Raw genomic sequence first — 56239 nt, forward strand, 5'->3', positions numbered from 1 at the left:
GAACTAAAGGCACGAAAATACTGGTACCAGGTCAAAGAGATCAAGATCAAAGTGATCCTCCATAACCTAACGAAGGCAGTACAAACAGTCGTGATTGTCGTTGTCTGGAAGGAATTCAACAGAGCCGATCATTCACCAAAACGAGCCCGTCCTCCGAATCTCCGGGCGCTACCGGGACTTCGCGGTCTATGAGACCGCCATCCTCGGGTTCCTCTGCCATGCTTCGGGCGTGGCGTCGGCGGCGGCCCATATCCGGCTCGCAGCTCAGGATCGCCCGGTCTACTCCTTTGGTTCGCGCCGCCAGCACCCGGCGATTGCCGCGATGGTCGAGCGGGCGGCCTGGATCGGCGGGGTGGACGGGGTGAGCAATACCTGTGCGCCTGAGGGGATCCCGCTCGCGGGGACGATGCCGCATGCCTTCGTGATGTGCTACCCGGGGACGGAGGAGGCCTGGTCTGCGTTTGCCCGGGGAGCGGGGCCGGAGGTGCCGCGGATCATGCTCGCCGATACGTTCGCCGACGAAAAGATGGAGGCGGTGAGGGCGGCGGCGTGCGGGGCGAAGGCGGTCCGGCTGGACACCCCGCGGTCGCGGCGGGGGAACATGCGGGCGATCATCGAGGAGGTGCGCTGGGAGCTCGATATCCACGGCTATCCGGACGTCAAGATCTTCCTCTCCGGGGGGCTCACCCGCGCCGACGTCGCAGCCTACCGCGATATCGTGGATGCCTTCGGGGTCGGGGGGGGCGATCGCGAACGCGCCGGTGATCGACTTTGCAATGGACATCGTCGAGGTCGAGGGGAAGCCCATCGCAAAGCGCGGGAAACGAAGCGGCGTAAAGCAGGTCTACGAGATGCCGGACGGCCGGCGGGTCACGCTGCCCCTCGCCGCCCCGGCGCCGGAGGACACAGTGCCGCTCCTCGTCCCCTTCATCAGGAACGGCACCGTCGTCGCGCGCCCGGAGATGGATGATGCGCGGGAGCGGGTGCTCTCCCGGCTATCAGGCCTCGCGGACGCGTGATATGGAGGTGAGGGGCCGGAATCCTTTTTATCTGATGACGATCAACATAGTAGGGTAACAGGGGCCGATAGATCAGGGGGAGATCGCTACCTTGGCATGGTAGAGGCCGCGGGTTCAATTCCCGCTCGGTCCATGTTGTTCTTCTGGAATGTTGTTTTCGCGGGTTGATTCTCGAGATTGTATCTTTTGTTAGTGCGTTGAGGAATTGGCTGATACTGCCGGCGCGGTTTTTCGGGTAGTCGTAGACTTCTGGGAGATGGCGATGTGCAGTCGACGTCGGATACGGTTTCCGTGCGGTTCGTTTGGCATTTTTTCTTTCTCTTGCCGTTTGTTTGCGGTGTACATACACGTGCGCATTTGTGCGGACACTCCGGTGATCCTGCGTAGGTAGCCAGAGACCTCAGCGGGATAGTAGCATACGGCTCCAGATAGAAGGCAGATGCCTCGAAGGTAGGAGAGAGCAAACATTGAGACTATCACATGTGTATTCTAGGGCATGCAAGGCAACTTTTCGTCATAAATGCTCAATAGATGTGAGTTATTGGAAAAAAGAATCTCCGAGAGATCTTGAAATGACCAAATAGTTATATTACTCCTCTCTTAAATCCATTGTATGGATTCTACCCTGGCCAAACTTGCAGCTTTTGCGATTACTTTTTTGGGGTCGGTTGTTGCATACAAGCAGCTCAATTTACCGGGATGGGAAACATCGGCTTGTATTGGGGGTATTTTACTATACGTCGTAATTGCTTTTTTAATTGGGCAAGTATTCAAGACAGATATTTTAGATTCTTTTTGGGCATCGTTACTTATCACTGGCGTTGTGATGTTCTTTTTCCATCCAGGCTTTGGGTTTGTAATGATTATGATATTTTTCCTGATTTTACTAATCGCAATGGGAAATAGGTAATGCCAAGGTTGAAAGATGCAGTCAGTACATACCTCCTATTTAGAGCATCAATGATTATCTTCGCTAAAGAGTCGATAGAAAACCGTTATTCCCCCCAGCCATAACATTGAAAATCAGGGCGTCGAGTGAAAAAAAGTCTCATCCAGAAAAAAGCCGATTGTGACTATTAGTACTATTAATAATACTCAGTACATTACGTAGTAGTAGGAGGGGGCTTAGTCCCGAAGTTTTCCGGGAATTCCCCGATGAAATGCAGTTTTTACTGAAGATAGAGAGATTATATCCCTATCCTTTCCGCAACAATGCCTTTAAGTCGCTTAAATTGGTCTGGATTTCCCTCTCAAGCGCCTGGATCTTATCGATGATCACTTCCGGAGGCTCATACTCGACCTCTTCGTATTCTATCTCCTTGTAGCGAGAGATCGAGAGGTCATAGTTATTCGCCTGGATCTCCTCGATCGGCACATGGAAGCACCTCGCCTTCCGGTCGGTCGGGTCTGTGTCTCTCCGCTCCCTGAACCGCTTGATGATATCGGGGATATCTCCTTTGCCGTCGATGAATGTCCGCTTGTCGTCGAGCGAGTAACCGTCTGCCTCCATGTCGTAGAACCAGACCTTCCCGGTCTTTCCGCCCTTCACGAAGATCAGTACGGCGGTCGACACTCCCGCATAGGGTTTGAAGATCCCGGAGGGCATGGAGACGATACCCTCCAGTTGATTCTCCTCAAGGAGCTTCTGTCGAAGCTCCTTATGCGCCCTGGAGCTCCCAAAGAGCACACCGTCAGGTACGATGACGCCACACTTCCCGCCTATCGTCAGAAGCTGCATCATCCGCTCGACAAAGAGCAACCAGTCTTTGTCGTGTTAAGCGAGAGACTGTCGTTAATATCGCTCTTATCGATGCTCCCCTTGAAGGGTGGATTGGCGAGCACGACGGTATAGCGCTCTTCTTCGGTGTATCGCTTGGAGAGGGTATCTTTGAGCTCGATGTGAGGCGCTTTGATGCCGTGCAGCATCAGATTCATGAGCGATATGCGGGTCATCGTCGAATCGAAGTCAAACCCGTAGAAGGTATCGCTCCAGAGCTTCTCCCAATGCTTCTGATCGTAAATGTAGTGACCTTGAAGGTTGTGATACTCACCTTCTTGATCAATTTCAAGCTCGTCTTGCTTGGAGTATTTTCGTAAGATATACTCGTAGGAGTTGATGAGAAAGCCAGCCGTACCGCACGCCGGATCGCAGATACGGTCGGTGATATCAGGATCGACCAGCTCCACGATCATCCGGATGATGTGGCGAGGAGTGCGGAACTGTCCGTTCTTTCCGGCGGTGGAGAGTTGGGAGAGGAGGTATTCGTAGATGTCGCCTTGGGTATCGCGGTTCTGCGCGGTGATATTCATCTCATCGATGATCGCGACTGCTTCCTGAAGGAGGGAGGGCTTCGGGATGATGAAGACGGCATCCCGCATCTGGCGGGCGAAGAGCGTCTTCTCGCCGTTATGAAGGGACTTGATGAACGGAAAGACCTTATCGCGGACATGCTCCAGCATCTGTTCGGCAGGGTAGTGCTTCCAGCTCGACCACCGACACTCCTCATGCCCCTCGAAGACCGACGTATACGCCCCTCCCCGCGCTCGCGCCCGATTCTGCTCGCCGACATCCATATCTTCGAGGCGCTTCATGAAGATGAGGTAGGACATCTGCTCAATGGACTGGAGCGGGTTGGACATCCCGCCGCTCCAGAAGCGATCCCATAGGGTGTCGATCTTTGATTTGAGTTCGGGGGCGAGTTTCATGCGACTAGTTCTCCTGTAAAGGCTCTTATCATTAGTCCACTAAACAGTGTATTTACCTCATTTTTCGATTTTTGCTGTCCTTCTTGGATCTTTTCGACCCACTCTACAATTGACGAAAAACTTTCCTGAATTGAGATGGGTGGCAAAACAATTTTCAAGAGACCAATTTTACCTACACCAATGTATTTCATCGTAGACATGTTTGCGTATGACTGGATTTGTTTCTGTAATGAGTTCGTTAAGAGGGCATACTTTAAAAAATTCGAGTTTATCAATTTTTTATTCGGCTTAATAAGAGCCAATTGCACAAAAATGCTAAGATTGTCGTTATCGACTTTCGCCACCATCCCTAGGGTACCTACCTTGCTTAATAGAATATCGCCATTTTCGGGGTTACAACGTCTTGCTAATAATTCATGCTCTTCAGTAGAAATTTTTTTACATCGTGTAAAGTCGATTTGATTATTTTTTATATTATTTGCCGATATGAAAGGCACTCCATCCTCACAGTATTTTGGTGTTTTGTGGACTCCGTCAGTAATCTTTTCTCGGACAATGTCTCTTAACTCGACAATCTCCCATCCATATGGGTTTTCGTCAAAGTCTCCAAAGAAGCCATTAAATGCATTATATATTAATTTATGCCCTTGAAAATCCGCCTCTGCCCGCAGGCGCTGCGTTGCCTCTACCTTCTCAAGAATGGCGACGATTTTGCGCTGGGTATCAAGCGGTGGGACAGGTACGACCAAGTTCTGGATGAAGCTTGTAGGGACTCTTTTCTGCCCAGCCGAGCCGGTCATATTCTTCTCTGCTTGCTTACGGATCTTCTCTTGAAGTAAATAATAACGATAGAAATTTGGGATCATATTCCTTCCAAAGCGGATAACGTGGAATTCAGTGGAGGCAAATCCCAACCCATTCTCAAGATTATCTGCAACTACAATCTTACCATTCTCCATGCAAGGAGTGATTTTTGCAAAAAGTAAATCCCCATCCTGCAACGGGGTATAACCCTTAATCACTTCATTTAATGGCCTTATTTGTGATCGGTCAATCTTTCCGGTCATCTCCTCTATGCAACTCATCGGTAGAAAAGAGACATTAGTATCTGCACTCACAGTATCTTTATTGAATTTTGGGTTTATTTCTGCAATATCTCTTAATTTCCGCCATTCCCACCCTTCAGGCAGCTTCTTTTCAGTCAAAGATACTCACGCCTCCGCCGCAAACAATTCCCGCTCCAGCCCCTGACAGATGCCGATAAATGCCTTCAGATCGCCCTCGTCAAACATCGGCATCGGTGCAGTACTCCCAAAATTCGTGAATGGAGCAAGGAAGAGATCGTCCATTTCTATACGCCTCTTACGCATAAAAACGGTCTGAATTGTCCGGATGAAGTGGAGCTGATCGGCGCTGTAATGCTTATTACTCTCGATCATGTAGGTCTGAAACGCCTCTGCTATCTTCTCCTTCGGGTCAGGAGCTTGATAGAGACCGAAGAGCGAGCGGATGAACTCCACGAGCGAGCCATACGGATGCCTCGGTGACGTCTGCAACATCTCTTCGGTGACGTTCACCCCGGCCTCCGCCAGCGCCTCTTCAAGATCGTGCAGGTCTTCTTCGGTGATCGGGTCATCGCGGAGGATCTTCTGGATGACGAGATTATGGTCTGCCAGCTCCGTGACGCGCTTCTCGACCTTCTCCCGGAATGCCACCACATATTCAGGTGCTTCCTCGTTAAACATCCAGAGTGTGCGCTGCTCAATGATATCCCCCATGTCGATGACGATCGGCTCATGCGCCTCCTTCGACATGTACTTCATGAGCGGGGTGATGTCCTCCACCAGTCCGATCGCATCCTCGAATGACAGACCCTTCCAGAAGGCATGGGTGAGTACCTCGTCCAGCCGCTCCTCCTTCTCCTTCACGATGTTAAGGGTCCGGGGGAGGTGATCGACCATCTCCCCGATCTCCGGCTTCAGCCGCTCGATCTCTTTCTCATTGCCTTCCAGCACCGCCAACCCCAGCCGCTCCGCCTTGACGGTGAAGGATGCCTCTTTGAGATTCACGCCGGTCTGGAAGCGCATGAGAGGCATGATTGTGCTCTTCAGATACTCCAAAGGGTCGAGCCCGACATTATCCCAGAGTTTCGGGGAGAGCGCTTTGGCGATCTCCCGCTCGTGCTCCCGGACGCTCACCGAGTCCATCGGAAGCGACCGGATCTCCTCTTCGATCCTCTGCCGGACGACCGCCGCCCGCTCCGCATCGCCCTGCTCCAGGAGGCGCTCAAGCTGCTTCAGCCGGAGGAAGAAGATCCGGCTCGTGATGGCTTCGGTCGGCTCATTCTTCACCCCTTCGGGATTCATATTCCAGTACTCGAAGTTATTCCAGAAGTCGAAGACCTTGAAATACTCCTTATGCCCGTCCGGCAGCCATTCCCGGTGTTTGCACGCGCCATCCGACCGCGTCCCGCGCCCGAGCATCTGCCAGAACTTGATCTTTGAGAAGACGGGTTTGGCGAAGACGAGATTGCAGACCTCCGGCACATCGATACCGGTATCGAGCATATCGACCGAGATCGCCACGCGGGGGAAGGACTCGTGTTCGAAGTCGTGGATGAGGGCATCGGCGCGGGGGTCATCCGAGACGATGATCCGCGCCAGCCGTCCTTTATATTCGGGATACAGGTCGTCGAATGCCTCATGCAGCCGTCGGGCATGCTTTTTCGAGATCGCGAAGAAGATCGACTTTGCCGGAAGTGTCCCGGCCTGATCCATCTGGCAGCCCTCCATGAATTCCCGGACGATCGCTTCGGATGTCCCTTTGACGGCGACCTTCTTCTCCAGCTCAGTCCCTTCGAAGTTGATCTCGTCCGGGTCGATCCCCTGCTCGATCAGCCGGTTGCGCTCGCTCTCCGTCAGGTCGGACGGGCGAACCCCCTCGATCTGGAAGTGTGTCTGCGCTCCGATGATGCTTTTGCGGAAGTCGACCAGCACGCCATCCTTCACCGCCTCGTCATACGAGTAGAGCGCGGTCGGCATGTGGTCGTCGCAGTGGAAGAACCGGAAAGTGTCCCGGTCGACCAGCTCGGCGGGGGTCGCCGTCAGCCCGATCTGCATGGCGTCAAGGTAGGTGAAGACATCCCGCCACTTGTTGTAGATGCTCCGGTGCGCCTCATCAGAGAAGATCAGGTCGAACTCGCCGGGGGAGATGCGGTATTGCCCGCGCTCATCCTTCTGGGTATAGATCTCCTGAAATGTCTGAATGGTCGAGACGTACAGCCGTTTTTCCTTATTGTATATGCCGTGCAGGATCTTGTCCTTGGCCTCGTGGGGGAAGAACTCCAGGAAGCCCTTATTCCACGCCTGATCGCGGAGCGCCTTGCGGTCGGCGAGGAAGAGCACTTTCTGCGCACGGTTCTCCCGGAGGAGGGCATCGATGATCGCCATCGCCACGCGGGTCTTGCCGGTCCCGGTCGCCATGACGATCAGCCCTTTGCGGTGACCTTTACGGATGTGCTCCAGCACGCGCTTGACATTCTCGATGCTCTTTGAGCGGTCGACAATGCGGGTATTGATCTCGATCGATCGGGTGGGATCGATCTTCTGAATCTGGAAACGGAGCCGCTCCAGGTCTTTCTGTGCGTAGAAGCCCTTCAGCAGCCGGAGCGGGTAGCGCTCCCGATCCCAGAACCAGATCTCATAGCCGTTGGAGAGGAAGATGAAGACGTCTCGCCCGGTCTGCCGCTTGATGTCGTCGGCGTACTGCTCTGCCTGCTTCTGTCCGATAAGGGGATCTTTTGAGGTGCGTTTGGCTTCGATGATGGCGAGCGGAGCGCCGAGGCTATCGAGCAGGAGGTAGTCGACGTACTTGCTCTCCAGATCATTCTTCAGTGTCTCAGAGACGGTCTTATAGGAGCGTGCGAGAAAGTCGGATTGTTTCGTATCGACTTCGGCAATGACAGAGGCGCGGTTGGTGACATCCCAGCCCTGCTCGGCAAGGTAGACGTCGATCTTGCTCTTCCGCGTCTGTAATTCGTTTAAGTCCATACGATTTCTCCACACCCAGAGAATAGGAGAATAGCAATCCCTATTCATTAGTTAGTCAAAACAGAAGGGTAAATAAGGCTTTTGAAATAAGTAGGAGAATTCTCTTCTGTCTATTATGACAGAGGAGAATTATTTTCAAGAGTTATCTCACCAAGAGATCCACGTAAATTTGAGTAAAAATGAAAGGAGAGTATTAATAGTCTTCAAAGGGGCTCACCTCCACTTTAGATTCGCCCTATTAGGAATGAGTAAATACCAGTTAACGAACTTTAATGTATCAACTATCATGAAGTCGTAATTTTTTGACGTTAAATATATCTTTGAAAGTCTTTTCGCGGCCTCCTCATCATATTCGTTATTAATAATCATACCGTTAATTAATCCGATAAGATCTGCATAATTTGTTAGAGCATTCGTTAATTCTTTTTTTACAAACACGGAGCTGAAATAGCTAGTAAGAATCGCAATCGTAATAATTTGCAAGAATAGCACAAATACTAAATAAATGTTAAGCTTTGAGCCGACCGTAATAAAAAATGCGCATAAGGGGAGGACGCCCAATAAAGGGAGGTAGAGACACGTCAATACAAGAGAGGTGACCGAAGAAATCCCTGTACTCCATTCATGTGATTCCTGATCCCTATCAGCATGGTGGGCTAAAAACCTGAAGGCAAACAATGTCATTTGCTCGAAGTTTTTCATCAGGGAATCAAACGAGAGTGCAGGGATAATAAAAATTAGAGCGGCAATTACAGGAATCGCAATAGAATATGGATTTGCCGTTATGATTAGCCCGGTTTCGACCAGAAACAGTAGGGCAATGGTAATAACGTATATGACACAGACGGAGAGTACAATAGGCTTCAGATTATCTAAAAGCATCCTCAAATAGAAGGAAAAATCTTTCTCAGTCACTCTTTTAACTTTCTCCACTGCCTGCTCGACATTATCGGATTTTATCGTCTTTCTTGTTGTTATCAGCGACCATATCCCCCATAAATACATCAAAAGAAACGAAGCTGGGATCCAGTAGGCAATTATGGTCAGTTGCCAGCTCACACTTAATGCAATAAAGATCGATACAAATGACCCAAAGAGAAGATTTTTATCGATATTCTGAAGTTGCCTCGATGTATGATCAAAACTCTCGTTTATCATGAATTTAAGGTCGCTTAACGGAAGGGGTGGGGCCGACTCCATATATTTAAAAGTAGCAATAGGGCATATTTAAATCTATTTTACGAAAAAAGTTATAGGATATCCGGAAGCGGGGAGATTAATGATTTTAAATCGACGTTGCAGGTTTAAGGGGAAATAAATTCTAGTTTTGGTCAGCGGAAATTTATCGCACACGGATATAGATTATTCACTATCCCCAAAATAATCCGAGTCGACTTTTTTAATCACATAACTCGCCGTTTCGGTCACGCCGACATTATAATCGATCATGAATTGCGCTAACTGCTCACCATCGATTAAGACGATCTTCTTCTCGATGATCTTCACGTACTCCTTTGCATCCTGGCTAAACTGCGACGTCGTGATGAAGATGCCTTTCTTCGCCCTCTGCCCTTCCAGACTTCCCGCAAACGCCTGTACGACCGGCCTCCCTACCGATCCCTCCCATCGCTTCGCCTGGATGTAGATGGCGTCCAGCCCCAGCCGATCCTCTTTGATCCTGCCGTCAATACCTCCATCGCCACTACCGCCGATGGCTTCACCAGCATCTTTGCGAGAGCCGCCATATCCCATTTTGACAAGCAAATCGACGACCAGCTGCTCGAAAAAGGACGGGTCGGATGCCTTCATGCGCTCCAAAATATCTTGCGCTAGTTGTTGCCTCAACTCAGTGTATGCCGCCTCTAAAACTTCCTCCGGAGTCTGAGGAGGGACTTTTGCGATCTTCTCCCCGCCGTCCTGGCGAGAACTCTTCTTAAACTCCTCAAATTCGGAAAATTGCATTAAGAAGTCATTATCGATCACAAGAGGGCTCTTCCTGATAACGTCGAGCCCTCTCTGTGTAATCTTGTATCGCCCTCGCCCTGTAACCTCGACCAGTCCCGCCTTCGTAAGATACGTCCTCGCCCAGCCAAACCGATTGTCATACGTTTTCGATCTCCCGCTCGGTAGGAGCACCCGTCGCTCATCATCCGTTAAATGAAAAACCGTGTTTGCGAGTATATCACGGTCTTCTGCCATCAGATGCTCTTTGCCATCTGCCGTAAGCTTAAGAAGAGGGAGCATAATCGATTCATAATCTGGGATAGGCATAGTCACCACTCAAAAACCAGCTTTAGTTTGTACATATATAAAAGGGGATAATCTGCATCCCCCATTGGAGGATCAGAAGCATCAAAATGAAAAAGGAAGTTTCTCGTATGTTTTGAAGAGAATCACGCTCTCCCGATATCCTAGTATAACCGTGACTATTTATAACGAGGTAGATACATTCCCCCAGTGATAAGGTCCTTTTGGTAAACCTTTCTTCGAGTAGTCAATCTTTAAGCCTAATACAACCGAGTAACGTAATGGTTAACACAAGTGAAACGGGTAAATTTTGAGTAGCATAGCCTAAGTATAGAATAAAAATTGCTGAAACTATGAAAAGTAGAAAGAGCCCTGCGATAACTACTGCATCATTTTCCTGATCGCCAATATATAGGAAGACCATACTAAACCTCTTAAATAGTGATTATTTTGCAAAATAGTATTTTAAATCTTTATCATTTGATTTTTTAGATTGAGTAATGTGTATAGAATACCGCGAGGACCGTTTATTCTTAAGAAAATGTCATAAATGAGGACTACTCATAGGTTGTGAGGACCTCGATAATATTTGCCCGATACCCTTTGTACCCCCTTCGACCTTTCTCGGTGAGGTGGACCGCCGTGTTTGGCCTGCTCTCGTAAAACCCCTTCTCGACCGTGACATAGCCGGCTTTGTACAGCTTCCGTAAATGCGCCGAGAGGTTACCCGATGTCAGGCCGGTCTGCTCCTGGAGAAACGCATAGTCAGCACTCCCGACAACATACAGGAGCGCCATGATCGCAAGCCGCGCGGGGATGTGAATCACCCGATCGATCGCGATAATCGCAGTGAGGCTGTCATGCCCCGTCTGTCGCTGCTGTGTCACTACTCACACCCTTGCCTTCGTGGAGATACGCTTGCTTGCGCGGCACGCTACCTTGCGCCGCACATGTGCTTGTGCTGCAAACTTGCGTGTATTGTAAAGTTACGTGCGTCGCACGCAGGAGCGGTATACCTTCCGCATGCTCGCCGTATTCTCACAATATTTAGGAGTTATGGCCTAAAATACGTTTCTTTTTGCATTTTGCAGGACCCGATCACGTCTGAAAAACCACGGTTTTGAGCATGAAACGCCCATCCGGAAAACGCGATGTGCTACCCCAAAATAACTTCCCCAGATTATACGTCGCTTTTCCGGATTCGGTGGTTTTAAGGTCTTTATCTGATGGGAAGGGGTGATATCTCGCCCACATTTCGTTGTTTGAATCGGAGCGCCTGGAGTCCATTCCTTCTCGATCTGAGGCTAAGGCGGGCGTATCGCTACCTTGGCATGGTAGAGGCCGCGGGTTCAAATCCCGCTCGGTCCATCTTGTTCTTTTAAGCATATTTTTTCTGTAAGATCCACCGTATCACCTATCGTTTCTACCAGATAAACCAGCACCTCTCCTGCTCAAGGATCTCTTTCCGGAAGCGAAGATACTGTAGTCTGTTGTCGTTCCTCCTGCCCAAGCGCCGCTACGCATAGACTGGAATTGAGATAGTGCCGATCCTTCTGCTCCCCTGGAAGCAGACCTATCTGATGAATAACAGATTTGTTATGTAACAGGTTTGTCATACACTCATCCAGGAGGGGGTGTCTGCGGGGTTGAGCGTTGGCAGCAACTGCTGCAAACATGCTGCAATCTGCTGCCAATGTCAGGAGTATGAAGAGACTGAGTTCAATACTGGGGGACACCTCGGCAGGCCACGCTGAACCTATCCCGTATAACTGGATAATGTTTTACAAAAGATCCTCAATCTCTTCCCGCTCAACCCCGGCTTGCTTGGGGATCTCAAGAAGCGTGCCGATCGGAAGGTCCCGGCCATGCACCGGGACGGTGACCCGGCGTTTTGTCTCCGAATGGTAGAAAATGTGATGGCTTCCCTTCACCCGGTCCAGAACAAACCCTTTCTTCTCAAGAATCTTGATGACCTTCTGGGCCGTGAGTGCCGGAAGTTCAGGCATGGGCTTCGACGGTGAGGGTGTATTCCAGGAGTCCTTCTTCTGTAGGTATCTCCTCGCCCTTCTCCTGGAGATGCTCAATGTAGAGTTCGATAGCCTCCCGTGCCATCTCTATCGCCTCGTCAATGGTCTCCCCATAGGTGACGCAGCCAGGAAGGGTCGGTACGGTGACGGTGTACTCGCCTTCTGGCTCTTTCCTGAGGAAGATACAGTAACTGACTAGTCTCATCGTATCGCACCCTGCTTGCAGCCATAACCCAACGATGTAAGAGGGTCCATGCGGACGCTGCCTCGCCCTACTTACTCGTCGCGGAATGGATTTACGACCTCAAGTGCGCAGATCCCAGAAAAATCACTCTCGTTTCGGGTGACAAGCGCACAGTCGTGGGTGAGAGCAGTGGCTGCGATGACCGCATCGGGGAGTTTCATTCCACACGTTCGGCGCAGGTGGATGGCACGGTCGGCAATCATATCAGTCAGGGGATACACTTTGGCAGAGCGGATGAAGTCCTGAGCCAGTGCATACCCTTTCGGAGTATGCTTCTTCCAGCCGAGAAACTCGATCTTCGTGACGATCGAGACCCGAAACGAAGAGGTGAGCATATCTTCTCTCTCGCCCACCCGCTCTGGCGGAATGGCATCTGCTAGGTAATAGATGAGAATATTCGTATCGAGCAGGTACCGTTTCATACCCGGTCCCACTCATCCCGCAGGATCTTGGCCTCGGCCTCCAGGTCGAGATCCAGGTCCCGGTACATGCCCCGGTATCTCGCTGGCTCGGCAACCCCGACAGGTCCGTCAGCAGGTTTTCCGGCGGTCAGGCTCTCCCAGAGGTCAATGGGCACGATAACATCGGTCTTTCTGCCTTCTGCATCACAGATGTAATGCACTCCCATGCCGCACACTCCAAGATATGCGTATATGGGTGCTTCAGACGGATTATAGTTGCCTTTTCCGAACCATTTCATTGAGGGGCTACCACTGAGCAGCCGCAAGGCCTTTGAGGGGACCCGGATTTTCAGCGTCAAATGCCTGCAGACCCCATATCTCTTGGATATTCACAGCACTCTATCTCATCCGTGAACAAGAACGAGATAACTTCCAGATATGGAAAGAGATCGCAGACTCAATCCTCACCTGCTCCATCCTGTTCCCCCTCCTCACACTCCAGGACAAACGCCCCCTGGTACCCGCACTGCTTGCAGTGATACAGCGTCGCATACAGGCCGCGGGCTTCCCAGTAGATCTCGGTGCTCCGACATACCGGGCAGCGGATAACTCTCCTGGCTATCCCGCTCATACGGATCTCCCTGGTCGTCCGGGATTTTGAGAGTTTTGTATCACCTCCATTCGACGCCAATCATATTGGCCGGCATCCGGCACAGCACCCGGACGATCATGGCATGGGGCAATGTGTACAACTATAAGTATCCCGCAGACCCAGATACAGGTGTAAGAAGAATTGGCCATGAAGATTCACAAGGAGATTCTCGAGACCTTCCCCGGCCTCTCTGTCGCAGAAGGCAATGTTGGACCGCTCTCGATTCAGGAGAAGATCCCGAGTCTGGAAGCTCTGAGGGACGAAGTCATCCGCTCGGTAAGAGAGCAGTTCACGCTTGAGCGGGTAAAAGACGAACCGATCTTTAGAGCCTACAGAGACTTCTTCTGGAGGGTGGGTGTCGACCCGACAAAGACCCGGCCTGCCTCGGAGGCCCTGGTCCGGAGGATCCTGGCCGGGAAGATGCTCCCAACGATCAACACCGCGGTGGGTGCCTACAATCTGGCCTCGATTCGCACGGGCATACCCATCGCCGCGTTTGACGCCGATACTCTTGCCGGAGACCTCGCTATGCGGTTTGCAGAGGAGGGTGAAGAGTTCCTCGGGATCGGGATGGCGGCGCCCGTTCTTCTTCATAAGAACCAGGTCGTTCTGGAAGACGGGAACGCGATCGTCGCCGTCTATCCCTACCGCGACTCGGATGCAACAAAGATCACTCTCGCTACGAAGGTCGTGCATATTGTGGCCTGCGGCGTGCCGGGGGTCGAGAGCGGGAAGGTGCAGGCGGCGTACGAACTGGCTGCCGAATATCTGCAGAGATACGCTCCAGGCATCCTGTGATGCGATGGATGCCAGAATCACGGGAGAATCATGGATCATAAAGCAAGGTTTGCAGCTCGTTCCCTGCATAAGCACTACCCTGAGCCGGAACGACTCCCGGTAGATGCATCCCTGGTCTTTGTCCGCGGCGAGGGGGTCTGCGTCAGAAGAGGCAGCACACCAACCATCTACAATGCGCAACCCCCGGACCTTCCAGAATGTCTGCAAAAGAGCGCCCAGTACCTCGGCCACCGGGGAAGCACACCCTGCTACGCCGTCGAGGTTCCCGGCGACCAGCCCCTGCCCGAAGGACTGGCATACTTCGGCGTACGCGAACTTGCCGCCCTCATCCCGGACGAGGAGCTTGCCGTTGCCGGGCTTGCAGTCCAGATAATCGATTACGACCGAAACACCCGATTCTGCGGGAGGTGCGGTACGCCGACGAAGCCCGCACGCATCGAGCGTGCCAAAGTCTGTCCGTCCTGCCACCGGGCTATCTATCCCCGACTCTCCCCGGCGATTATAGTACTCGTGAGGAAGAACGACTCCATCCTCATGGTCCGGGGGGTGAGGGCGCCGCCCGGCAGGTACAGCCTCGTCGCCGGATTTGTCGAGCCCGGCGAGACGATCGAAGATGCCGTACACCGCGAGGTCCGTGAGGAGACGGGAATCTCGATCAAGAATCTCCGGTACCTTGCAAGTGAACCGTGGCCGTTCCCCGACTCACTCATGCTCGCGTTCGTTGCCGATTACGAGAGCGGAGAAGTCACCCCGGACGGCGTCGAGATCGAGAGTGCCGCATGGTTCGACCGGGACCACCTCCCGGACCTGCCTCCAAGACTCAGCATAACCCGGGCGCTCATCGATGACTGGGCGGGGTCGGTCTCCAGGGGCCAGGAACCGTAATAAACTAAAAGAGATGGTTTGAGCCTGGCGTTCAGGGACAACCAGCTGCCGAAACAGACATATGGCTCCCTGGATATGTGATGGCTATGAAGATCATACTAACCAGTATATTTGTGGACGACCAGGAGAAGGCTCTGAAATTCTACACTGAAAAATTGGGCTTTGTAAAGAAGAGCGATCTTTCTGCCGGAGAATACAGATGGCTTACCGTCGTCTCTCCCGAGGATCCAGGTGGCACTGAGCTTCTGCTTGAGCCGAACGAGAATCCAGTGGCACAGGCATACCAGAGAGGAATATTCGAACAGGGCATCCCCGCCGCGTCCTTTGGTGTCGAAGACACCCATGCGGAGTATGAGAGGCTCAAAAGCCTGGGCGTGAAGTTCACGATGGAGCCGACAAAGGTCATCGGTCAGGTGACAATAGCAGTCTTCGAAGACACCTGCGGCAACCTCATCCAGATTCAGACAATGCAAAAATGAACTAATTCACCCGATTTATGAAAAAATCAGGCAGAAGGCCCTTCACTTCAGTGGAGGGGTGAATACCGTCTACCGATTACAATATTTAAGTCAAATCATTCAAAATCCAGTACAGGAGATATGGATATCTTTGATACAGTCTACCAAGGCACGCCGCCCTGGGACATCGGCCGGCCCCAGCAGGCATTCATCGACCTCGCGGCGGCAGGGGAGGTTACGGGCTCCGTCCTGGATGTCGGGTGCGGGACGGGGGAGAACGCCCTCTTCTTTGCAGAGCAAGGCCACGACGTCCTCGGGATAGACACCGCCGCTCTCGCGATCCAGAAGGCCGAGGAGAAGGCCGCCCAGAGGGGGATTGGGGCGCAGTTCCGGGTCTGGAACGCGTTCGACCTTGCCGGGCTTGGGCGGACGTTTGATTCCGTCATCGACTCCGGATTCTTCCATGTCCTCTCCGACGAGGACCGGTCCCGCTTTGCAGAGAGCCTTGCGGCCGCTCTTGCGCCCGGCGGGAAGTACTTCATGCTCTGCTTCAGCGAGCAGAACCCCGGCGAGTACCCCCTGCCAAGGAGGATTGCGCAGGAGGAGATCCGGGAGACCTTCCGGGAGGGCTGGTCCATCGACTACATCAGGCCGGCGGTCTTCGAGAACGCCATCCAGGCCGAAGGGCACCATGCCTGGTTTGCGTCGATAACGAGGAGAGTGTAGGGCTGCCGGTAAACGTCCCTGTTGCCCAGGAGCCACCAGACCTCCGGCCGGTCTCACTCCCGCCTCCAGGCCCCTCAAATTTCAGGAAAACATAATACAAAGCCATAAATCAATTTATAACACATAAATGCCTATGAGGGCATGGCACTCTATTATCTGCCTCGCAATTGCGCTTACGGTGCTCTTCTGTGGCTGTCTCACGGTTGAAGTCCATTCTAAGGTCGATGTAGACGCCACGGTGAGCTCGTACTCGTTCAATCTTACAACGAACCAGTTCGTGTATGATGCACTGAAGGAGAGCGCAAAAGAGCAGGGATATGCTACGTTACGGGAATCACTCCTATCGCAGACCGAACCTGGGACTATCGAATACAGCGAGGTCTGGGATGGCGATACGGTTACGATCCGCATGGATAGCCTGCGACCCACACAGTTGCTCGATCCAGGAAACTGGACGGTGCAAAAGGTCGACGGGTATATGATTTACCGGGATGCCAGGTTCGTATCAAATGAGTCTACCGATGATTCGGAAGAACTCGTCGATGAATCAGATGAGTTTGTTGATGATTCTGACTGGCTCGACAATGGGTCGGATGAGTTCATTGATGATTCTGACTGGCTCGGCAATGAGTCGGATGAGTTCGTTGATGATTCAGATTGGCTCGGCAATGAAGCAGACGACCTCGGCGATGCGTTGTTAAGCGGTGTCAGCCTGCACTACTACCTTGAGATGCCCGGGAAGATCGTTGATACCAACGCAAACACGGTGAACGGGAATAAGGCGGAGTGGCACCTGACCGGTACGGACGTCTTCACGACTGAGATCTATGCTAAAAGCGAGGTCCCGGCCCTTGCATTGCCCGGATTCAGCGCGCTGGCCGCACTTGCCGGGCTGGCTTGTGCGCTGGTATGCCTGTACCGGAAGAACAGGTAATGGAGAGACGGCCCTGCAGGTGTATGGATTCCATCTCCATTTCTTAACCAACTCCTTTTCTTAAGTGGATATTTCGAGGCGCCTCCAGTATCCTCGCACCACTCCAGAAGTCTCATCTAAGACAGCCAAAGTTGCCGTACAGCCGTCTACGACCGATAAACATTTACAAATCTTTAAGTTACTTTTTCTGCAAAAATCTGAAAGCAGGAGTGTGCAGTATGGCACGTAAAAGAATCCCATTGATCAGTATAGTTGCCCTAATTATTGCCCTAGTCACCGTTGCTGCATGTGTTGGAACTAATGAGGCAGAGAAGGTGCCCGGGAAAGTAGTTACGCCCCCCGCAGTGACCGAACCAGCAACAAAGACGCCCACGCTGGATGATATGAAGGCTCTTGCCGTGGAGATCGCGAGTGCGATCGACGGCGACACTATGGCGGCGCTCAAGCCAGGGGATGAGACCACCCCGGAGTACGCTGCCATCCACGACCAGCTCGTGGCCTTCCGCGAGGCAAACCCGTGGGTCACCTACGTCTATACCATGCGCAAGACCGAGAATGTCACAGAGTTCGTCGTGGATGCAGACTACGGCACTGGTGATGCAGATGCATGCGCAATAGGCGAGATCTACTCTCCCACGGAAGAAGACACCGTGTTCCTTGCCGGGTTTGAGGAGCCTGCGGCCGAAATTGACGTTACCGTCTATGGCTACGCACCAATCAAGGACGCAAGTGGCGCCAGCGTTGGGCTTGTCTGCCTGGTACCCGGAGTCCCGATTGCACAGAGCGACCTGGAGGCTCTCGCGGCGGAGATCGCAAGTGCGATTGACGGCGACGCTCACGCCGCACTCAAACCCGGCGACGAGGACACCCCGGAGTACACTGCCATCCGCGATCAGCTCGTGGCCTTCCGGGAGGAAAACCCTGAGATCAGTGGAATCTACACCATGCGCAATGCAGGGGACATCACCGAGTACGTCGTGGATGCAGACTACGGCACCGGTGATGGATGGGCAATAGGCGACATATACACCCCAACGGCTCTGGACACTGCCCTCCTTGCCGGATTTGAGGAGCCCTCGGCTGAGATTTACGCTTATGTCTATGGCTATGCTCCAATCAAGAACGCGAGTGGCGCCGGTGTCGGGGCAGTGATTCTCGAAGCAAGAATCCCGATCACGCAGGAGAGGGTGAAAGCGCTCGCGGTGGAGATTGCAGGTGAGATCGACGGCGATGCCATGGCGGCGCTCAAACCCGGCGATGAGGGCACTCCGGAGTACATCGCCATCAGCGATCGGCTCGAGGCCTTCCGGAAGGAAAACCTCGGGGTCATCTATGTTTATACCATGCGTAAAGCAGGGGACGTAGCCGAGTACGTCGTGGATGCAGACTACGGTCGCGCGGAATCTGCCAAGATCGGCGACGTTTACGTGCCGAACGAGAGTGACGTCGCGCTCCTTGCTGGATTTACGGAACCATCCGTAGAACCCGGGTTTTACCTCGACGATTGGGGTAACAGGACCGCCACCGTCATCTCCGGATATGCTCCGGTCAAGAGCTCAGACGGTACCATCGTCGGACTCGTTGGTGTCGATCTGGGAATTCTCCACTGATCACTCTCCATTCCCGGTCGGAGGAATGTATCATCCCCTCCGGGGATCTTTTTTCCGGAAAAGATAACTCTCCATGCGGCAAGAGCGTATTATGAAAGATACAGTCTCAAGGACGGGCCAGTGTGCTGCAGGACCATCCGCGCCGAAGGCGGACCGCATGGCTCTCCTCAAAGAGATCGCCGCATTCACCCGCGAGTACGCCGATGTCCTTGCCCGGTACCACACCTACACGATGGACGACCTCAACCGCATCGAGCAGGAGTGCTGGAGGCTGCACGACGAGGCGTGCAGCAGGGGAGCCTGCGGGAGCGCCGGGGAACTTGCGGAACTCGAGTACCTCATCGGCCGGGCGAAGGAGATGATGGCGAAGATGATGGAGAGCGAGAGAGGGCCGGGATAAGCCGGCGCCCTCCAGCCGGTCATCGGGGCGGGTTGCCCGGGGAGAATCCTCCACCACCATCCCGATGCGGCATTCATGCGCATACAACTCCGGGAAGTGCCAGGATGGATTGTGTGAAGTTCTTTCTGGATGAGGGCGTCGACGTCTTCGCCCGGGTCGGGATCGAGGAACTCCCCGATGCGGATAGAGAATCGGTGCTGCGGTTCCTCCCGGCCGCCCGATCCGTGATCGTTTTTGGAAGAGAGGTCCCCGCTGCGGTATACCGGATGCCGCCGAACGAGGAGACTCGGGAGATGCTCCGGATCGCCGGGAGCCTGGACGACACCGCCCTGCGGCTCGCCGGCCTCCTGGGTGCGGAGGGTATCGCTGCCCGCCCCGTCCCGCTCTACCTGCCCGTGCGGGTCGTCGACGGGAGGGTGCAGGGCGTCGTCCGCTTGAAACAGGTCGCCGCGGCCGCGGGGCTCGGGGAGATCGGCACGAGCACTCTCCTCCTCAACCGGCGCTTCGGCCCGCGGCTGCTGCTCTCCGGCGTCGTGACCGGCCCGGGTGCCCCGGAATTCGGGAGAAAGGATGGGGCGGGCGGCAACGGTGCGCCGCTCTGCACCGGGTGCAGGGCCTGCATCCGGGCATGCCCGGAGGGAGCGCTGGGGCCGGAGGGTGTCGATGCGTTCCGGTGTCGGACGGTGCGTGCATGGGTTCCGCCCCCGGTCGTCCCGGCCGTGAAGTGGCTGCTCCGGCGGCGGCTCCTTCTCGGAGTTCTTGCCCCGCTTGCGCCGCTCGTTGCCAGGACGGCGACGATCCGGTGCAGCCTCTGCGTCACCGGGTGCCCGGCGCTTCCGGGAGCGGCTGAAGAGAGTTATCCGCGAAAATTTTCGTGAAAATCGTAATCAGCCGCTGTAAATTTGCGAGTCTTTAAGTTCCTGCTTCTGCAATAGATCCGTGAAGGCATATCGGATGACAGGCCAGAAAGTTCTGATAGCCGCAGTTATTGCGCTGATTATTGTTGCAGCAGGGATTATGCTTGCATTTGGGCCCGGCGCGACCGGGCCGGCTCCCGCCGAGAGCGTGCCGGTGAAGAAGGTGCCCACGCAGGATGAGATGAGGGCTCTCGTGGCGGAGATTGCGGGGCAGATCGACGGAGACGCCTTCGCCGCGCTCAGGCCCGGCGACGAGAATACCACGGCATATATCGCCATCCATGACCGGCTCAATGCTTTCCGGTCCGCAAATCCCGAGATCGTCTACATCTCGACGATGCGCAGGGTGGGGGACGCCATCGAGCAGGTCGTTGATGCGGACTACGGCAGCAGCGACGGATACGCAATCGGCGACGGATACTACGTTGCGGAACCGGACGAGCCTTTCCTTGCCGGATTTACGGAGCCCTACACTGAGGTCTACTCCAGGGTCTACGGGTATGCTCCGGTGAGGGATGCAAGCGGCGTCGCCGTTGGCGTAGTCTGCCTCGAACCGGATGGCCCGATCGAGCAGGAGCGGATCGAAGCCCTTGCAGCGGAGATTGCAGGGCAGATCGACGGAGACGCCTTCGCCGCACTCAAGCCCGGCGATGAGAATACCACGGCATTCATCACCATTCGCGACCAGCTCGAAGCCTTCCGGACCGCGAACCCCGAGATCAGCTACATCTACACGATGCGTAAGGTCGATGATACCGTCGAGTATGTCGTGGACGCAGACTACGGCAGCGAAGACGGAGTTGCGATAGGCAACGGCTACGCCCTGACGGATCTCGACGCCGGACTCCTCGCCGGCTATGAGGGACCCACCGCCGAGATCTACTCCATCATCTACGCGTATGCCCCGATCATGAACGCGAGCGGCTCCAGCGTCGGGATCGTCGGCGTCGATATGGGGTTCGTTCACCGGCCATAAGCGCTGATCGGGAAGCGGGGGCGCCAGCCCCTCCTCCCGAATGCTATGAAGGTCCCGGTCTATGGGCGATCTCGGGTGCACTGACGGGAGTTCGGCGGGGTTGCCCGCCTCCCCTCCTCACCAGACCTCTTGGCCGCCGGCAAAATGGGCGGTGAAGATCCTGCCTGGATCGTCCGTCTCTTCTACGTTGGGGATCTTCGCACCCGCGAGACTCCCGAACCCCGCGGGCACATAGAGGGTGAAGTCCAAGGGAGCCGCACCGTTCGAGGCGGCCCTTGAGATATGCAGCGACGGCATGGGGGTCACAGTGCAGCCAGTATCACAATATGCTTCGTAGTCACACCCCGCCGGGTACTTTTAAGTACTTCCACCTGATCCATCCTAACCGGGAGCGAGAGCGCTATGCCGGAACAAGCAGCCCCGGACCGGGTGAGCCTCGAACTCGTCGCAGAGGGGTTCACCATGCCCGTTGCGCTTGCATCCCCCGCAGACGGGACCGGGCGACTCTTCGTTGCGGACCTTCCCGGCGTCATCCGGGTCATCGACGCCGAGGGCCGTCTTTTGGATGAGCCGTTCCTCGAGATCACCGACCGGGTCGTCGGGCTCCGCACCGGGTACGATGAACGTGGGCTCCTCGGCCTCGCGTTTCACCCGCAGTTCGTCGAGAGCGGGAGATTCTTCGTATACTACAGTGCTCCTCTCCGGGACGGTGCGCCCGAAGGCTGGGACCACACGAGCCGGGTATCGGAGTTTCGGGTCGCGGCAGATGATCCAGACCGGGCAGATCCGGACTCAGAGCGGGTGATTCTCGAGGTCGATCAGCCGCAGGCGAACCACAACGGCGGCTCGATCGCCTTCGGCCCCGACGGCTACCTCTACATCCCGCTCGGCGACGGTGGGGGTGCGAACGACGTCGGGAGAGGCCACCTGCCGGGAGGGAACGGGCAGAATCTCGGGACGCTGCTGGGGAAGATTCTCCGGATCGATATAGACGGCGGGAAGCCCTACGGCATCCCGGCGGACAACCCGTTCGTGGGGAGAGAGGGGCGGGACGAGATCTACGCCTACGGCCTGCGCAACCCATGGAGGATGACGTTCGACGCCGGGGGCGAGCACCGGCTCTTTGCCGCCGATGCCGGGCAGTACCTCTGGGAGTCGGTCAAGATCATCGTCCCTGGCGGGAACCACGGCTGGAGCCTTCGGGAGGGCAACCACGCCTTCGACCCCGAAAACCCCTACGAGTCGCCGGCAGACGTGCCCCGGACCGGCCGCCGCGGCGAGCCCCTGGTCGACGCGATCATCGAGTACCCGAACGCCAACCAGCCCGGCGGGATCGGGGCGGTCGTCATCGGCGGCTACGTCTACCGGGGGCAGGCACTCCCCGGGCTCTTCGGGCGCTACGTATTCGGCGAGTGGAACCGGGCGGGGACCGACGGCGATGGGATCATCTTCGTCGCGACGGAGAAACCCGGAAGTCCGTGGGAGTTTCATGAGATCGAGGTTGCCGGGAGCCGGACCGTGGGGGCGTATGTCCTCGCGTTCGGGGAGGATGCAGAGCGCGAACTCTATATTCTGACCTCAAAGAGCCGGGGACCGGCCGGGAAGACCGGCAGGGTTTATCGGCTCGTCCCGCCGCCCTGACCTCCGCTACTCCGCGAGGTCTCGCCGGACATCCCGCATCGTCTCATCGAAGTCCTGCATCAGGGTGTCGGATCGATCCTGCACCGCATCGTACACCATGGTCAGGACGGTGAGGGCACGATACGGCACCCACGCCCTGTGAGTGGAGACGGTGTGAAACCCCGCCCTCTCATACAGCCGCACCGCAGGCGGGTTGGGGGCGATGACGGAGAGAACGATCCTCCCGCCCCCGCGGGACCGGACCCGCCTGACAGCGTCCTCGAGCAGCGCCGCGCCGATTCCCCGGCCCCGCTCTGCAGGAGCGACCGAGAGGCTGGAGATCTCGTATGCGGGCTCCGGTTCTCGCTTCAGGTAGTGCGGCGCAAAGATTAGCAGTTCGACAAGGAAGAACCGTACGGCGGTGATGGGGCCGGCCGCACGGGCGACAGCGAGAGCCCCCTTCACGAGCCCGGGGGCGTCCGGTGCCTGCATGACCAAGATCCCGGCGACCCTGCCCTCCCTGACGGCGCAGGTGATCATCTCGCGCCCAAAGGCATTGCCGCCCGCCCTGACCAGACGCTCGATCGTTGAAAGAGCCCTCGTCCGATCCCTGCCAAAGACGAGCGGGAAATACGCCGGCTCGGTCTCGTAAATTAGACCCGCAACCTCCTCGGTGCAGTGCCGGTCCGGGCTGAACGGTTCGATAAACATCGGGGACGACTCCGGGGCGTCTCGGCGCTCAAAGCCCCCCGTCGGGGAGAAGGACGGGTTTTGGGGACGGATTCCTATGGGCATCCCGATGAGAGGGGAGGTCGCCGCTCTTTTGAGGGATTTAAGTGCGCTCCGGCCTTCCCTTCCACTCCCAGAGCCTTGATCGGCTGTTGCCCTCGGCGTCGACGGTGTACTCGATTATGACGGCGGTTCCGTTGAGGCGGCTCCATTGCGGGGTGGACGAGCGGAAGAAGAGCAGCCCATGAAAGAGCGTTTCAGGGTCTGATGCGCTTCCTTTTCCCATACCCATCCCGGTGTACATGGCCATCTCGCCGTCCTTTGACGTGACCACGCCGGAACCCTCGGCGTGGAAGGTGTCCGGACTGCGCCACACACTCCAGGCGGTCGATAGGTCCTGGGACTCGATGCCCAGCAGCCTTCCGGTCGACAGGTCCGTCGTCTCGATCTTCGGGCTGGTCTCGAGCAGCTCAACGACCCTTGTTCCGATGATCTTCCCTCGCGACTCGCCGATCAGTTCACCCGACATCTTCAACTCCTCCTGATGCTGTATTCGCTGCACCCCTCATCGCGATTCCAGAAGACCGTCTCGCGGGGTGCACCGGTCAACCCTAACCATTGCGGGATAAAAAAAGTATGCGGATCTCCGGCGGTACGTCGATCGTATCGAGGGAATAGGGCCGGGGCGCTACGGTCCCAGGGCGGCGTAGAGGGTGCCGATGCCCGTGAGGGCCTTATAGCCCTTATCGGTGATGATATAGTCCCCCCGCTCATGCCGTTGCAGGATCAGTCCCGCGTCCTGGAGTTTCTTGAGATGGAAGAGCAGGTTCCCTCCCCGGAGATCGGTCAGGTTCGAGAGGGACGAGAACGTCTGCGACTCTGCGGCAAGCGCCTGCACGATCCGGAACCGGTGCCGGTTTGCGAGCGGCTCGAGGATCTCCCGAACCAGGACCTCGCCCGGAAGGTCCGCGATGGACGAAGAAGTCTCCTTGTTCTCCCGGTAGACCCCGAGCGATCGCATCAGATCGAGCTGTTTCTCAAAGAGTCGGTTCGTCTCGGCAAAGCAGGTAGCGCAGGACTCCAGTTTCCCGGCTTTACGCATCGTCGCGAGCCGGTCACGGTAGGACCGGACGACCTCCTCGCTCACCTCACCGTCCCGGATATGCTCCGCGGAGGCCTTGAGGAACTCATAGAATACGGCGTAGCACCGCTCCCTCATCGGGCAGTCCCGGATCATCCGCTCCTGGAGCCTCTGGCCGGCATCGGAGAGGTTCTGCCCGATGAAGAGATCCGCGTACTCCCTGCGGAGTCCGCTGAGGGCCGCATCAACGTTCTGCCGGCTCGCATGCTCGATAAACCGCCTGATTTCGCTCCTGAGGCCGGCAAGTTCGGATCGAACCTCCTGGATCTCCTTCCCATAGAACTGCTCATCCTCGTCGGACCCCTTATGGTCATGGGACTGTAGCGTGGGCATCAGGTATAGTTTAGTGACGGGCATATATATTATACTAACTGTCTAACAGGATGAACGGTGAGACGATACCTGCGCGGCTCGGCTGCAAAGTGTATAGCAACGACTGCTCGCCGGCAAAGGCCGCCCGGGATACCACCAGGATGACGGAGGAAAAAGTATGAGTGTTAAGGAAGAGATCCATGCGCAGATCGTCGGCGCCCTCGCCGGCGCGAAGTTCCCGATTAAGACACCCGAGGATCTCCTTGCCGCGTTCCCCGCAGGAGCGGCGACCAGATGCAAGGCCGGCGACGTGGAGATGACCGCCGGGGAAGCGGGCACCCTCTTAAAGCCGGAGGACTTCCCCTTCCTGACCCCCGAAGAGGTGGCCGAGACCATCCTCTCCCGGGCAGGGATGTAACCCTCTTTTTGCAGATCTCGGACCGGGCGGTTCGGACCGCCTGGCTTCCGGGGCTCTCAAACCGCTCCGGGCGGCACGCACTTTCAGGCGCCGGTCTTTCGCATCGAGAGTTCCTTCAGGACTACTCCGAGTTTGTCAAGGGACTCGTTCCACCCGGCCTCGGCAGCATCGAGCGTCTCGCTAGCCGGAATCCCGGCCATCCGAAGGGTCACCGTCGTTTCGCCTCCATGCTCCTCGAACGTCACCGTCACGAGCACCTCACGCGGCCAGTCCCCGCTCATCCCGTATGTCGAGGCCGGGACCACGTTGCCTTCGGCGTCCGCAAACGAGTCGGTGAAGACGAGCCGCTCCATCGGAACAATCTTTCGATACTCACCGGTGCTCCAGAAGTCCTGGCCTTCGGGTGAGCGCATGTTGAAGAGATACCTCCCTCCTTCACGAAGATCGACCTTGATGACGGGTGCCGTAAAGCCCGCCGGCCCCCACCAGCGCATGAGATACCCAGGTTTTGTCCACGCCCGCCAGACATCCTGTAGCGGCGCAGCAAAGACACGCCGGATGAGCAGCCTTCCTCTCTTTTCCGCTAGAACAGCCTCGGCCATCGTTTTGAACCTCCTTTTTTCGGGCTACCTACCTGCTGCATGAAAAAACCTTTCCCAACCGCGGATGCACCGATGAGGTGAAGTCCGACGGCGGTGGATCAAGGCGCTACATCATGAACGAGGGTGCTTTCACCGTATCCCCCGGATGCGGGTTCCGGCTCCTCTTGAGATGGGATACACGGGCCGCGAGGTGCAGCTCGCCCACATGAAGAACGCGAGGGCGTCGAGCAGACAGGCGTAGGCATCCGCCTGCATGGCGACGCTCGCCCGCGAAGGCATGGGCGAGCCGAGGTAGCCAAACCTCAAGGGCGCGATGACCTGGAGCCCCGGGTCGAACCCGCCTGCGTTGCCGTGGACGGCCAGTACCGGGTAGCCGCCCCCCACCCGGGCGTATTCGACGCTTCCATAGTCCGTCCGGACCGCCCGCCTTTCCGGGTTCTCGATACGTTCCCGGGCGGCACGAATATCACGCCGGTGGCTCATCACGACCGCCGCCCCCGAGACGGCGACACCAAGCAGGAGGAGGACTCGGAGGTCAGCCATGGGGGTGCACGCTCCACTCCAGCCGTAAGGCTTCCCGGTCCCGGCTACCCTTGCTGCAGTTCGTTCAGGAGCGCGGCAAGGCGGTCCAGGGACTCGTTCCACCCGGCCTCGGTCATATCGAGCGACTCGCCCGCCGGGATGCCTTCATGCCGCAGGGTCATCTTCGTCCCGCCGTCGTGCTCCTCAAACATCACCGTCACAAGCAGTTCCAGCGGCCAGTCGCCGCTCATCCCGTAGGCAGAGGCCGGGACGACGTTGCCTTCCGCGTCCGCAAACGAGTCGGTGAAGACGAGCCGTTCACCCGCGACAATCTCGCGGTAGACGCCCGTGCTCCAGAAGTCCCGGCCGTCGGGCAAGCGCATACCAAACAGGTACCTGCCCCCCTCGCGGAGGTCGACCCTGAAGACCAGCGCCGTAAAGCTCGCCGGCCCCCACCACCGCGCTATCAATTCCGGATCCGTCCAAGCCCGGAAAACGAGGTCGCGCGGCGCGTCGAACTCCCGCGTGGTGATGATCTCCTGCTTTCCGGGTTCAGTGATAATACTCGTCTCGGCCATAACAACACCTCCGGCTGAGGGCTCTGTGGATTTGGTGGAGCCCGGTTTGGACGGCACCGACCTTGCAGCCCTCCTACCGATCCCGGAGGTTCCTCGCTGGGCAACCATCCGGATCAGGACCTCCCCAATATGTCCACTGTACTTAAATGTCACGCCGTCCCGCTCGCGGCCCGTGCATGATGAGTATTTCCAGCGGTTCTGAACGTGCCTGTCCTCCACATACCGACCGTATCTTTTGATTCCCCGGATGGTCTCCCCCATTTCCACGAATACATGCTCCTCGCCGAGCGCAATCTCCAATGGGCGACAGTTACGGGGAAGTTGTGACAGGGCATACAAGTACGCCGGTGATTTGCCCCTTTGCACCCCTGTTGACTGCCATCTGCCTCACCGGGAGAGCATATCCTCGGCCATCACCGGCGGGGTTTTGGCATCGCCACTAGCCTTGGAGGGAAATCCTACCACCAAGGTGGGCCGTGGCATCCAAGGGTTATCTCATCTGCCGCCTCCGATGATTTTGGTGAGGCAGTATCAACTCCGGATCCGCGCATGCCAAAAAGACAAAGGAGTCAACCAAGATCTACGGGTCGCTCCATCCAGCTCCAGACCGGTATCGCGATCGAGGATATGGGTCGTCCATACCACAGGACCGCTCACCAGAACCAGGCCAGCAGGAAGATGGCAACCAGCAGGAGGCCGTCCTGGAGCGCGACCGAAAGAAGCATGATCTCGGTGCCCCGCCGGGGTCCAAAGATTGCAATATAAAAGGACCCGAGCCACCGCAGGTAGGTGACGACGCTGGTCAACAGGTTCGCCACGAGCAGCGTGATGACTATATCCCTGCCGGTCATATCGCCCGCCGCGAGCAGCCCGGACGCAAGGCTTGCCGCGGCGACGTACGACCCGAACTTTGCCGCGATGATCGCGATGCCTTCGGGCGGAATGGGAAAGAGTCTGCTCGCACCCTCGAGGTACGCGGCAACGGTCTCGAAGACGCCCGCTTCAATGAGAAACGCCACGATGACGAGCGTCGGGATCATGATTCCGAGGATACGACGGAGGGTCTTTGCGGTCGGTCCGGCTGCGGCCGAGAGCGCCTCGCGCAGGGACAACGTCTTACCAGAGGGTTTCTCCGGCGGCGCGGATGCCGGAACCCCGGGAAGGAGCATTCGCCCGGCAACCATGACAATCCCGGTCTTGAGGAACCCGATCCCCATCAGGATGCCGAAGTAGATCAACCCGAAGACCCCGAGCAGCGGCACGTAGACCGGGATGAGGTAGCGCCAGTGCATCACGACGGCCGGAAAAGAGTTGATGAGCGCCGCGACGATGAGCTCGCCCCTCCCGATCACCCCCTTATGATGGTAATCGACGAGCATCGCGTCCGCCGCCTGCGACGAGACGAACGCCAGGAGAAAACTCGCCCCGCACTCGCGGGGGAGGTGGGAGAAGGTCGTGACCGGGTAGGCGATCTTTGCAATCCTATCGGTGACCCGCAGGGCAATCAGGACTTCGGCGATCAGGACGCCGATGGCGACGATCGGGACCGTCCGGAGCAGGAGATCGAATGAGAGGGCCAGTGCCGCCGAAACAATCTCTGTCGTGCCGTCCATGATTCACCGCTCTGAAGGCTTCGCGTCCCGTAAGACAACATCTGATACGCCGTATCTGAATATCACCATTCTGGATTGCCAGCGCCACGGTATGCCGTTCCAGCGCTGCACGGGCTTTGCTGTGGAAGGAATAAGGCTGTGATGCGGTCTATCTTCACCCTGGCGTCAACAAAATCGCAGAATTTAAATACAATAGATCTGGATGATTTTTAGGTACTCGATGATTGAAGATCATTTAGAGACCTACGACAGCACTCTTGTGCAGAACTGCACATCAGTGCAGAACTGTGTGACCGTGCACTGCACGTTTACGCAGAACGCATTCTCCTTTAGTTAGGGAACCAGCTCTTTTGCTGCGTTCCCGTGTAATGTAACGGTTTTTCAGTTACCGTTAGGTGATTTGATGTTCGGTATTACTGATCCTGCAATCTGGTCTGGATATCTGCTTGCGCTCGGACTTACGCTCGCATGCATAGTGTACGGCCTGCTGAACTGGAATAAAGGAACGGAGGCGGAACGGGGTGGCAGTTGACACTGGACTCTTCATCGCGGTGACGCTGGTTTACCTCGCCATCATCATCTGTCTCGGTTATCTCGGCTACCGCCAGACGAAAGGCGACGATGACTATATGGTCGCCGGCAGAAAGGCCAATTCTGTCGTTCTTGCCCTCTCCTACGGTGCGACCTTCATCAGCACATCCGCAATCATCGGTTTCGGCGGGGTTGCCGCCCAACTCGGCATGGGGATGATCTGGCTGACCGTCCTCAATATTGGGCTAGGGATCCTCGTCGCGTTCATAGTCTTCGGGAAACAGACCCGCCGTATCGGGAGCAAACTCCGTGCCGTGACCTTCCCCGACCTGATGGGGAAGTGCTATCAGTCGCCGTTCATGCGCTACGCAGCAGGGCTCGTCATCGTCATCGCCATGCCGCTGTATACGGCGGCGATCCTGATCGGAGGAGCACAGTTCATCACGAGCACGTTGCAGATCCCGTACGACACTGCACTCATCGCGTTTGCCGCAGTCGTCGCCCTCTACGTGGTGTTCGGTGGGCTCATTGCCGTCATGTACACCGACGCACTGCAGGGCGGGATCATGCTCGTCGGCATGACCGTCCTCCTCGTGCTCACCTACGTCCACCTCGGGGGCGTCGTCGAGGCGCATACCGCCCTTGCCGCGATGTCGGACCTCGTCCCGGAGGCGCTTGCCGCCGGAGGGATGACCGGGTGGACCTCCATGCCGGTATTCGGGTCGCCGATATGGCTTACCATGGTGACGACGCTCGTTCTCGGCGTGGGCATCGGGGTGCTCGCGCAGCCTCAGCTGGTCGTCCGGTTCATGACCGTCAAAGACGACCGTGCACTGAATCGTGCGGTCCTCGTCGGTGGGCCGTTCATCCTGATGATGACCGGCGTCGCCTTCACGGTCGGTGCGCTGACAAACGTCTACTTCTACCAGACGGAGGGTTTGATCGCTCTCGCGGCGGCACCCAACGGCAACGTCGATACAATCATACCGAACTTCATCAACGCATCGATGCCGGACCTCTTCGTCGTCATCTTCATGCTGGCGCTCCTTGCAGCAGCGATGTCCACGCTCAGCGCCCTCTTCCACGTCATGGGAACATCGCTCGGGTTTGATCTCGCACGGCGCACCGATTCCGGTAGAGCGGCGATGCGACCGATCCAGATTGCGACCGTCGTCATGATCGTCGTGAGCGTCGTCCTTGCCTTCATCCTTCCCGGCAGCATCATCGCCCGGGCGACAGCGATGTTCATGGGCCTCTGTGCATCCGCGTTCCTGCCGGCCTACGCTCACGCTATGTACTGCAGCAGGCCGTCGATCCGTGCAGCAAAGATCAGTCTCGTCGTCGGAACGGTTGCCTGGTTTGTCTGGACCGCCTTCGTCCACGTCAAGGAGTCGGCAGCGCTCGGGATCTCGAATCTCCTCTTCGGGGTTCCGGCAATCCTTTCCGCGCCGTGGCAGGATGTGGACCCGCTCGTCGTCGCCCTTCCCCTCTCGACGGCCGCGCTGCTGGTCGGGTGGGCACTCGACCGCCACGAGGTGACCGCAGAGGAAGCGGCCAAGGCTGCCTGACGGCTCCTAACTCCATTTTTATGGCGCCCGGCTGCAGTTTGCCCCCAGAGTTCCTTTGAGCGGATGTGAGCGGCGGAAGCATGCTTCCACCTCCGGTGTGGTCGTGCATGCCGCGTATGAGCCCCACCTGTCACAGTGCGGCTTCGCATCTGTCCATCCACCGGTTCTTGAGCCGGTTCAGATCCAACACTCAAAACCCGGGGCAAACGCAAAAGGGCGCATTTCTGGTCACCACGAATGTCATACGGCTGAATACAATCCTGTATCTTCAAAACCTGGACGCCAGCACGGTAAAGAAATGAGAAGGTTTGTGCAGTATGTTTATTTTACCCTCTTGTAGTGTGAGGAGACAACAGAGGCTGGCCGATTGGAACCATTCGGGAAAACTCCTGCCTTTTCATGACATATTTCATGAATCGGCGCACGACGCACCGGGTTTTCCCGCACCTTACCGGGTATCCATCACGACGGTTTCAGACAATGGCGGGCCCGGGAGACGTGTGTACTATGCTTGAGGATACAAAGAAAGATCAAACATGTAAGATGCCAGCAGAGGCCCCGACGATGCCGGAAGAACGGATCCGGCGTGTCACATTTGCACTGGTGGTCTCCATGCTCGTCAGCACGCTTCTGGGTGCCGTCGAGGTCGGCCTCTTTGTGGTCACGGGCAACCGTGCACTCCTGACCGACGGGTTTGTCAACATCGTCGGCCTTGTTCCAGGAGTACTCTCCCTGATAAGTGTCCGCCTCGGTCAGCGGCAGGCCGACTGGAAGATGCACTATGGCTACCGGCGCGTGGAGACGCTGATGCTTTTCCTCGTTGCGCTGGCAGTCTGCGGTTTTGCGATCAAACAGGCTGCGGATACGATCCTGTACCCGGCCGAGAACCTCATTCCCGAAATAGGCGCCCTCATCGCCGGGTACGCGATTGCCGCGATCGCCGTTGGACTCCTCCTCGTGCGGTATCTCTGGCGCGTGGGAAAGGAGGTGAACAGCCGTCTCCTGCTCCTGAATGCTGTGCTGCTTCAGGGCGATCTCGCCATATCCGCGATAATCTTCATCGGGGGAGTGCTGCTCATCGTCTCTCCGACCATGACGCTTCTCCAGACCGCCATTACCCTTGTTGTGGTGCTGATCATCTTCGCGTACGGGGCGAAAGAGGCCATCGACGCAGCACAGGAACTGGTCGACGCAAACCCCTCGCTCCAGGCAACCGCGCTCGTCGAGCGGATCGTCGAGGAGAATCCGGACGTTTACTTCATCGCAGAGCAGCGGATCCGGGGGTTCGGGGGCGCCCTCTCGGTCGAGCTGACCATCGAGGTGGACCCCAATGCGACCGTGCAGGAAGCGTATACACTCGCAAAGGAGCTCGAGAACCGGATACGGTCGGAGATGGACAACATCATCGATCTCCGGATCAGGACGCATCCTTCCGGGGCGTTCGTTGAAGCGGAACTGAGCGGCGATACGCCCTTTATGAGCGATATCCGGTCGTGAATGTTCCCGGCGCCGTAACACCGCCCTCTCTCGCGGAGATCCTTCAACCCCCCGATGCCGCAGAGAACCCCGGGCGGTTGTTTATTCGTTATTCTCCGAACAGAAGCAGATCCTTCGTCCTCCCGAGGATCGGCTCCGGCGACCGGCAGCGCAAATGGATGTTTTGCCGGCCCCGTCCCCGATCTGTTCGGTCGGGCGGGTGCTCGACCGCCACGAATTGATCGTAGAGGAACCGGCATCTGCCGCCTGAACGGCCGCTCCCTGCTTTGTTGCAAAAAAGGTTACCGCGAGGGAACCCGCGGTTGCTCTCCCCGCATCACCCTTCGGGCCGGAATGCAGCGGAGATGAATCCTCGCAGCTCCCCCGCATCCGAATCGACGGTGTCCATCGCCAAGAAGAGATCCTCCGTCGAGATCCAGGCAGGAGGATACTTGTACCGGGAGACGTCAAGGACCAGGAACCGGTCCGACTCTCTGTCGTACGCGGCTATCGGTGAGAAATGGCCCCCGCCCACCTGCCCGACAGCCGTCCGGAGGTAATTTACGATGATGAAATCGCCCTTCCGGGCCAGGTTCTCCGAAGCCAGTCTCCTGAACTCATCGACGCTGATCTCGTCGGCGTGGTGGACTGTCACGTTCACGCCGTACTGCTCAAGGACCGCCCCGACCTCACGCAGGAACATGCCGTTCTTTGAGACGGCCTCCGGGTCCGCAACCTCCCTGACGTCAGCCCGTTCAAAGAGATTGTCCTGGGTGAAGTAGCGGTACTCCCCAAACTCCGGCGTCTCGGGTGCGGGGACCCCAAGACCGTTGAGCACCATCACCATGCTCGCCGGACCGCAGTAAGTGAGGTGCTCCTGGGTTACAAAGTGCTCGGCAAGAAGGAAGTAATCCGCGTTTGCCGTGCTCCGAAAGAGCAGGGCCCGGCCCTCCGGAGAATCGAAGGCGATCGGGCCCTGTGGAAGGGGGCTGGGGGTAGCGGCAAGTCCCGCAAGCCAGACGACAATGACGACGCCGAGTATGATCCCGGCGGTCAACCACAACTTCTTCATGTACGTCTCCCCTCCTCCCGAACTTGAGCGCTGACGTTCATCTCCCCGGACGACCCCAGTTTCTTTGCCAGCACGTCCCCAAAACAGGTGCAATCGAGATAGCCGGCTCGCGTCCAGTACTCGAGATCCCCTGCAAGGACGCTGCCGCCGCCGATCGCGATCTTCTGCTTCATGATCTTAAAGACCTCTTCAAGGTACTCGTCGGTGGTGACGACGCGCTCCCCCGTCACGTAGGGGTAGACTTCATCGGCCAGCGCATGGGCGTCCCTCCGTGCTCCGTCGGGATCGTAGAGATGGCCGGGGAGCGACCCGTGAGCCCCGAGCGTTCCGACGGTCTTGACACCAAGCGACGTCATCATCATCCCGAGGTAGTTCTGCACTTCGGGAAGGCCGTTTCCCGCCGTGGTCGCAACGGTCACGCCGGCTTTCCCGGCGAGCCGCATCGTATGGAGCCAGGCCGGGAGGCGGTCGAAGAACGTCTTCATCTGCGCGGAGACATTGATCGTGTATACCGGGGAGCCGAGGACGATGAACGAGGCGTCCTCCATCCGCTCCTTGAGCATCGCCATGTCGTCGTGCTGATCCTGGGGACAGAGTCCTTTGCTCATGCACGTCCAGCAGCCCTTGCAGTATCGGATGGTCGTCTCGGCCGGAGTAAATATCTCGTACCGAATCGCATTGTCCTTCTCTGCCAGGCGATCGAGCATCATCTTTGTCAGGGCATAGGTATTGGAACGGTTGCCGTGGGGGCTGCCGACGTATGCAAACACTGTTGGCATGCAGAAAAACTCCAATTGATGAAATTTAATCCATGCGATTCGATCCGGCAGAGATCGGCAGCCGGAGTGATCCGGCTGCCCGGGGGCATCTCCTGTAGAGAGGATATACTCCCCGCCGATCCGCACCTGCCCCCGCCCGCCGAACATGAGTCGCCCGTCTTCGGGGCGGAGCAAGAGGACGATCTTCAGGTTCACCCGGTCCGGCCCCTGCCCGATGACGAGCGTCCGGTACGTCTACGGGGCGGCAGCCTCATCGTTCTTGCGGGAGTGCCTTCGGGCAACCGTCAAAAATGGTAAAGGGGTCAGTTCTTCCTGTTTCCCGAAATCAGCAGCAATCCTGCAATCAGCAACGCACCGCCGGCCAGGACCGGGGAGAGCGGCGACTTCTGGGTGGGGATCGGTGTCGGCGCGGGGTTCAGCGTCGCATACAGATCGACCGTCTCCCCTGCACCGGGGTACCGGTCGATCACGCCGGTATAGGCCGCGTACCCGTCCTTTGTCAGGGTGTATGTCCGGTAGGGGGTCCCGGTTGTGTAGACCTGCACCGAGAGGACACCCTGGCTGATGGTGCCCTTGACCTCGTTGTCGAACATCACCGTTGCGCCGTCGACGTTGGCGTGGACGGTGTACCAGCCGACATCGCCGCCGATCGGGGCAGGGGTCTGGACCGGGTTTAAGGTTGCGTAGAGGTCAAAGACCTCGCCCTTGCCGGGAACTCTGTTGATGTCTCCGTAGTACGTAGCGTATCCATCCATCTCAACGCGGAACTTGCTGTAGGGGGTCCCGGTGGTGTAAACCGGGACGTACAGCACGCCGCCCTGGATCTCGCCCTTGTACTGGTTGTCAAAGTAAACCTGTGCTCCATCGATGTTGCAGTAGACCGCGTACCACCCGTTGTCTCCGCCTAAAGACGGCTGAGCGCTCACGGGAAGAACAAAACAGCAGGCAACAAGTAAAACCATGAAGGTGTGGCGTAGAACGCTCTGCATAAAGCCTCCGCTTCAGTTAAAAGAACACACTGTTTACTTATAAATGCATCTATAATCCATAAGGCCAAACAGGCCTTAAAACATGATTTTATGGAATAAAAAGGAGTTTTATAGTGTTATACTTCCCACGTGCCGGAAGGCCGTAACCCAGCATATATGAGGCCATGCGCTGCAGTCCAGCGTTCCCGGAGATCACGGTATTTATTGGACGTCCGATGGACCAGGGCCTTGGTGGACTGAAATACAGGAAACCCTGAATAGTTCCCGGGAAACCGGCGATCAAAAAGGAAAAGGTCACCCACAACCTGCCCCTCTCTGGGTTGTCAGACGACACACCCTACCTCGAATGCAGGACAAACAGAGGTCGCGAAAGGATGGTGTTCGACGCAAATTGGTTTACAGTCCCATTGTTCAGACCGCTTCCGGACGTTTCAACCAAAATCAGATCAGATAGCCTTATGGTGTCATACCCCCTTCAGGCACATGTGGTGATAGACCATGTCAAAATGTTACAGTTGCGGTGCAGAGATCAATCCTAAGAAGACCCGCTGTCCGAAGTGTGGAGCAAAAGTTGAAGCAGGGAGCGGGAGACCGCAGGAAGCAGCACCTGCCAGGGGGCGGCGGTAAAGACCCCAGCACCCTTTCCCTGGATCTCTTCTATTCAATCTTCTCTTTTTGCGCCCGCGGGGAAGTGCGCCACCAGAAGTACACCTCATATATCAGCAGCGCGAGCAGCACCACGCAGGCCCCGAGGAAGAAGCCCATCACCAGGTCGTGGACCGACGACGCTCCGGCAGCAGCATCAAAAGTTGGTGCCCGGAGTACCGAGAGTTCCTCGCCGCTTCCACTGGCAGCCTTTACATCAGGCGGCACGTCTTGGAACCCCGGCATGATGACCGGGAGAAACGTCGCAAGGCTGAGGCTCGCGAAGATGGCTATCGCAAAGAGCGTCGCGTATTTCTTAAACACCGACCGCAGATCGCTCACCGGCGGGGCGATGATGAGCACCTGGTTTGCAAGGCCATAAACCTTCACCTCGCGCCCTTTCTCGCTCCACCGGGTCTCGGTAACTTCCAGAAGCCCGGCTTCAAGGAGGTTTTCTATGTGGTAGGTAGCGGTGGTGATGGGGATATTCATCCGGCGCGCAACCTCCGACGACGTCAACGGTCCGGCTCCGAAGGCCTGAATGATCGCGTTTGCCGTCTGACTCGCCATTGCCCGGGCGATCTTCTGTGCCCGCTCATCACCCGGCTGGATAATCACAACATCATTGTCCATGGAGTGCTTCTAGAATCTTGGCACGCCCGCGCTCGAGCGCCTCACCGATCCGTGAGACGTCCGATCCGGCACCCTGTGCAAGGGTCGGCTTACCCCCACCCTTTCCGCCGAGGATGCTACAGACCTCCCGAACAAGATCGGCAGCGTTCACAGCCGGTGTGCCCGAGGTCGCAACCACCCTCGCGTTTCCGTCTGCCGATACCAGGAGCGCCACGCCGCCTTCATCGGCGATGGTGGTGGCAAGCGCGACGAGTTCCTTCTGGGCCGCATCCACCTGCTTGATGACGACCCGGACACCGTCCACCGTCTCACCGGCGAGATTCTGCTTCTCAAGGTCCACCACTTTCTTTTGGAGGCGCTCGATCTCCTTCTTCTGCTCTTTCCATTCCCCAAAGAACCGAGCTACCGTCGCCGGCAGGTTCTCGGGCTGGACGCTCACCACATCGGCTGATGCCCAGAGAAGTTCTTCCATGTGCTGCACTGCCTGGACGGCAGCAATACCGGCCGCAAAGACCAGCCGCTCCACACCGTCCTGGATATGCTCAACACCGATGATGCGTATCAGGCCAATCTCGCCGGTTGTCCGGACATGGGTTCCCGCGCACGCCTGCACGTCACTTCCCACCTGCACCGTCCTGATCTCCCGGCCCGGCGGGACACCGCCCTGGTAGAGGCCGAACCCATACTTCTGCTCTGCTTTCGTCCTCTCCTCGATACGGATGTAGACCGGTATATTGGCCATGACCAGGCGGTTTGCCTCTATCTCGATCTTCCTGAGCTCATCAAGCGTGATGTGCTTGAAGTGCCGGATATCCAGGCGTGAGGTCTCGATTCCTTTCTGGGCGCCTGCCTGGTGGACATGAGCCCCGAGCACCTTCTTTGCGGCATAGAGCAGGACATGGGTCGCCGTGTGGTGGCGCATCAGCGACCAGCGGCGTTCCTCGTCCAGCACGCCTTTCACCCGATCACCCCGCTTCAAAGTGCCTCCGGTGACCCGGTGGAGTATCACCTCCCCAATCTTCGTCACCTCTTCCACCCGCACCATCGTCTCGGATGTCACCAGGGTTCCGGTATCGGACGGCTGACCGCCTCCCTCTGGGTAGAAGAGCGTCTGGTCCAGCACCGCCATCCCGTCGAAGAAGTCGAGCACCATTGCCTCGAACTCAATCTCAGTCGGGAGTTCGTAGTAGAGTTTCTTCGTCGGGGGCAGGGCTGCTGCCCGCTCCCGGTAGGGAGCGAGCGGGTCTTCCTCTTCACCCTCCTTCTGCGCCTCCGAGTGCATGTCGGCGATCTTCGAGTAAAAGTCGTCGGGGATCTCCACGACCACGTCCTCGGCGGCAGCGACATCCTTCACCATCTCGGGTGGGATGCCATGCGAGTCGTACAGGGTGATCACCTCTGAGAGGGGAACCGGAGAACTCTTTGCCTTGTAGTTCCGGGCGATCTTCTGGACGATCCGGGTCCCGCGCTCAAGGGTGTTTGCATACCGGGCTTCTTCGTTCTCCACAATCTCGCGGACCACGTCAACGTCCTGACCGAAGTTCTCGACCCCCACGACCTGCATCTGTGCTTCCACGAGGTCAGCAAGTTCTTCCTCCATCGAGAGGTCATTCATCATCCGGAGCGTCCGGCGCAGTACGAGCCGGGCGAGATACCCTTCCCGGACGTTCGAGGGGACGATGCAGTCGCCGAGCATGTAGGCGAGACAGCGTGTGTGGTCGGCGATGGAATAGACCTTCTCAATCGGGGCGACAATCCGCTCCAGCTGCTTCACCGGCACGTTGATCGCCTCAGCAACCTTCTTTCGAAGGTTGTAGAGGTTCGACCCGGAGATATCCATCACGCCGGCAAACCTGGCGCTGAGACCCATGATCTTCGTGAACTCGGGGCTATCAAGGAGGTCTTCAAGGTGAGCCGACCGCATCAAGCGGCTCACCATCTCCGGGAAGACCGCATCGTAGATCGTCGGCGAGCCCTTCGATGCCCAGACAAACCTCTCCAGGCCATATCCGGTATCCACAATCTTGAGCCGCATCGGGTAGTAGGGAACCCCGGCCACCATGACGGGCGGTTGATCGGTCTTCTGCCGTCCGAGGTTCATGAAGACCAGCGTCGCAACCTCGAGACCGCCGATGAGCACCTCAACGGATGCCCCGGCGTTTCCGCCTCCGTACCACGGATGCTCCTTATAACTGACCCGGGCGGGATCGCCGCCGATGGACTTGATGAACTCATCACAGAGGGCAACAGTCTCGTCCTTCCAGTATATCTGCTCTTCCGGGGTATTGAAGGCGTGATGCGCCATCATCTCAAAGAGCGTCAGGTGCCGCCCCGATCTGCCGACAGAGTCAAGGTCGTTTAAGCGGATGCAGGGCTGGGATATGGTCAGCGGGTTTGCCGGCGGGGGGACGACCCCGCTTGTGACAAATGGCTGGAAGTCTGCGATGGACGCGATGGTCAGATAGATGTCATCTCTCCACCGAGCGGCTACGGGATATCGGTCAAGGCGTGTATGGCCGTGCCGCTCAAAGAACGAGAGGAACGCCTCCCGCATCTCATCGACAGTATGGGGTTTGAAGACCGGGTTGCCGATGAAGTTGTACGTCACGCACGGAGCGTCGCCGCAAAACTCCTGTTCAGGGTCCCGGGTCCAGAAGGCCGCCCCGCAGCTCTTGCAGACCTTCCGCTCAAACCCTTGAGATCGGAAATAATCAAGCGTATATTCTTCTTCGAGCATTGAAAATCACGCAGCATAATTTGGTATGATTGAGAGCGATATAGTTGTTTGTGCGAAATCTTCAAACATTCCACGTGTCCTGATACCAGAGATCGTAGAATTCATATAGACCCGTCCGCTCAGCGAGGCGTACCGCAAGGATGTGCCAGCACTCGCGTCCCCGGAAGAGAAAATCGCTGCACGTACAGAAGTCGCCTTCAACAATATACTCATCACCTCTCCCAACTACGACGAAGAAATCGCGATAACGCTTCACTCGACCTTCGTCAACGGCCCCAAGCGCCTTCCTTCCCCGCTCGCCATAGACACGCTCGATGCAGGCACGAAATTCCGGCGTCAGCACCCGGTCCTGCTCGATCTTTTGCCAGATCCCCCTCATGGAACTACCACAACATGGGGCGGATCAGGGATATAATGCCACCCCATGCGGGATGCAAGTGCCTCCATGGCAGGTGCTTCGAGCGCATAGTGAGTGGCCTCAAGACAGGGTATGGGAGACGCACGGGCTACGCTGTGCTTCAGTTCCGCCGAGAGGAAGGCCTCTGCGCCGAGGTCGACGGCCTCCCGGATCAGATCGGGATCAAACCCGCTGCCGCCCACGATCGCCAGGCGGCGGATTCTGTCGATCTCACCGTAAACCCGGATTCCCCCTCCCGGAAGGCGACGGGCGATCTCTTCCGTATCAAGAGAGCAGTCGCCGACAAGCCCGACCGTCATCCGCTCTGTCGCGGAGAGACCGAGTCTTGATGCCAGAACGTCGTTGACGCCGCCTTCGGCACGGTCGAAGTTTGTGTGCATCACATAGAGGTTCATCCGGGAGGCAAGGATGGTCCGGAGCAGGTGCGAGACCGGCCCCCTGACCACCGTGATCGGGTGCCAGAGAGGCGTATGATGGACGACCAGCATATCGGCGCCGGCGCGAGCGGCAACCTCCACCACACGCTGTGTGGCGTCGAGCGCACAGCAGACGGTCCCGATCTCATCCTTCCCCTCGACGACGAGACCAATCTTTCCGGCATCATACTCTTCAGCCAGTTCGGGCGGAGCAACCTGCTCCATCGTGGCGACAAAACTCCGGATATCCATGCAGTACTTCATGTGAATCTCACCTGATAAAAAGGTGGACGAGGGGTGCCGAAGAATGGGGGCTCGATCATGTTTCTGCCCGGAAGGTTTTTCAACGATGGGGATCTTGCACATCCGATAACCTCAGGTGATTTTTAAAGATAAGAATAGCCAATATCGGTGAAAAACAAACCAGATTCCATATGCAAAATAGGAATTTTTATAAGCAAAACTGCCGATAATCGACTATATTTTTGTTAAAGGAGATGGATTATGCTGAGATCCTTTATCATCGGAATGACACTCCTCGTTCTCTGCGCCGGCGTCCCGGCCGTCTCTGCAGGCTTAGGAGGAGATCAAGGATGGTACCGTGTCCACTGCAACATCGACGGTGCCGATGTCTACTTTGACGGACAGTACAAAGGTACCACGTATGGAGGATGGGTCGACATACCGGTCTATACCACCGCATCACCTTACCACACCATCCGGGTCGAGAAGAGCGATTACCAGACCTACTCCGGCAACCTGCCTTCGGGACCCACGGCTGGCGAGACCGTGAATGTCTATGTGACGCTGCAGCCGGCCCAGACCGTCGGTTCGATCTCTGTCTCATCGAACCCCTCCGGTGCGGCCATCTACTTAAACGGGAACTACCGCGGGGTGACTCCGCTCACGATCAAGGACCTCGCTCCCGGGACCTACTCCCTTGAAGCCGAGCGTTCGGGCTACAACTCCGACCACGCCACCGTCACGGTCAGGTCCGGGCAGCAGTCGGAGATACGATTCACCCTGACACCGATCCAGCAGTACGGATCGATCGAGATCACATCCGTCCCCTCCGGTGCCTACGTCTATATGGACGGTGTCTACAAGGGTCGGACACCCCTGACGCTCACGAGTGTCTCGGCAAAGAGCCATATTATCGAACTTGATCGTGCAGGCTACTACGACTGGAAATCGACGGTCACCGTGACCCCCGGGGTCACCCGCTACGTCGACGCCCGACTGACGCCCCTCCCCTCAGAGTCTACCGGGGCTATCGACGTGGTCTCCTACCCGGCAGGGGCGGACGTCTTCCTTGACGATAAGTACCAGGGGAAGACCCCCTCGGCAGGGGTATACACGATCTCGAATGTCGCGGTCGGGTCCCATACCCTGAGAGTCGCTCTCTCCGGATACCAGGACTACATAACAACGGTCTCCGTCAGTGCAGCAACCACGAGCCATGTCACCGCGGCCCTCCAGCCCGGCCAGCCAGGCACGACCGGTTCCATCGCGGTCACCTCATCCCCCTCAGGCGCTGATGTCTACATCGACAACGTGTATAAGGGCATCACCCCTCTGACCGTCGATGGTATTAGCCCCGGCAACCATGCAGTCAGGGTGGCGCTTGCCGGCTACAGCGACTGGTCGACCAACGTCCAGGTTGGCGTCGGAAGCATCGCCTCTGCCTCGGCATCGCTCTCCACCGTCCCGACCCAAACACCCAGTGCAGGCATAGCGCCATTTGCTGTTATCGGGGCACTTGGAATTCTCGGACTCTTTACTGCCCTGCGCAGGCGCAATTAAACCCAACTCTTTTTTCTGAAATACTCGTGGTGTGTTCCGTTCGATCTCTGCTGTAGTATCTGTATACCTGACCGGATATTACCTAAAGTAATAATCAACACCTATAAATATTCTAAAATTGAATATACGTCCATGGAAAAGTCCCTGGACCTCATCAATGCCCGGATACGCGACGGTAGTGCACGGGTCGTTACCGCCGACGAGATGCCGGGTATCGTCGACGAATTGGGAGAGGAAGGAGCACTGGCGGAGGTCGATGTCGTCACGACCGGGACGTTCGGGGCAATGTGCTCCTCCGGCGCCTTCTTCAACTTTGGACACGCCGACCCCCCTATTCGGATGGAACGTATATGGCTCAACGACGTTGAGGCATACGCAGGAATCGCTGCGGTCGACGCCTACCTGGGCGCAACTCAGGAGGCCGAGTCCAAGGACCAGCCGTACGGCGGCGCCCATGTCCTCGAAGAACTCGTTGCCGGGGGTACCGTCGAACTGCGAGCGACCGCCCACGGGACAGACTGTTACCCGCGCCGGAGCATCACGACAGAGTTGCTGCTTGAGGATATGAACCAGGCAATCATGGTCAACCCGCGAAATGCCTACCAGTGCTATAACGCAGCGACGAACACGACGGATCGGACGCTCCACACCTACATGGGAACTCTCCTTCCGCGGTGCGGCAACGTCTCCTACTCCGGTGCAGGAACCCTCTCACCGCTCGCAAACGACCCCACCTTCCGGGTCATCGGGAGCGGCGTCCCGATCTTCCTTGGCGGGGGAGAGGGCATGATCATCGGAGAAGGCACCCAGCACTCGGCGGGCACCGGGTTTGGAACCCTGATGGTGGCCGGGGATATGAAGCAGATGCGCCAGGAGTTCCTGCGTGCAGCGGTGATGAACGGCTACGGAGTAACGATGTATATCGGCGTCGGCGTCCCGATCCCAGTGCTCGATACCGAGATCGTCCGGAGGACAGCGGTACGCGACGAGGATCTCATGACCAGTATCGTCGATTACGGCACGCCCCGGCGAGATCGGCCGGTGCTGGCAAGGGTCAGTTATGCCGACTTAAAGAGCGGATCCGTCGAGATCGGCGGCGAGACGGTCAGGACGTCGTCGCTCTCCAGTTACAGGAAGGCCCTGGAGGTAGCACGGGAACTGAAGGCCTGGATCGAGGCGGGAAAGATGGAGCTTGCTCTTCCCACCCGGCGGATCGACCCGGCGAAACGTGTTAGACCCATGCGGGAGACCGCCGTGACCCCCCGCGTCCGCGACATCATGAACCGGCAGGTGATCAGCGTCACCGAGGATGAGGAGATCCAGGTTGCGGCAAAGCGGCTGCTGAGAGGCGAGACGAACCATCTCCCGGTCCTTGACGGCAACGGCACGCTTGTAGGAATCATCACCACCTACGACATCTCAAAGGCGGTGGTGAGCGACGGGCGGCTGCGACTGGTGAAAGATATCATGACCAGAGAGGTGATCAAGACGAGCCCCGACGAGTCGGTGGATATCGCCGCTCAGAAACTGGAACATAACAACATCAGCGCCCTCCCGGTGGTGGACGCGACGAACCGGGTGGTCGGCATCCTCTCGGCGATCGATCTCGGGAAGCTCTTCGGCGGGAGGCGGCGACGATGAAACTCCTGCTGACGTTCTCCCGAAAGGGAAGAGGCGACCCGGGAAGAGAGCCGGTGATTGCCCGGGTGGTGAAGGAGACCGGGGTCCTCATCAACGTCGAGAAGGCCAACATCGACTCGATGGCAGGCGAGGTGCTGATCGACGTCCCGGATGGCGATGCGGAGAGGGTCCAGCGGCGTCTCGAGGAGCTCGGCGTCTCGGTCCGCGTGATGGAGAATGCCATCGTCCGCGACGAGGAGGAGTGCGTCGACTGTGGGGCATGCATCAGCATCTGCCCTCAGGAAGTCTTCTCATTCGACGAAGAGTGGAAACTCCGCGTGCGTTCTGAACGGTGCGTTCTCTGCGGCAAGTGTATCCAGGCATGCCCGCACGGAGCCCTCTCGCAACAAGGATGATCCGGGAACATTTTGAGTTTCGGCAGACGATCACGACGATCCTTGCGGACGATCCCCGGCATGTTGAGACGGCAAAGGCCGGGATGATGGCCGCCAGACAGGAGATCGAGCGGCAGATCTCCCAGGATCCTTATTTTGCGACAACATTTGAGCCCTACGCCCCGAAGAACCCGGGAAAGACCGTCGGGCGTATGGTCCGGGCCGCAGAGGAGGCCTCTGTCGGGCCGATGGCGGCGGTGGCAGGGGCCATTGCCTGGGCGGGGGTAGAAGCGATGATTGCGGATGACGCGATGTTTGCCCTCATCGACAACGGGGGGGATATCGCCCTCGTAAGCGATCGCGAGGTGAAGGTTGGGATTTATGCAGGGGCATCACCGCTGAGCGGGCAGATTGCGTTCCAGATACCACCCCGGAAAGAGATCCTCGGCATCTGCACCTCGTCGGCGACGGTAGGGCCGTCGATCAGTCTAGGCATCGCCGATGCCGTGACGGTCTTTTCCGACGACGTCGCTGCCGCAGATGCCTGGGCGACGGCGATCTGCAATCAGATTAGACCCGACGATACCTCCATCCTCGATAACCTCTCTACGACCAGTATCACGGGTGTGCTCGCCATCATCGGGGATGCGGTCATCCGCTGGGGAGACCTCCCCCGGATTGTGCGGGCGAGGGTGGACGAACGGCTGATCACCGCCGGTCGATCACCCGTCTAGAGGATCTTCGAGATACCTGACCATCTCGGCGTATGCACCCTTTCCTTCGAACCGTGCGAGCGTCCTCTCACCGTCGGTGATGGCAAGAACCGGGCTCCCATCCACCACGCCGAAGATGACCTCGTAGATATCGATCTCGTCGATGACCAGCCCCCGGAGAAGGTCCGAGGCCGCGTGGAGCTGCAGTCGCTCCATGATCAGGTCGTCCGGCGTCTCCCGGAAGAAGTAGTAGAAGACCTGGTAGGCGTTGAGGAGATTCGAGGATAACAACGCCCCTCGGGTCTCTTCATCAAGCGTATCGAGGTTCTCTGCAAGGAGTTCATCGTCGTCGTCGCTCGCCTCAAAGAGTTTCTCGGCAAGGTCCGCCAGTTCCGCGTAATTGACCATACTCAGTTCTCCCCAGATCGTATGCCGCCCGCCAGATAGGACTGGAATGGCGCGGGCGTCTCATGAGTAACTATATCGGTTTTGCCGGAAAAAAGAATAGGTGTGCGTGAGGAAGATCTGGATTGGGCCGTATATCATGGGATTCCACAATCCGGCAGCATTACGGTCGAAGATCTGGTAGCAACAACTGGTTTTGAACCCGGTGCAGTCCGGGCATCGCTTGAGCGCCTGGAGCACTACCTCCTTATTCGGCGATCCGGAGAGGCGGTAAGGCTTCTCTCCATCGAGGAGTCACTGATCGAGTGCCAGTGCCGGCATACGAAAGAGGATCTGCCGTTCGTCATCGAGAACGGTGTCATCAGGGCAAAGAGAGGAGATGAGTAAGACTATGCCTGAAGTAGCCGTGCTCCGGATAGGCCATCGGCCCGAACGCGACCAGCGGGTGACGACCCACGTCGGGCTCGCGGCGCGGGCGCTCGGGGCCCGGGGGATGTATCTTGCCGCAAACGACCCGGGTGTGGCCGCGAGCATCGAAGATGTGGTCTCCCGGTGGGGTGGGGAATTCTTTGTTGAGAACGACGTGAAGTGGCGGCGGTGCATCCAGGACTGGAAAGCCGCCGGCGGCAAGGTCGCACACCTCACGATGTACGGGCTCCGGATGACCGACGTCATCGACGAGATCCGCCGTGAGGATCGGGTGCTCGTCGTTGTGGGGGCGGAGAAGGTCCCGGGAGAGATCTACGGGCTTGCCGATTACAACGTCTCGGTGACGACCCAGCCTCACTCGGAGATCTCAAGCCTCGCCCTCTTCCTCGACCACCTCTTCGAGGGCAAAGAACTCAACCGGGAGTACCCGGACGCGAAGATCCGGATCGAGCCGACGAAAGCGGGCAAAAAGACGGTGGAGCGGTGAGAGGGCGGATACTGGTTGCCGGGTTTGCCACACGACACGTGGCGCAGTCAGCCCATCGGGCCGGTTATACAGTCTACGCCGTCGACCATTTCTGTGACCAGGACCTTGCCTGGTACACGGAGGATTGCCTCGCATTCGACGAACTTGACGAACTCCCGGAGAAGATTGCCGAACTTGCCGCCCGCCGTCCCGTCGATGCTCTGGTCGTCACCTCGGGCGCCGAGACCATCGGGACGACGATCCCGCTCTGCGGCACGCCGCCGAAGAAAGTGGAGCGGTTCCTCGACAAACTGGAGATTCAGCGATTCTTTGAGGGACTGGACATCCCGGTCCCGCCGCTTGCAGGGGTTGAAGAGTTTCCCGCGATGGTCAAGCCACGCCAGGGGGCCGGAGGATGGAGGAACGCGATCGTAAAGACCAGGGAAGAACTCCGGCAGTGGGAAGAGGCCTGGCCTGACACCCCCTACATTGCACAACACCTCGTCAGCGGGATCCCGTCAAGCGTCTCCTGCGTCGCAGACGGTCGGCGTGCGCGGGCCATCGCGGTCAACCGGCAGATCCTCCGGGGAGACGGTGAATCCGCGCATGGGTTTGCCGGATCGATCACCCCGTTCGCCCATCCGCTTGTCGGGGAGATGGTCGCGGCAGCCGAGCGCATCTGTGCCGCAAGCGGGTGCATAGGCTCGATCGGTGTCGACTTCATGGCGGGAGATAAACCCTGGGCGATCGAGATAAACCCCCGGTTCCAGGCGACCGTGGATACGGTTGAGATGGCGACAGGAGAGAGTGTCTTTTCACTGCATATGGATGCCTGCCGCGGTGTGATCCCTGCAGCGATGCCGAAGACAAAAAGGGTCGCGATCCGGCGGATCCTCTTCGCAGAAAGGGATATGCGGCTTGATGCCGATCTTTCGGCGCTTGCACCCCGGATTGCCGACATACCCTGGCCCGGTACCGAGTTTGAGGAAGGGAACGCAGTCGTGAGCGTCTACGGATGCGCGGAGACAGAAACGGCGGCACTCCAGGATCTTGAGAGAAATACCGAAGCCGTCCGGAGGCTGATCCGGGGTTGAGCCCCGGACGCGCCTCCGTCAGCCTCTTCAAACCGGAAAGGAAATTAAATATTGAGAACCCAAGTACGGGGCACCGATGTGGGAGAGATCTATTATACAATATTGCGTATAGGGGAGAATTGAGCATGGTATCCGTCAATGAGCTGTTGAATGATCCAGCAATCCACGCCTACATTCAGCGCATGATCGGGGATGAAGGGGTCGAGCTTCTCAGGCGCTTCCCAGAAGTTGGGGAGCACAGCGACGAGGAACTTGCCGAGAAGACCGGGGTCAACCTCAATACTGTCCGTCACACGCTGTATACTCTGTATGAAAAACGCCTTGCCGAGTATCGGCGGCTGAAGAACACCGAGACCGGTTGGCTTACATATCTCTGGCATCTCCGCATGGATCGCCTCAACGAGGTGATCGAGGAGGAGATCAAGAATGCACTTGAACATCTCGACGCGCGGCTCGCCTACGAAGAGAAGAACGACTTCTATATCTGCAAGGGCTGCGGCGCAATCTACACCTTCGCCGATGCCGCGAACTGGAACTTCGAGTGCCCGAACTGCGAAGAGATGCTTGAGCACTTCGATAACGAACTCCTCGCCAACGCACTCAGGAGAAGGGTCAACAAGATCAAGGAGAGCCTCGGAAGTGCGTGAGCAGGATTGTATCGACCTCCTCAGGCGTGCCGGGTGCTCGGAGGGGGTCATCGCACACTGCCGGGCGGTGCGTGACCTTGCACTCACGTATGCTACCGATCCCCTCGTCGACCGCGACCTGGTCGAGGCTGGCGCCCTCCTCCACGACATCGGCCGGGGTGTGACGCATGATATTCATCACGCAGAGGTGGGTGCAGAGATGTGTCGGTCGTTCGGGCTCGATGAAGCGATCGTCGCTATCGTCGAGCGGCACATCGGCGCCGGGCTGACGGCCGACGAATGCTCGCTCCTCAACCTGACCCCACGCGACTGCATGCCCCGGAGACTCGAAGAGAAGATTGTCGCCCACGCAGACAACCTGGTGAAGGGGACCCGTGTCATTACCATGGAAGGGCGTATGCTGCATGCAGTCGCTCTTCCGAGAAGACAGAGGAAGCGGATCTGCCGGCTCGGGCAGGAGATGGAACTTTTTAGATAACCAGCCGGTCAACCTGGGGGAGCGCGCGCAGTTCCTCGTAAACCGATGCCGGAACCCGCGCTTCATCCACGATCATCACAAGTTTTGGCTCCTCTGCAAGGTAAGGATCGGTGACGAATATCTGGCGGATGGAGAGATCGTGATCGACGAGGACTTTGACCGCTGCGCCGACAATCCCCTTCTGTTGCGCATCCTTTGGATAAAGTGTGATAACCGAGAGGCCGAGGGCCTCCGCGACCCGGGAGAGATCGGGCGCGGCGCGCATCCGAAGAAAGACCTCCCGGAGCTCCGGATTTTCGAGGATGCGACGGGCTGTGGCGTCAACGACCCGACGGTCAGTATCGATAGCCCTGCCGATGTGCGTAGCGGGGATCTCGATGCCGTTGCAGGCAATCCGTCCTTCCTCGTTGATGCCGAATCCGTTCTCAAGCAGGAACCGGACGACGCGGCTCTGGGAGGGTGAGTCGGCAAACTCCCGTGAGATGTCAGCCCACATAAGGGAATATTCGCGTGAGGCGCATAAATATACACCGAAGTAGGTCGCAGGAGACCGGCATGTGGCTGTAAAGCATGGCAGATGCCACCAAGGTAGACCTCAAGCCCGGGACCAGAGAGAACTCCCCCTCCCGGGAGAGCAAGGTATTTCTTGTTGCAGTGCGTTGTATATAGGGAACAGAGCGAGGGTTGCCGAGACAGGTCAAAGGCGCAAGGTTGAGGGCCTTGTCACGTAGGTGTTCGGGCGTTCAAATCGCCTCCCTCGCACTCAATCTATCCTGAGATTCTAATCAGATGAGCGGACGCTCTCTATTATCCCATAATTCTCGACTTGATGGCGGATTTGCCGCATAAGTTATCCACAGGAACCAAAATTCAATTTGAGAAGAGTTAACCGCCGAAAGCTCAATATCAATACCTGGATACACATGGAACTGCAGACCGAGAGAAAAGATGGCATTTTAACATTTTGTCTGCGCGGAAGGCTTGATGGTTACGGCGCGGGACAACTCGCCGATGCCATTTCGGCATCGCTGCAGGACGATGACCGGTCGGTCGTCTTTGACCTTGCCGAACTGAGTTACCTGAGCAGTGCGGGCATCCGGGTCCTCGTCGCCACGAAGAAGCAGTTGAAGGAACGCGGCGGCATCCTGGCCCTCGCTGGAATTCAGGATTACCCAAAGAGCGTTCTCGATATGGCCGGAGTAACACCGATATTCTCCATCTATGCAGGGGTCGAGGAGGCCATCGCCGCCTGCAAGAGACCGCTCGACAGTCTCTCGGTCATCAACGAGATCACACGGGCTCCGGTCGTCAGAAACGGCGTTACGTATACCATAGAGCGGGCCTCTACGCAGAGCTCGTCGCTCCGGGTCGTCGGCAGACTGGATAAGATGCTGCGCGCCCGCCTGACGGAGGAAGATATCCGTGCAATACCATTCTCAGCCCTCCAGTACTCGCTCGGCATCGGCGCGCTCGGCAAGGGTGTGACAGATGCGCTCCCGCTCCTAGGAGAGATGATCACGCTGCACGGCTCGGTGGTATGGCTCCCGACCGATGGAAACGCCACACCGGACTTCTTCACGCCGGTGAAGGATACCGGGGAACTCTACATCTATACCGGATATAACGTAGCGCTCAACGGGCCGTTTCACGAGATCGTCACCATCGATGCGGGAGATGGGGGGAGCATCGCGCTCTCCGACGTATACCGCACACTCTTTGAGCTTGCCAGGGAGCAGAAGCGCGACTTTGCCGGCATCATCGCACTTGCCATGTGGGCCGTCGTCGATGGGGTCCGGAGCCTCGGAGTGAAGAAGTCGCCCATTGCCGCATTTGCCCCGGAAAACGGTCTTCCCATCAATTCTGAAGCGAATGTAAAAGAATGGCTCGATGATGACGATGAGCCAAAGTACCACGGCGACACGATGGTCAGCTTCGGGTTCGGAGTAGACTACTCGGCCTGCAACGACGAATGCCTTTCAGCCCTCACCGATCTGAATCGGCCAAGGACACAGCAACTGCAGCTCCACAATCACGGGGTCATCTTCCGGGGGGTGCCATGGGATGCAGGGCTCGATCTCACGAGACAGATCGAAAAGATCTTGAGCGAGGCTCCGTTCATCGATATGCGGCATCTCAAAGACAGCACCCGGATCCGGCGGGCGAAGGTGGGCGTGGCTTATATCTCAAGGATCGACGTGGATGCCTAAGGCCGGAATTGCAGTCGGCCAACTTTCATCATTTTTAAAAATCCTAGATGCGCTCAATATTGGGTCTGATATAGATCCCGGTTCTATTCTAGAGGTTATCTCAAATGCCCCTGCCAGGGGTGATCCGGGGTGCTCTGCTTCACCCGCAGGCACCCCAATGCAGTCTCGACTCCCGACAACAAAAGACCAGTCGGGGCTTATCCTTCGTCCGCCCGATGCGTGATCTGCTCAATCGCATCCTCTGCAGCCCTCTGGACGTACCAATCCGGGTCATTGAGGAGACTTCGGAGAGGATCGACCGCCCGTGCATCCCCGATCTCCGCCAGGACGTCCGCCGCGCGTTTCCGAACATCGTCGTCCGGATCAACGAGCGCGGATACGACCGCATCCATAGCCGGGGCCCCGATACTGACGAGTGCCGCCGCTGCCTCCCGCCGGACGCTGTAGTACTCGTCGTGAAGAAGAGATATGAGCGCCGGGACCGCAGACGGATCACGGATCTCGCCGAGGACCTTGGCCGCCCGCCGCCGGATGCTGTCATCGCAGTCCAGGAGCACCGCGACCAGCGGCCCGACCGCGACCGTGCCAAGCGGGATCAGATCGCTCCATCGTTCCTTTGCGATGAGATAGACCGCCGTCTCTTCTCCCGGGGCCGGCACCCAGCCCAGGCGGTCGAGAGCGTCCGCAGCCCCGGCGCGAACGCGGAAATGCCCGTCCTTGAGTGCGGCAGGCAGCAGCCGACGCGCCGGATCGCCGATGAGCACCAGGGCCATCACCGCACCCATTCTGGCGGTATCATTCCCTTCCCGGAGGACGCGGAGGAGCGGTTCGACCGCCTCCTCGCCCATCATGCCTAGAGCCCGGACAACAACGCGACCCACGTGCCAGTCCTCATGCAGGAGCGTATCTATAAGAGAATCGATTGCACCCGGGTTCCCGATCTTGCCGAGCGTTGCAGCTGCCCCCATCTGGACAACCGGAGAGCCGTTGCGGAGAGCCTGAACCAGCGGCTCGACAGCCGGGTCTCCTATGGTGACAAGCGCCCGCGCTGCCCCAAGGCGGATATGCCAGTCGCGGTCACAGAGAGCATCGATGAGCGGGACGACCGCAGGCTCTCCGATCGTCTTGAGCGCCTCGATTGCTCTTCTCTGTCCGCCCTCCTGCTCGGTGCGAAGTTCATCTATCAGTCTCCTGACCGCGGGTGTTCCAATCATGCCAAGAGCCCGCGCCGCGCCCATCTGGACCGCACTGTCAGGGTCATCAAGCGCCTTCACGAGCGGCTCAACTGCTATGGGGCCAAGCTCTGCAACGGATGCCCACTGCTCCTTCGCGATCAGGTAGTGGACGGTCTCGCTCTCGGTCTCCGGCACCCAGCCAATCCGCCCGAGGACCTCCGCCGCTCCCAGACGCACAGCGTAATGCACGTCTAGAAGGGCCGTCGTAAGATCGTCGATGGCTGGTTTCCCGATCCGGGTGAGGGTATTGGCCGCCTCCAGCCGGAGAGTGTCGTTCGAGTGCCCCAACGCCTCAATGAGCGAGCCAACGGCCATATCCCCAAAGCTGACAAGGATATCCCCAGATCTCTGCCGGGTCAGGGGGTCAGCGCTCCCGAGCGCAAGAACCAGCGCATTGACGGACGCAGCACCGATTGTCGTCAGGATATCCGCCGCAATCGGCCCGATATTCGGGTGCCCGAGAACGGAGGCGAGGGGACCGGCAGCAGGAGCCCCGATCCTGACCAGGACACCGACAGCCATCTGACGGAGTTCATCCTCACTTAAGACCCCGATAAGCGGCTCGACGGCCGCCTCCCCGATCCGCACCAGCGTATCGGCTGCGGGGTCCAGGCGAGCCTCATCGCCGAGCAGGCGAATCAGGTGAGGGATTGCAGGGGTCCCAATCCTGGCAAGCGACTTGATCGCACCGGCCTTGACACCCGTATCCGGGTCGGCAAGCCGCACCAAAAGGGGTTCGACAGCCGGGGCCCCAAGGCTCACGACATCCTGCCACTGCTGCAGAGCGATGAGATACACAGCCTGTTCATCCACACCTCCTGGTCTCCAGCCCAACCGGTTTAAGACCGTAGCCGCGCCCAGGCGAGTCATGGCGTTCTCATCGGTGAGCAGATCGGTAAGCGGCTCCACCGCAGCCTCACCAATACCGGTGAGCGCAGTCACCGCACCATCGTGCCCGTCGCCAGCCTCTCCTAGAAGAGGTATGAGGGGTGTTACAGCAGGGGCACCGATGTTGATCAGAGCGTCAACGGCCCTCCGGTGGAGGCGATCACCGCCGTCCCTGAGCAGTTCAACGATGGCCGGAGCGGCCTCGGGTGCTCTGAGCTTGCCGAGGATCTCGACGGCATTCTCCCGGACGGCATCAGATCCTCCGTCAAGCAGCGCAAGGACCGGAGTTACAGCAGGTTGACCGATAGCGACGAGGGCGTCTGCCGCGGCCGGGGCAACAACGTCATCTCTGAGAGCATTGACAAGCGGTTCTACCGCCTCAGGAAGGCCAATCTCCCCGAGCGTTACCGCAGCCTCACAGCGAACGCGATCGTCGCTGCCGTTGAGCGTTCGGATAAGGGGCTCAACAGCCGGCGCACCCATCAGGGCAAGCTCCATCCACTCTTCCCGGGCAATCAGATACCATGCTCGTTCGGTACTGTCCCAGGGTTCCCAGCCCATCCTCTCCAGAATGGCAGCAGCATGGCGACGTGACCGGTCGGAGGTCAGCGCCTGAATCAGGGGCGGGACCGCAGCCTCCCCAAGAGCATAGAGGACTTCGCAGAGTGCCTCGATGACATCAGAATCCGCATCGTCCAGAGCGCGGACACACGCTTCAGCTGACGGCTCCCCAACCTTGATCAGGGCTGCGGCCGCCATTTCCCGGATGTCGGGATCGGAAAGCAATCGGATGAGCGGGTTGACCGCAGGGAGGCCAATCTCCCCAAGCGCCATCACCACAAGCGATCGGAGTTCCTGATCCGCATCGCGCAACAGTTCGATCAGGGGGCCAACTGAGGCCTCTCCAATCTCACCAAGAGTCCTGGCCGCATGCCACCACCTCTCCCTATCCGGAGACCGGAGGATGCTGATAAGAGGTTCTATAGCGGCCTCACCGTAATCCGCCACATCAGGCCATGCCTCGCTGGCGATGAGGTGCCGGATCGTCCCGATCTCATCAGGCGGTCTCCAGTCGAGTTCCCGCAGGATCTCTGCAGCAGATCTCCGGATCTCCCCATCAGGTGCACCTAGGGCCTCAACGAGGGAGGGCACCGCAACTTCTCCAATCTCACGGAGCGCATAGTGGGCGCCGAACTGCACTTCGTCGTCACCGGAGCCGAGCGCGGCAATGAGCGAGGGCACAGCGGGCTTGCCGATACGCACGAGAGTTGCAGCTGCCCTGGTCTGCGTCGCAGTCTCACCGAGGGCGGCGATCAGCGCCGGGATTGCATCTTCACCAATCAAAGCGAGCGTTTCGGCGACGCACCACCGTCTCTCCTCATCCACAAGAGCGAGGGCCCGGACAAGGTGAGCCACGGCATCGGCTCCCAGCTTCACGAGGGTCTCTTGAGCCCGTTCACGAAGCATGGCGTCATCGCTACCGAGATCACCGATGAGCGACTCTATCGAACGGCCTTCATCAAGAAGGGGGGTAGTAACTGCCTCTTGTTCGCCAGAGCCTGGAGCATCGTCAGGCAGATCAGGAATATCTTCTGATATTTCGAGCCAATCCTCAGAGAGATCAGGCAGAACATCCTCAGACAGACGGGCTTTGCGTTCAGCAAGATCCGGGACTGATTCGTCATTCCGATCATTGAGTCCCGGTGTTATCGCGAGATCTTTATCACCGCGGGACCCAAATTGCGGGATGCTCAGGCCGACTGCGGGAAGCTCCTGAGGCTCGTCTGGCTTACCGGGCACGTCATCAGCCGGATTGCACCCGGATGGGAAGTTAAGAGATCTTCCTGCCTTGCCCTGTCCGTCGGGGGGGTGCGTGGCACCTCTCCCCTCCCCGTAAACAAGATCGTCATACTGCCGAAGGGCGTCGGGGATCAGGTCAAGTTTCTCAAAGACCTTCGTATCACCGTCAAGCCAGGCATGTCCCCCTGAAGATACCTTTTCTGGCGTATCTACCTGAGATACTTCAGGATTCAACTGTGAGGCATCCTCCTTACCAGGGGCATGTTCACTTTTGTTCCCTTCAGCCCACTTCTTCGTCCAATAGGCAAGAAAAGAAGTCCCATTCGGCCCAAACAGCCCGGGAAGGCAGACAAGAGGACATGTGGTCTCAAGCGTTGAGAACGCCGGAATACCCGACACTCCTCCATCAGACAGCAGGAGGAAAAGGCATGTGGTTCCAAAGATCGCACATGCCGATGTATACGGCGTCCCAAAAAACACACGTTTGCCAGCCAACCAGGACACATACCCACCCGCACGATCTAACTGTTCTGTCGCCGAATCGTAGATCTTAACGCGGATATCGGCGAAAGCACCGCTCAGAATTTCTCGTGGGGTCTTAGTGCACATTATGAGAAGTATACGCCCAAAAATTAAAAATGTTTGTTTTCCATGCCCAATCAATATAGAATGTTTTAATTATAACCTATTTCAGGAAATTTTTTCTCCCGTACTCCCTGATTGCTGTGAATCACCCGGTGCCAAGATAGCGTTTATACCAGACAAACCAGGGTGTGTCAAGGAGCCCAATGAGACCCTTGCTGACGACCTGCCCAATGATCAGGGGGAGGAGCGGGATGCCGGCAGTGAAGAAAGCAATGCTCACGAAGATGATACTGTCGAGGGTCAGGTCGGCGACATCGGAGAAAGCGCTCCTTAGAACGATCCGATCAGGGTATGCACGTTTCAGCCGGTCGAAAACATATGAATCGAGAGTCTGACTGACCAGAAACGCAACCCAGGACGCGAGGATGATCCACAACCCTTGCGTGAAGATGCTCTGCCATGCCTCCTCGAACTGGAAGGCCGGAGCCGGAGAAAGGGAGTTTGTCATGACTATGAGGATGACAAGGAGGATCTGCGAGAGCAGTGCGATGAGGATGGCGACCTGAGTCATCGATCTCCCGTAGACCTCGTTGATCATGTCGATCGCCTGTGCTATAAACGGATAAATGAAGACAGAAGCAGGCGCAACCAGCGTGACGATGCCGAGATCGAACTCGATGATTCGGGCTGCAATGATCTGCGAGGCGCCGAGATAAATGATATACAGGCCGGTCAGGGTGGCAAACCCATACCCTGGGAACCGCCTGACGACGACGGCTGCCGCATACGTCGCAATAGTGAGGCTGATCGCCCAGTATATCCAGACAAGCGGTATCAGCGTGGAATCCCTCCTCCTGAAAGGTAGAGAAGGTATTCCCGTTCACTGTATTAACACCCGCCTGTTCGGCCTGCAACCATCACAAAACAGCCGGTTAGAAACCTTCGTTCATAATCCGCTCGAGTTCAGAACGCCTGATCCGCCAGGATCCTCCACACTTGACGGCCGGGATCCGCTCTTCCCGAATGAACTCCCGGATTCGGCCGGGGGTGAAGTTCAGGGTTGAGGCGACGTCATCAACGGTGAGCATCCGATCACTGTAGGCATGGTGGCGACAGCCGCCTCCAATCGTCTCCCAGTTCTCGTCCGGCAGCATGATGGTGATGACCGGCTCGCCGTCGTCTCCCGGGGAGACAGTGGCCTTGAACGTGAGGGTGGGAACGAGACCATTCAGGTAGATGCTCGCCTGAAACTCGAACTCCTCCTCGGTCGTCGTACTGGCTTTATCCCTGAACGCATGTAGGATGTCCCACAAATTCTCCGTAACAGTCTCCTGCGGGATGTTTGGGAATGGCACCATAATCTCTGCAGCCCGCGCCGAGACTGCAAGGGGATACATGATGCCTATATCTCTTCCCATTCGGGTGATCTCAATGAGATCACCGTCATCGATAGCATCCTGGCGGCCCTTCCTCTGCTGGTCGGGGTCCGCCAATCCCCAGATTTCAGCAGGTGCCCTCAATTGAGTTTTTCTCTTCTTCATAAAACAGATCTCTCCAGGGATATACTCGCGCTTCTGTAGCACAGTGGGGGGGTTGATCATAAAAGAGTTGCCAAATATTTTGCGT

At 57.6% G+C, this 56239-nt stretch carries 59 protein-coding genes, 2 tRNA genes and 1 pseudogene; 30 read left to right on the top strand and 32 right to left on the bottom strand.

Going from position 1 to position 56239, the window contains the following annotated elements:
* The 4 genes and pseudogenes from MCUTH_RS11990 to MCUTH_RS09505 all read left to right on the top strand — a co-directional run.
* Positions 1-192 (top strand): annotated as a pseudogene (locus MCUTH_RS11990) (hypothetical protein); the annotation flags it as partial.
* Positions 101-970 (top strand): nicotinate phosphoribosyltransferase, encoded by an 870-nt coding sequence (locus MCUTH_RS09495; protein WP_318010076.1) that lies wholly within the window; start codon positions 101-103, stop codon positions 968-970. The pseudogene MCUTH_RS11990 and the gene MCUTH_RS09495, both read left to right, overlap by 92 nt.
* Positions 971-1080: 110 nt before the next feature.
* A tRNA-Ala gene (locus MCUTH_RS09500) sits at positions 1081-1152 on the top strand.
* Between the two features lie 480 nt (positions 1153-1632).
* Positions 1633-1929, top strand: coding sequence for a hypothetical protein (locus MCUTH_RS09505; RefSeq protein WP_066958411.1), 297 nt, complete (start codon positions 1633-1635; stop codon positions 1927-1929).
* Positions 1930-2214: 285 nt separating this feature from the next.
* On the opposite strand, the gene MCUTH_RS12075 is transcribed toward MCUTH_RS09505, so the two are convergent.
* The 12 genes from MCUTH_RS12075 to MCUTH_RS11610 all read right to left on the bottom strand — a co-directional run bounded on the left by MCUTH_RS12075 (position 2215) and on the right by MCUTH_RS11610 (position 13324).
* A complete protein-coding gene (locus MCUTH_RS12075; RefSeq protein WP_263478218.1) occupies positions 2215-2760 on the bottom strand; it encodes an HsdM family class I SAM-dependent methyltransferase in 546 nt (181 codons plus the stop codon).
* Complete coding sequence (locus MCUTH_RS12080; RefSeq protein WP_263478216.1) at positions 2757-3725, bottom strand: type I restriction-modification system subunit M; 969 nt, start codon at positions 3723-3725, stop codon at positions 2757-2759. The genes MCUTH_RS12075 and MCUTH_RS12080 overlap by 4 nt, the downstream gene beginning before the upstream one ends.
* The gene (locus tag MCUTH_RS09515) at positions 3722-4930 is read right to left on the bottom strand and encodes a restriction endonuclease subunit S (RefSeq protein WP_083524850.1); all 1209 of its coding nucleotides are present in this window, start codon (positions 4928-4930) and stop codon (positions 3722-3724) included. Before MCUTH_RS09515 ends, MCUTH_RS12080 begins: the two co-directional genes overlap by 4 nt.
* A gap of 6 nt (positions 4931-4936) precedes the next feature.
* A complete protein-coding gene (locus MCUTH_RS09520) occupies positions 4937-7774 on the bottom strand; it encodes a type I restriction endonuclease subunit R (protein ID WP_066958416.1) in 2838 nt (945 codons plus the stop codon).
* Between the two features lie 213 nt (positions 7775-7987).
* The gene (locus tag MCUTH_RS09525) at positions 7988-8974 is read right to left on the bottom strand and encodes a hypothetical protein (protein ID WP_066958417.1); all 987 of its coding nucleotides are present in this window, start codon (positions 8972-8974) and stop codon (positions 7988-7990) included.
* A 162-nt stretch (positions 8975-9136) separates the two neighbouring features.
* On the bottom strand, positions 9137-10045 hold the full coding sequence (locus MCUTH_RS09530; protein WP_066958419.1) for a restriction endonuclease: 909 nt from the start codon (positions 10043-10045) through the stop codon (positions 9137-9139).
* 533 nt (positions 10046-10578) lie between these two features.
* Positions 10579-10908 (bottom strand): winged helix-turn-helix domain-containing protein, encoded by a 330-nt coding sequence (locus MCUTH_RS09535; RefSeq protein WP_066958421.1) that lies wholly within the window; start codon positions 10906-10908, stop codon positions 10579-10581.
* Between the two features lie 894 nt (positions 10909-11802).
* Positions 11803-12027, bottom strand: coding sequence for a type II toxin-antitoxin system HicA family toxin (locus MCUTH_RS09545; protein ID WP_066958423.1), 225 nt, complete (start codon positions 12025-12027; stop codon positions 11803-11805).
* A complete protein-coding gene (locus tag MCUTH_RS09550; protein ID WP_066958425.1) occupies positions 12020-12253 on the bottom strand; it encodes a type II toxin-antitoxin system HicB family antitoxin in 234 nt (77 codons plus the stop codon). Before MCUTH_RS09550 ends, MCUTH_RS09545 begins: the two co-directional genes overlap by 8 nt.
* Positions 12254-12324: 71 nt before the next feature.
* Complete coding sequence (locus MCUTH_RS09555; protein WP_083524851.1) at positions 12325-12714, bottom strand: type II toxin-antitoxin system VapC family toxin; 390 nt, start codon at positions 12712-12714, stop codon at positions 12325-12327.
* Positions 12711-12920 carry a hypothetical protein gene (locus tag MCUTH_RS09560; RefSeq protein WP_066958427.1) on the bottom strand — a complete coding sequence of 70 codons (210 nt, stop codon included), beginning with the start codon at positions 12918-12920 and terminating at the stop codon, positions 12711-12713. The genes MCUTH_RS09555 and MCUTH_RS09560 overlap by 4 nt, the downstream gene beginning before the upstream one ends.
* 230 nt (positions 12921-13150) lie before the next feature.
* Positions 13151-13324: a TFIIB-type zinc ribbon-containing protein gene (locus tag MCUTH_RS11610; RefSeq protein ID WP_150468736.1), complete on the bottom strand. Its 174-nt coding sequence runs from the start codon at positions 13322-13324 to the stop codon at positions 13151-13153.
* A gap of 168 nt (positions 13325-13492) precedes the next feature.
* Between MCUTH_RS11610 and MCUTH_RS09565 the strand changes: the two genes are divergently transcribed.
* The 9 genes from MCUTH_RS09565 (at position 13493) to MCUTH_RS09605 (ending at position 21049) form a co-directional block, all read left to right on the top strand.
* Complete coding sequence (locus tag MCUTH_RS09565) at positions 13493-14143, top strand: B3/B4 domain-containing protein (protein ID WP_066958429.1); 651 nt, start codon at positions 13493-13495, stop codon at positions 14141-14143.
* 30 nt (positions 14144-14173) lie between these two features.
* On the top strand, positions 14174-15028 hold the full coding sequence (gene nudC / locus MCUTH_RS09570) for an NAD(+) diphosphatase (protein WP_066958431.1): 855 nt from the start codon (positions 14174-14176) through the stop codon (positions 15026-15028).
* Between the two features lie 86 nt (positions 15029-15114).
* A complete protein-coding gene (locus tag MCUTH_RS09575) occupies positions 15115-15507 on the top strand; it encodes a VOC family protein (protein WP_066958584.1) in 393 nt (130 codons plus the stop codon).
* A gap of 120 nt (positions 15508-15627) precedes the next feature.
* Positions 15628-16212, top strand: coding sequence for a class I SAM-dependent methyltransferase (locus tag MCUTH_RS09580; protein ID WP_066958432.1), 585 nt, complete (start codon positions 15628-15630; stop codon positions 16210-16212).
* A gap of 133 nt (positions 16213-16345) precedes the next feature.
* Positions 16346-17146, top strand: coding sequence for a hypothetical protein (locus tag MCUTH_RS09585; RefSeq protein WP_066958434.1), 801 nt, complete (start codon positions 16346-16348; stop codon positions 17144-17146).
* A 344-nt stretch (positions 17147-17490) separates the two neighbouring features.
* Positions 17491-18756, top strand: a complete 1266-nt coding sequence (locus MCUTH_RS09590) for a hypothetical protein (RefSeq protein WP_066958436.1) — start codon at positions 17491-17493, stop codon at positions 18754-18756.
* Positions 18757-18847: 91 nt separating this feature from the next.
* The gene (locus MCUTH_RS09595) at positions 18848-19156 is read left to right on the top strand and encodes a hypothetical protein (protein ID WP_066958438.1); all 309 of its coding nucleotides are present in this window, start codon (positions 18848-18850) and stop codon (positions 19154-19156) included.
* 113 nt (positions 19157-19269) lie between these two features.
* Positions 19270-20034: a hypothetical protein gene (locus MCUTH_RS11615; protein ID WP_066958440.1), complete on the top strand. Its 765-nt coding sequence runs from the start codon at positions 19270-19272 to the stop codon at positions 20032-20034.
* A 76-nt stretch (positions 20035-20110) separates the two neighbouring features.
* Positions 20111-21049 (top strand): cache domain-containing protein, encoded by a 939-nt coding sequence (locus MCUTH_RS09605; protein WP_150468735.1) that lies wholly within the window; start codon positions 20111-20113, stop codon positions 21047-21049.
* A gap of 117 nt (positions 21050-21166) precedes the next feature.
* Here the strand turns inward: MCUTH_RS09605 and MCUTH_RS11845 are convergent, their stop codons facing one another.
* Positions 21167-21346: a hypothetical protein gene (locus MCUTH_RS11845; protein ID WP_066958443.1), complete on the bottom strand. Its 180-nt coding sequence runs from the start codon at positions 21344-21346 to the stop codon at positions 21167-21169.
* 105 nt (positions 21347-21451) lie between these two features.
* On the opposite strand from MCUTH_RS11845, the gene MCUTH_RS09615 reads away from it, so the two are divergent.
* Positions 21452-22690, top strand: coding sequence for a PQQ-dependent sugar dehydrogenase (locus MCUTH_RS09615; protein WP_224732813.1), 1239 nt, complete (start codon positions 21452-21454; stop codon positions 22688-22690).
* A gap of 6 nt (positions 22691-22696) precedes the next feature.
* Here the strand turns inward: MCUTH_RS09615 and MCUTH_RS09620 are convergent, their stop codons facing one another.
* The 3 genes from MCUTH_RS09620 to MCUTH_RS09630 all read right to left on the bottom strand — a co-directional run bounded on the left by MCUTH_RS09620 (position 22697) and on the right by MCUTH_RS09630 (position 24872).
* Positions 22697-23380 carry a GNAT family N-acetyltransferase gene (locus tag MCUTH_RS09620; RefSeq protein ID WP_066958445.1) on the bottom strand — a complete coding sequence of 228 codons (684 nt, stop codon included), beginning with the start codon at positions 23378-23380 and terminating at the stop codon, positions 22697-22699.
* Between the two features lie 121 nt (positions 23381-23501).
* Positions 23502-23927, bottom strand: coding sequence for a hypothetical protein (locus MCUTH_RS09625; RefSeq protein WP_066958447.1), 426 nt, complete (start codon positions 23925-23927; stop codon positions 23502-23504).
* 159 nt (positions 23928-24086) lie between these two features.
* Positions 24087-24872: a winged helix-turn-helix domain-containing protein gene (locus MCUTH_RS09630; RefSeq protein WP_083524855.1), complete on the bottom strand. Its 786-nt coding sequence runs from the start codon at positions 24870-24872 to the stop codon at positions 24087-24089.
* Positions 24873-25029: 157 nt separating this feature from the next.
* Between MCUTH_RS09630 and MCUTH_RS09635 the strand changes: the two genes are divergently transcribed.
* Positions 25030-25269, top strand: coding sequence for an MTH865 family protein (locus tag MCUTH_RS09635; RefSeq protein ID WP_066958448.1), 240 nt, complete (start codon positions 25030-25032; stop codon positions 25267-25269).
* Positions 25270-25352: 83 nt separating this feature from the next.
* Here MCUTH_RS09635 and MCUTH_RS09640 read toward each other — a convergent pair whose 3' ends face one another.
* The 4 genes from MCUTH_RS09640 to MCUTH_RS09655 all read right to left on the bottom strand — a co-directional run bounded on the left by MCUTH_RS09640 (position 25353) and on the right by MCUTH_RS09655 (position 28584).
* On the bottom strand, positions 25353-25871 hold the full coding sequence (locus tag MCUTH_RS09640) for an SRPBCC family protein (RefSeq protein WP_066958450.1): 519 nt from the start codon (positions 25869-25871) through the stop codon (positions 25353-25355).
* Positions 25872-26000: 129 nt separating this feature from the next.
* Positions 26001-26414 carry a hypothetical protein gene (locus tag MCUTH_RS09645; RefSeq protein WP_066958451.1) on the bottom strand — a complete coding sequence of 138 codons (414 nt, stop codon included), beginning with the start codon at positions 26412-26414 and terminating at the stop codon, positions 26001-26003.
* 44 nt (positions 26415-26458) lie between these two features.
* Positions 26459-26971: an SRPBCC family protein gene (locus MCUTH_RS09650; protein WP_066958590.1), complete on the bottom strand. Its 513-nt coding sequence runs from the start codon at positions 26969-26971 to the stop codon at positions 26459-26461.
* A 653-nt stretch (positions 26972-27624) separates the two neighbouring features.
* On the bottom strand, positions 27625-28584 hold the full coding sequence (locus MCUTH_RS09655; protein ID WP_066958453.1) for a nucleoside recognition protein: 960 nt from the start codon (positions 28582-28584) through the stop codon (positions 27625-27627).
* Positions 28585-28987: 403 nt separating this feature from the next.
* Between MCUTH_RS09655 and MCUTH_RS12110 the strand changes: the two genes are divergently transcribed.
* The 3 genes from MCUTH_RS12110 to MCUTH_RS09665 all read left to right on the top strand — a co-directional run bounded on the left by MCUTH_RS12110 (position 28988) and on the right by MCUTH_RS09665 (position 32180).
* Positions 28988-29116 carry a symporter small accessory protein gene (locus MCUTH_RS12110; protein WP_330219247.1) on the top strand — a complete coding sequence of 43 codons (129 nt, stop codon included), beginning with the start codon at positions 28988-28990 and terminating at the stop codon, positions 29114-29116.
* Positions 29106-30683: a sodium:solute symporter family protein gene (locus MCUTH_RS09660; RefSeq protein WP_066958455.1), complete on the top strand. Its 1578-nt coding sequence runs from the start codon at positions 29106-29108 to the stop codon at positions 30681-30683. The genes MCUTH_RS12110 and MCUTH_RS09660 overlap by 11 nt, the downstream gene beginning before the upstream one ends.
* 507 nt (positions 30684-31190) lie before the next feature.
* Positions 31191-32180 carry a cation diffusion facilitator family transporter gene (locus MCUTH_RS09665; protein WP_161937586.1) on the top strand — a complete coding sequence of 330 codons (990 nt, stop codon included), beginning with the start codon at positions 31191-31193 and terminating at the stop codon, positions 32178-32180.
* A gap of 316 nt (positions 32181-32496) precedes the next feature.
* Here the strand turns inward: MCUTH_RS09665 and MCUTH_RS09670 are convergent, their stop codons facing one another.
* Together MCUTH_RS09670 and MCUTH_RS09675 are read right to left on the bottom strand one after the other, a co-directional pair.
* Positions 32497-33231 (bottom strand): phytochelatin synthase family protein, encoded by a 735-nt coding sequence (locus tag MCUTH_RS09670; protein ID WP_066958458.1) that lies wholly within the window; start codon positions 33229-33231, stop codon positions 32497-32499.
* Positions 33228-34010: a flavodoxin family protein gene (locus MCUTH_RS09675; protein ID WP_161937587.1), complete on the bottom strand. Its 783-nt coding sequence runs from the start codon at positions 34008-34010 to the stop codon at positions 33228-33230. The genes MCUTH_RS09670 and MCUTH_RS09675 overlap by 4 nt, the downstream gene beginning before the upstream one ends.
* 18 nt (positions 34011-34028) lie before the next feature.
* On the opposite strand from MCUTH_RS09675, the gene MCUTH_RS11765 reads away from it, so the two are divergent.
* Positions 34029-34307 carry a hypothetical protein gene (locus tag MCUTH_RS11765; RefSeq protein ID WP_161937588.1) on the top strand — a complete coding sequence of 93 codons (279 nt, stop codon included), beginning with the start codon at positions 34029-34031 and terminating at the stop codon, positions 34305-34307.
* Between the two features lie 5 nt (positions 34308-34312).
* On the opposite strand, the gene MCUTH_RS09680 is transcribed toward MCUTH_RS11765, so the two are convergent.
* The 5 genes from MCUTH_RS09680 to MCUTH_RS09700 form a co-directional block, all read right to left on the bottom strand.
* Entirely contained in the window at positions 34313-34972 is a 660-nt protein-coding gene (locus tag MCUTH_RS09680) for a hypothetical protein (protein WP_224732812.1), read from the bottom strand.
* Positions 34973-35656: 684 nt separating this feature from the next.
* Positions 35657-36277: an ArsR/SmtB family transcription factor gene (locus MCUTH_RS09685; RefSeq protein ID WP_066958463.1), complete on the bottom strand. Its 621-nt coding sequence runs from the start codon at positions 36275-36277 to the stop codon at positions 35657-35659.
* Positions 36267-39014, bottom strand: coding sequence for an alanine--tRNA ligase (alaS, locus tag MCUTH_RS09690; protein ID WP_066958465.1), 2748 nt, complete (start codon positions 39012-39014; stop codon positions 36267-36269). The genes MCUTH_RS09685 and alaS overlap by 11 nt, the downstream gene beginning before the upstream one ends.
* Positions 39015-39075: 61 nt before the next feature.
* Positions 39076-39393, bottom strand: a complete 318-nt coding sequence (locus MCUTH_RS09695) for an SWIM zinc finger family protein (protein ID WP_066958467.1) — start codon at positions 39391-39393, stop codon at positions 39076-39078.
* Complete coding sequence (locus tag MCUTH_RS09700) at positions 39390-40112, bottom strand: Nif3-like dinuclear metal center hexameric protein (RefSeq protein WP_224732811.1); 723 nt, start codon at positions 40110-40112, stop codon at positions 39390-39392. Before MCUTH_RS09700 ends, MCUTH_RS09695 begins: the two co-directional genes overlap by 4 nt.
* A gap of 240 nt (positions 40113-40352) precedes the next feature.
* On the opposite strand from MCUTH_RS09700, the gene MCUTH_RS09705 reads away from it, so the two are divergent.
* The 4 genes from MCUTH_RS09705 to MCUTH_RS09720 all read left to right on the top strand — a co-directional run bounded on the left by MCUTH_RS09705 (position 40353) and on the right by MCUTH_RS09720 (position 44400).
* The gene (locus MCUTH_RS09705; RefSeq protein WP_066958468.1) at positions 40353-41651 is read left to right on the top strand and encodes a PEGA domain-containing protein; all 1299 of its coding nucleotides are present in this window, start codon (positions 40353-40355) and stop codon (positions 41649-41651) included.
* 132 nt (positions 41652-41783) lie between these two features.
* Entirely contained in the window at positions 41784-43292 is a 1509-nt protein-coding gene (locus tag MCUTH_RS09710; protein ID WP_066958470.1) for a homocysteine biosynthesis protein, read from the top strand.
* Positions 43289-43687 (top strand): 4Fe-4S binding protein, encoded by a 399-nt coding sequence (locus MCUTH_RS09715; RefSeq protein ID WP_066958471.1) that lies wholly within the window; start codon positions 43289-43291, stop codon positions 43685-43687. The genes MCUTH_RS09710 and MCUTH_RS09715 overlap by 4 nt, the downstream gene beginning before the upstream one ends.
* Positions 43684-44400, top strand: a complete 717-nt coding sequence (locus MCUTH_RS09720) for a UPF0280 family protein (RefSeq protein WP_066958474.1) — start codon at positions 43684-43686, stop codon at positions 44398-44400. The genes MCUTH_RS09715 and MCUTH_RS09720 overlap by 4 nt, the downstream gene beginning before the upstream one ends.
* Here the strand turns inward: MCUTH_RS09720 and MCUTH_RS09725 are convergent.
* Positions 44389-44787 carry a hypothetical protein gene (locus MCUTH_RS09725; protein ID WP_066958476.1) on the bottom strand — a complete coding sequence of 133 codons (399 nt, stop codon included), beginning with the start codon at positions 44785-44787 and terminating at the stop codon, positions 44389-44391. The genes MCUTH_RS09720 and MCUTH_RS09725 overlap by 12 nt on opposite strands.
* A gap of 102 nt (positions 44788-44889) precedes the next feature.
* Here MCUTH_RS09725 and MCUTH_RS09730 point away from each other — a divergent pair, with 102 nt between their 5' ends.
* From MCUTH_RS09730 to MCUTH_RS09750, 5 genes are all read left to right on the top strand, one after another.
* Complete coding sequence (locus MCUTH_RS09730; RefSeq protein ID WP_066958478.1) at positions 44890-45171, top strand: hypothetical protein; 282 nt, start codon at positions 44890-44892, stop codon at positions 45169-45171.
* A gap of 4 nt (positions 45172-45175) precedes the next feature.
* Complete coding sequence (locus MCUTH_RS09735) at positions 45176-45700, top strand: tRNA (cytidine(56)-2'-O)-methyltransferase (protein WP_066958479.1); 525 nt, start codon at positions 45176-45178, stop codon at positions 45698-45700.
* Positions 45697-46773, top strand: coding sequence for an ATP-grasp domain-containing protein (locus MCUTH_RS09740; protein ID WP_066958481.1), 1077 nt, complete (start codon positions 45697-45699; stop codon positions 46771-46773). The genes MCUTH_RS09735 and MCUTH_RS09740 overlap by 4 nt, the downstream gene beginning before the upstream one ends.
* 125 nt (positions 46774-46898) lie before the next feature.
* Complete coding sequence (locus MCUTH_RS09745; RefSeq protein ID WP_066958483.1) at positions 46899-47420, top strand: transcription factor; 522 nt, start codon at positions 46899-46901, stop codon at positions 47418-47420.
* Entirely contained in the window at positions 47413-47898 is a 486-nt protein-coding gene (locus MCUTH_RS09750) for an HDIG domain-containing metalloprotein (RefSeq protein WP_066958485.1), read from the top strand. The genes MCUTH_RS09745 and MCUTH_RS09750 overlap by 8 nt, the downstream gene beginning before the upstream one ends.
* On the opposite strand, the gene MCUTH_RS09755 is transcribed toward MCUTH_RS09750, so the two are convergent.
* A complete protein-coding gene (locus MCUTH_RS09755; RefSeq protein ID WP_066958487.1) occupies positions 47891-48394 on the bottom strand; it encodes a regulator of amino acid metabolism, contains ACT domain protein in 504 nt (167 codons plus the stop codon). The two genes, MCUTH_RS09750 and MCUTH_RS09755, sit on opposite strands and share 8 nt — an antisense overlap.
* Before the next feature lie 181 nt (positions 48395-48575).
* On the opposite strand from MCUTH_RS09755, the gene MCUTH_RS09760 reads away from it, so the two are divergent.
* Together MCUTH_RS09760 and MCUTH_RS09765 are read left to right on the top strand one after the other, a co-directional pair.
* Positions 48576-48660: transfer RNA gene (locus tag MCUTH_RS09760), tRNA-Leu, on the top strand.
* A gap of 161 nt (positions 48661-48821) precedes the next feature.
* Positions 48822-50105, top strand: a complete 1284-nt coding sequence (locus MCUTH_RS09765) for an STAS domain-containing protein (RefSeq protein WP_066958489.1) — start codon at positions 48822-48824, stop codon at positions 50103-50105.
* 197 nt (positions 50106-50302) lie between these two features.
* Here the strand turns inward: MCUTH_RS09765 and MCUTH_RS09770 are convergent, their stop codons facing one another.
* The 3 genes from MCUTH_RS09770 to MCUTH_RS09780 all read right to left on the bottom strand — a co-directional run bounded on the left by MCUTH_RS09770 (position 50303) and on the right by MCUTH_RS09780 (position 56106).
* A complete protein-coding gene (locus MCUTH_RS09770; protein WP_224732810.1) occupies positions 50303-54262 on the bottom strand; it encodes a HEAT repeat domain-containing protein in 3960 nt (1319 codons plus the stop codon).
* Between the two features lie 496 nt (positions 54263-54758).
* Positions 54759-55487 (bottom strand): queuosine precursor transporter, encoded by a 729-nt coding sequence (locus tag MCUTH_RS09775; RefSeq protein WP_330219248.1) that lies wholly within the window; start codon positions 55485-55487, stop codon positions 54759-54761.
* A 58-nt stretch (positions 55488-55545) separates the two neighbouring features.
* Entirely contained in the window at positions 55546-56106 is a 561-nt protein-coding gene (locus MCUTH_RS09780) for a helix-turn-helix domain-containing protein (protein WP_236707453.1), read from the bottom strand.
* Positions 56107-56239 lie beyond the last annotated feature (133 nt).

Source organism: Methanoculleus thermophilus (assembly GCF_001571405.1).
GTDB classification, from domain to species: Archaea; Halobacteriota; Methanomicrobia; order Methanomicrobiales; family Methanoculleaceae; genus Methanoculleus; species Methanoculleus thermophilus.

Coding starts and splice junctions, on each gene's coding strand:
- MCUTH_RS09505 (WP_066958411.1), top strand. CDS start 1,633: ATGGATTCTACCCTGGCCAAACTTGCAGCTTTTGCGATTACTTTTTTG.
- MCUTH_RS12075 (WP_263478218.1), bottom strand. CDS start 2,760: ATGATGCAGCTTCTGACGATAGGCGGGAAGTGTGGCGTCATCGTACCT.
- MCUTH_RS12080 (WP_263478216.1), bottom strand. CDS start 3,725: ATGAAACTCGCCCCCGAACTCAAATCAAAGATCGACACCCTATGGGAT.
- MCUTH_RS09520 (WP_066958416.1), bottom strand. CDS start 7,774: ATGGACTTAAACGAATTACAGACGCGGAAGAGCAAGATCGACGTCTAC.
- MCUTH_RS09525 (WP_066958417.1), bottom strand. CDS start 8,974: ATGGAGTCGGCCCCACCCCTTCCGTTAAGCGACCTTAAATTCATGATA.
- MCUTH_RS09530 (WP_066958419.1), bottom strand. CDS start 10,045: ATGCCTATCCCAGATTATGAATCGATTATGCTCCCTCTTCTTAAGCTT.
- MCUTH_RS09545 (WP_066958423.1), bottom strand. CDS start 12,027: ATGCCTGAACTTCCGGCACTCACGGCCCAGAAGGTCATCAAGATTCTT.
- MCUTH_RS09550 (WP_066958425.1), bottom strand. CDS start 12,253: ATGAGACTAGTCAGTTACTGTATCTTCCTCAGGAAAGAGCCAGAAGGC.
- MCUTH_RS09555 (WP_083524851.1), bottom strand. CDS start 12,714: ATGAAACGGTACCTGCTCGATACGAATATTCTCATCTATTACCTAGCA.
- MCUTH_RS09560 (WP_066958427.1), bottom strand. CDS start 12,920: ATGGGAGTGCATTACATCTGTGATGCAGAAGGCAGAAAGACCGATGTT.
- MCUTH_RS11610 (WP_150468736.1), bottom strand. CDS start 13,324: ATGAGCGGGATAGCCAGGAGAGTTATCCGCTGCCCGGTATGTCGGAGC.
- MCUTH_RS09565 (WP_066958429.1), top strand. CDS start 13,493: ATGAAGATTCACAAGGAGATTCTCGAGACCTTCCCCGGCCTCTCTGTC.
- nudC (WP_066958431.1), top strand. CDS start 14,174: ATGGATCATAAAGCAAGGTTTGCAGCTCGTTCCCTGCATAAGCACTAC.
- MCUTH_RS09575 (WP_066958584.1), top strand. CDS start 15,115: ATGAAGATCATACTAACCAGTATATTTGTGGACGACCAGGAGAAGGCT.
- MCUTH_RS09580 (WP_066958432.1), top strand. CDS start 15,628: ATGGATATCTTTGATACAGTCTACCAAGGCACGCCGCCCTGGGACATC.
- MCUTH_RS09585 (WP_066958434.1), top strand. CDS start 16,346: ATGAGGGCATGGCACTCTATTATCTGCCTCGCAATTGCGCTTACGGTG.
- MCUTH_RS09595 (WP_066958438.1), top strand. CDS start 18,848: ATGAAAGATACAGTCTCAAGGACGGGCCAGTGTGCTGCAGGACCATCC.
- MCUTH_RS09605 (WP_150468735.1), top strand. CDS start 20,111: ATGACAGGCCAGAAAGTTCTGATAGCCGCAGTTATTGCGCTGATTATT.
- MCUTH_RS11845 (WP_066958443.1), bottom strand. CDS start 21,346: ATGCCGTCGCTGCATATCTCAAGGGCCGCCTCGAACGGTGCGGCTCCC.
- MCUTH_RS09615 (WP_224732813.1), top strand. CDS start 21,452: ATGCCGGAACAAGCAGCCCCGGACCGGGTGAGCCTCGAACTCGTCGCA.
- MCUTH_RS09620 (WP_066958445.1), bottom strand. CDS start 23,380: ATGTTTATCGAACCGTTCAGCCCGGACCGGCACTGCACCGAGGAGGTT.
- MCUTH_RS09625 (WP_066958447.1), bottom strand. CDS start 23,927: ATGTCGGGTGAACTGATCGGCGAGTCGCGAGGGAAGATCATCGGAACA.
- MCUTH_RS09630 (WP_083524855.1), bottom strand. CDS start 24,872: ATGCCCACGCTACAGTCCCATGACCATAAGGGGTCCGACGAGGATGAG.
- MCUTH_RS09635 (WP_066958448.1), top strand. CDS start 25,030: ATGAGTGTTAAGGAAGAGATCCATGCGCAGATCGTCGGCGCCCTCGCC.
- MCUTH_RS09640 (WP_066958450.1), bottom strand. CDS start 25,871: ATGGCCGAGGCTGTTCTAGCGGAAAAGAGAGGAAGGCTGCTCATCCGG.
- MCUTH_RS09645 (WP_066958451.1), bottom strand. CDS start 26,414: ATGGCTGACCTCCGAGTCCTCCTCCTGCTTGGTGTCGCCGTCTCGGGG.
- MCUTH_RS09650 (WP_066958590.1), bottom strand. CDS start 26,971: ATGGCCGAGACGAGTATTATCACTGAACCCGGAAAGCAGGAGATCATC.
- MCUTH_RS09655 (WP_066958453.1), bottom strand. CDS start 28,584: ATGGACGGCACGACAGAGATTGTTTCGGCGGCACTGGCCCTCTCATTC.
- MCUTH_RS12110 (WP_330219247.1), top strand. CDS start 28,988: ATGTTCGGTATTACTGATCCTGCAATCTGGTCTGGATATCTGCTTGCG.
- MCUTH_RS09665 (WP_161937586.1), top strand. CDS start 31,191: ATGCTTGAGGATACAAAGAAAGATCAAACATGTAAGATGCCAGCAGAG.
- MCUTH_RS09670 (WP_066958458.1), bottom strand. CDS start 33,231: ATGAAGAAGTTGTGGTTGACCGCCGGGATCATACTCGGCGTCGTCATT.
- MCUTH_RS09675 (WP_161937587.1), bottom strand. CDS start 34,010: ATGCCAACAGTGTTTGCATACGTCGGCAGCCCCCACGGCAACCGTTCC.
- MCUTH_RS11765 (WP_161937588.1), top strand. CDS start 34,029: ATGAAATTTAATCCATGCGATTCGATCCGGCAGAGATCGGCAGCCGGA.
- MCUTH_RS09680 (WP_224732812.1), bottom strand. CDS start 34,972: ATGGTTTTACTTGTTGCCTGCTGTTTTGTTCTTCCCGTGAGCGCTCAG.
- MCUTH_RS09685 (WP_066958463.1), bottom strand. CDS start 36,277: ATGGACAATGATGTTGTGATTATCCAGCCGGGTGATGAGCGGGCACAG.
- alaS (WP_066958465.1), bottom strand. CDS start 39,014: ATGCTCGAAGAAGAATATACGCTTGATTATTTCCGATCTCAAGGGTTT.
- MCUTH_RS09695 (WP_066958467.1), bottom strand. CDS start 39,393: ATGAGGGGGATCTGGCAAAAGATCGAGCAGGACCGGGTGCTGACGCCG.
- MCUTH_RS09700 (WP_224732811.1), bottom strand. CDS start 40,112: ATGAAGTACTGCATGGATATCCGGAGTTTTGTCGCCACGATGGAGCAG.
- MCUTH_RS09705 (WP_066958468.1), top strand. CDS start 40,353: ATGCTGAGATCCTTTATCATCGGAATGACACTCCTCGTTCTCTGCGCC.
- MCUTH_RS09710 (WP_066958470.1), top strand. CDS start 41,784: ATGGAAAAGTCCCTGGACCTCATCAATGCCCGGATACGCGACGGTAGT.
- MCUTH_RS09715 (WP_066958471.1), top strand. CDS start 43,289: ATGAAACTCCTGCTGACGTTCTCCCGAAAGGGAAGAGGCGACCCGGGA.
- MCUTH_RS09720 (WP_066958474.1), top strand. CDS start 43,684: ATGATCCGGGAACATTTTGAGTTTCGGCAGACGATCACGACGATCCTT.
- MCUTH_RS09725 (WP_066958476.1), bottom strand. CDS start 44,787: ATGGTCAATTACGCGGAACTGGCGGACCTTGCCGAGAAACTCTTTGAG.
- MCUTH_RS09735 (WP_066958479.1), top strand. CDS start 45,176: ATGCCTGAAGTAGCCGTGCTCCGGATAGGCCATCGGCCCGAACGCGAC.
- MCUTH_RS09745 (WP_066958483.1), top strand. CDS start 46,899: ATGGTATCCGTCAATGAGCTGTTGAATGATCCAGCAATCCACGCCTAC.
- MCUTH_RS09755 (WP_066958487.1), bottom strand. CDS start 48,394: ATGTGGGCTGACATCTCACGGGAGTTTGCCGACTCACCCTCCCAGAGC.
- MCUTH_RS09765 (WP_066958489.1), top strand. CDS start 48,822: ATGGAACTGCAGACCGAGAGAAAAGATGGCATTTTAACATTTTGTCTG.